55 protein-coding genes and 1 other RNA gene (2 of these 56 cut by a window edge) are annotated in these 56,904 nt (G+C 60.3%); 17 read left to right on the top strand and 39 right to left on the bottom strand.

Annotation, left to right across the window (positions count from 1 at the left end; genetic code table 11):
• The 3 genes from AAIH70_RS10590 to AAIH70_RS10580 form a co-directional block, all read right to left on the bottom strand.
• On the bottom strand, window positions 1-5 hold the beginning of the coding sequence (locus tag AAIH70_RS10590; protein ID WP_132272197.1) for a 50S ribosomal protein L11 methyltransferase. It extends 877 nt beyond the left edge of the window; 5 of the gene's 882 nt are visible here — the first part of the coding sequence; its start codon is at window positions 3-5; its stop codon lies off the left edge, out of view.
• A 78-nt stretch (window positions 6-83) separates the two neighbouring features.
• Window positions 84-683 (bottom strand): SCO family protein, encoded by a 600-nt coding sequence (locus tag AAIH70_RS10585; RefSeq protein ID WP_132272196.1) that lies wholly within the window; start codon window positions 681-683, stop codon window positions 84-86.
• 129 nt (window positions 684-812) lie between these two features.
• Window positions 813-947 carry a hypothetical protein gene (locus AAIH70_RS10580; RefSeq protein ID WP_281033529.1) on the bottom strand — a complete coding sequence of 45 codons (135 nt, stop codon included), beginning with the start codon at window positions 945-947 and terminating at the stop codon, window positions 813-815.
• Window positions 948-1,091: 144 nt separating this feature from the next.
• Between AAIH70_RS10580 and AAIH70_RS10575 the strand changes: the two genes are divergently transcribed.
• A complete protein-coding gene (locus AAIH70_RS10575; RefSeq protein ID WP_132272195.1) occupies window positions 1,092-1,559 on the top strand; it encodes a chemotaxis protein CheW in 468 nt (155 codons plus the stop codon).
• Window positions 1,560-1,637: 78 nt separating this feature from the next.
• Here AAIH70_RS10575 and AAIH70_RS10570 read toward each other — a convergent pair whose 3' ends face one another.
• The 4 genes from AAIH70_RS10570 to AAIH70_RS10555 all read right to left on the bottom strand — a co-directional run bounded on the left by AAIH70_RS10570 (window position 1,638) and on the right by AAIH70_RS10555 (window position 3,553).
• Complete coding sequence (locus AAIH70_RS10570; protein WP_132272194.1) at window positions 1,638-2,138, bottom strand: CreA family protein; 501 nt, start codon at window positions 2,136-2,138, stop codon at window positions 1,638-1,640.
• 76 nt (window positions 2,139-2,214) lie between these two features.
• Entirely contained in the window at window positions 2,215-2,805 is a 591-nt protein-coding gene (locus AAIH70_RS10565; RefSeq protein WP_132272193.1) for a 3'-5' exonuclease, read from the bottom strand.
• A gap of 71 nt (window positions 2,806-2,876) precedes the next feature.
• Window positions 2,877-3,257, bottom strand: coding sequence for a helix-turn-helix domain-containing protein (locus AAIH70_RS10560; protein ID WP_132272192.1), 381 nt, complete (start codon window positions 3,255-3,257; stop codon window positions 2,877-2,879).
• Window positions 3,257-3,553 (bottom strand): type II toxin-antitoxin system HigB family toxin, encoded by a 297-nt coding sequence (locus AAIH70_RS10555; RefSeq protein ID WP_132272191.1) that lies wholly within the window; start codon window positions 3,551-3,553, stop codon window positions 3,257-3,259. Before AAIH70_RS10555 ends, AAIH70_RS10560 begins: the two co-directional genes overlap by 1 nt.
• On the opposite strand from AAIH70_RS10555, the gene AAIH70_RS10550 reads away from it, so the two are divergent.
• Both AAIH70_RS10550 and AAIH70_RS10545 read left to right on the top strand, forming a co-directional pair.
• Window positions 3,552-3,719 (top strand): hypothetical protein, encoded by a 168-nt coding sequence (locus tag AAIH70_RS10550; RefSeq protein WP_207908218.1) that lies wholly within the window; start codon window positions 3,552-3,554, stop codon window positions 3,717-3,719. The genes AAIH70_RS10555 and AAIH70_RS10550 overlap by 2 nt on opposite strands.
• An 85-nt stretch (window positions 3,720-3,804) precedes the next feature.
• Window positions 3,805-4,347, top strand: coding sequence for a GNAT family N-acetyltransferase (locus tag AAIH70_RS10545; protein ID WP_132272190.1), 543 nt, complete (start codon window positions 3,805-3,807; stop codon window positions 4,345-4,347).
• Window positions 4,348-4,350: 3 nt separating this feature from the next.
• Here the strand turns inward: AAIH70_RS10545 and ligA are convergent, their stop codons facing one another.
• The gene (gene ligA, locus AAIH70_RS10540) at window positions 4,351-6,516 is read right to left on the bottom strand and encodes an NAD-dependent DNA ligase LigA (RefSeq protein ID WP_132272189.1); all 2,166 of its coding nucleotides are present in this window, start codon (window positions 6,514-6,516) and stop codon (window positions 4,351-4,353) included.
• 205 nt (window positions 6,517-6,721) lie between these two features.
• Between ligA and AAIH70_RS10535 the strand changes: the two genes are divergently transcribed.
• Window positions 6,722-7,303: a cytochrome b gene (locus AAIH70_RS10535; RefSeq protein WP_132272188.1), complete on the top strand. Its 582-nt coding sequence runs from the start codon at window positions 6,722-6,724 to the stop codon at window positions 7,301-7,303.
• Between the two features lie 10 nt (window positions 7,304-7,313).
• Here AAIH70_RS10535 and recN read toward each other — a convergent pair whose 3' ends face one another.
• The 7 genes from recN to AAIH70_RS10500 form a co-directional block, all read right to left on the bottom strand.
• Window positions 7,314-8,987 (bottom strand): DNA repair protein RecN, encoded by a 1,674-nt coding sequence (gene recN, locus AAIH70_RS10530; protein ID WP_132272187.1) that lies wholly within the window; start codon window positions 8,985-8,987, stop codon window positions 7,314-7,316.
• 48 nt (window positions 8,988-9,035) lie between these two features.
• On the bottom strand, window positions 9,036-9,911 hold the full coding sequence (locus tag AAIH70_RS10525; RefSeq protein WP_132272186.1) for an outer membrane protein assembly factor BamD: 876 nt from the start codon (window positions 9,909-9,911) through the stop codon (window positions 9,036-9,038).
• Window positions 9,912-10,121: 210 nt separating this feature from the next.
• Entirely contained in the window at window positions 10,122-11,078 is a 957-nt protein-coding gene (gene lpxC, locus AAIH70_RS10520) for a UDP-3-O-acyl-N-acetylglucosamine deacetylase (RefSeq protein WP_132272185.1), read from the bottom strand.
• A 271-nt stretch (window positions 11,079-11,349) separates the two neighbouring features.
• The gene (gene ftsZ, locus AAIH70_RS10515; RefSeq protein ID WP_132272184.1) at window positions 11,350-13,131 is read right to left on the bottom strand and encodes a cell division protein FtsZ; all 1,782 of its coding nucleotides are present in this window, start codon (window positions 13,129-13,131) and stop codon (window positions 11,350-11,352) included.
• Between the two features lie 88 nt (window positions 13,132-13,219).
• Window positions 13,220-14,551: a cell division protein FtsA gene (gene ftsA, locus AAIH70_RS10510; protein ID WP_132272183.1), complete on the bottom strand. Its 1,332-nt coding sequence runs from the start codon at window positions 14,549-14,551 to the stop codon at window positions 13,220-13,222.
• Window positions 14,548-15,465, bottom strand: a complete 918-nt coding sequence (locus AAIH70_RS10505; RefSeq protein ID WP_132272573.1) for a cell division protein FtsQ/DivIB — start codon at window positions 15,463-15,465, stop codon at window positions 14,548-14,550. Before AAIH70_RS10505 ends, ftsA begins: the two co-directional genes overlap by 4 nt.
• Complete coding sequence (locus tag AAIH70_RS10500) at window positions 15,462-16,388, bottom strand: D-alanine--D-alanine ligase (RefSeq protein WP_132272182.1); 927 nt, start codon at window positions 16,386-16,388, stop codon at window positions 15,462-15,464. The genes AAIH70_RS10505 and AAIH70_RS10500 overlap by 4 nt, the downstream gene beginning before the upstream one ends.
• A 331-nt stretch (window positions 16,389-16,719) precedes the next feature.
• On the opposite strand from AAIH70_RS10500, the gene AAIH70_RS10495 reads away from it, so the two are divergent.
• The gene (locus AAIH70_RS10495; RefSeq protein ID WP_132272181.1) at window positions 16,720-18,024 is read left to right on the top strand and encodes an MFS transporter; all 1,305 of its coding nucleotides are present in this window, start codon (window positions 16,720-16,722) and stop codon (window positions 18,022-18,024) included.
• Between the two features lie 78 nt (window positions 18,025-18,102).
• Here the strand turns inward: AAIH70_RS10495 and AAIH70_RS10490 are convergent, their stop codons facing one another.
• The 15 genes from AAIH70_RS10490 to mraZ form a co-directional block, all read right to left on the bottom strand.
• Window positions 18,103-18,228 carry a hypothetical protein gene (locus tag AAIH70_RS10490; protein ID WP_281033528.1) on the bottom strand — a complete coding sequence of 42 codons (126 nt, stop codon included), beginning with the start codon at window positions 18,226-18,228 and terminating at the stop codon, window positions 18,103-18,105.
• Complete coding sequence (locus tag AAIH70_RS10485) at window positions 18,225-18,491, bottom strand: hypothetical protein (protein ID WP_132272180.1); 267 nt, start codon at window positions 18,489-18,491, stop codon at window positions 18,225-18,227. The genes AAIH70_RS10490 and AAIH70_RS10485 overlap by 4 nt, the downstream gene beginning before the upstream one ends.
• 25 nt (window positions 18,492-18,516) lie before the next feature.
• The gene (locus AAIH70_RS10480) at window positions 18,517-18,642 is read right to left on the bottom strand and encodes a hypothetical protein (protein ID WP_281033527.1); all 126 of its coding nucleotides are present in this window, start codon (window positions 18,640-18,642) and stop codon (window positions 18,517-18,519) included.
• A gap of 255 nt (window positions 18,643-18,897) precedes the next feature.
• Window positions 18,898-19,872 carry a UDP-N-acetylmuramate dehydrogenase gene (murB, locus tag AAIH70_RS10475; protein ID WP_132272179.1) on the bottom strand — a complete coding sequence of 325 codons (975 nt, stop codon included), beginning with the start codon at window positions 19,870-19,872 and terminating at the stop codon, window positions 18,898-18,900.
• Window positions 19,869-21,284, bottom strand: a complete 1,416-nt coding sequence (gene murC, locus AAIH70_RS10470; RefSeq protein ID WP_132272178.1) for a UDP-N-acetylmuramate--L-alanine ligase — start codon at window positions 21,282-21,284, stop codon at window positions 19,869-19,871. Before murC ends, murB begins: the two co-directional genes overlap by 4 nt.
• On the bottom strand, window positions 21,281-22,405 hold the full coding sequence (gene murG, locus AAIH70_RS10465; RefSeq protein ID WP_132272177.1) for an undecaprenyldiphospho-muramoylpentapeptide beta-N-acetylglucosaminyltransferase: 1,125 nt from the start codon (window positions 22,403-22,405) through the stop codon (window positions 21,281-21,283). The genes murC and murG overlap by 4 nt, the downstream gene beginning before the upstream one ends.
• Window positions 22,406-22,415: 10 nt before the next feature.
• Complete coding sequence (gene ftsW / locus AAIH70_RS10460) at window positions 22,416-23,570, bottom strand: putative lipid II flippase FtsW (RefSeq protein ID WP_132272176.1); 1,155 nt, start codon at window positions 23,568-23,570, stop codon at window positions 22,416-22,418.
• Window positions 23,570-24,979 carry a UDP-N-acetylmuramoyl-L-alanine--D-glutamate ligase gene (murD, locus tag AAIH70_RS10455; RefSeq protein ID WP_132272175.1) on the bottom strand — a complete coding sequence of 470 codons (1,410 nt, stop codon included), beginning with the start codon at window positions 24,977-24,979 and terminating at the stop codon, window positions 23,570-23,572. Before murD ends, ftsW begins: the two co-directional genes overlap by 1 nt.
• A gap of 7 nt (window positions 24,980-24,986) precedes the next feature.
• Window positions 24,987-26,087 (bottom strand): phospho-N-acetylmuramoyl-pentapeptide-transferase, encoded by a 1,101-nt coding sequence (mraY, locus tag AAIH70_RS10450; RefSeq protein WP_132272174.1) that lies wholly within the window; start codon window positions 26,085-26,087, stop codon window positions 24,987-24,989.
• Window positions 26,088-26,112: 25 nt separating this feature from the next.
• Window positions 26,113-27,546, bottom strand: coding sequence for a UDP-N-acetylmuramoylalanyl-D-glutamyl-2,6-diaminopimelate--D-alanyl-D-alanine ligase (locus AAIH70_RS10445; protein WP_132272173.1), 1,434 nt, complete (start codon window positions 27,544-27,546; stop codon window positions 26,113-26,115).
• Window positions 27,543-29,003, bottom strand: coding sequence for a UDP-N-acetylmuramoyl-L-alanyl-D-glutamate--2,6-diaminopimelate ligase (locus tag AAIH70_RS10440; RefSeq protein ID WP_132272172.1), 1,461 nt, complete (start codon window positions 29,001-29,003; stop codon window positions 27,543-27,545). The genes AAIH70_RS10445 and AAIH70_RS10440 overlap by 4 nt, the downstream gene beginning before the upstream one ends.
• A 67-nt stretch (window positions 29,004-29,070) precedes the next feature.
• Entirely contained in the window at window positions 29,071-30,819 is a 1,749-nt protein-coding gene (locus AAIH70_RS10435; protein WP_132272171.1) for a peptidoglycan D,D-transpeptidase FtsI family protein, read from the bottom strand.
• The gene (gene ftsL / locus AAIH70_RS10430) at window positions 30,819-31,289 is read right to left on the bottom strand and encodes a cell division protein FtsL (protein ID WP_132272170.1); all 471 of its coding nucleotides are present in this window, start codon (window positions 31,287-31,289) and stop codon (window positions 30,819-30,821) included. Before ftsL ends, AAIH70_RS10435 begins: the two co-directional genes overlap by 1 nt.
• Before the next feature lie 2 nt (window positions 31,290-31,291).
• Complete coding sequence (rsmH, locus tag AAIH70_RS10425; protein WP_132272169.1) at window positions 31,292-32,317, bottom strand: 16S rRNA (cytosine(1402)-N(4))-methyltransferase RsmH; 1,026 nt, start codon at window positions 32,315-32,317, stop codon at window positions 31,292-31,294.
• Window positions 32,318-32,331: 14 nt separating this feature from the next.
• Window positions 32,332-32,769 carry a division/cell wall cluster transcriptional repressor MraZ gene (gene mraZ / locus AAIH70_RS10420; protein WP_245519040.1) on the bottom strand — a complete coding sequence of 146 codons (438 nt, stop codon included), beginning with the start codon at window positions 32,767-32,769 and terminating at the stop codon, window positions 32,332-32,334.
• Between mraZ and AAIH70_RS10415 the strand changes: the two genes are divergently transcribed.
• Window positions 32,768-32,908 carry a hypothetical protein gene (locus tag AAIH70_RS10415; protein WP_165931903.1) on the top strand — a complete coding sequence of 47 codons (141 nt, stop codon included), beginning with the start codon at window positions 32,768-32,770 and terminating at the stop codon, window positions 32,906-32,908. The genes mraZ and AAIH70_RS10415 overlap by 2 nt on opposite strands.
• Before the next feature lie 373 nt (window positions 32,909-33,281).
• Here AAIH70_RS10415 and rnpB read toward each other — a convergent pair.
• The 4 genes from rnpB to AAIH70_RS10395 all read right to left on the bottom strand — a co-directional run bounded on the left by rnpB (window position 33,282) and on the right by AAIH70_RS10395 (window position 36,533).
• Window positions 33,282-33,688: RNase P RNA component class A (gene rnpB / locus AAIH70_RS10410), an RNA gene on the bottom strand.
• A gap of 61 nt (window positions 33,689-33,749) precedes the next feature.
• Entirely contained in the window at window positions 33,750-34,943 is a 1,194-nt protein-coding gene (locus AAIH70_RS10405; RefSeq protein WP_132272167.1) for an FAD-dependent oxidoreductase, read from the bottom strand.
• A gap of 91 nt (window positions 34,944-35,034) precedes the next feature.
• A complete protein-coding gene (locus tag AAIH70_RS10400) occupies window positions 35,035-35,796 on the bottom strand; it encodes an N-acetylmuramoyl-L-alanine amidase (RefSeq protein WP_132272166.1) in 762 nt (253 codons plus the stop codon).
• Window positions 35,793-36,533 (bottom strand): J domain-containing protein, encoded by a 741-nt coding sequence (locus tag AAIH70_RS10395; RefSeq protein WP_153354659.1) that lies wholly within the window; start codon window positions 36,531-36,533, stop codon window positions 35,793-35,795. Before AAIH70_RS10395 ends, AAIH70_RS10400 begins: the two co-directional genes overlap by 4 nt.
• A gap of 326 nt (window positions 36,534-36,859) precedes the next feature.
• On the opposite strand from AAIH70_RS10395, the gene AAIH70_RS10390 reads away from it, so the two are divergent.
• From AAIH70_RS10390 to AAIH70_RS10380, 3 genes are all read left to right on the top strand, one after another.
• Window positions 36,860-38,071, top strand: coding sequence for a pyrophosphate--fructose-6-phosphate 1-phosphotransferase (locus AAIH70_RS10390; RefSeq protein WP_132272165.1), 1,212 nt, complete (start codon window positions 36,860-36,862; stop codon window positions 38,069-38,071).
• Window positions 38,072-38,119: 48 nt separating this feature from the next.
• Entirely contained in the window at window positions 38,120-38,752 is a 633-nt protein-coding gene (locus AAIH70_RS10385) for a LysE family translocator (RefSeq protein ID WP_132272164.1), read from the top strand.
• A gap of 266 nt (window positions 38,753-39,018) precedes the next feature.
• Entirely contained in the window at window positions 39,019-39,984 is a 966-nt protein-coding gene (locus tag AAIH70_RS10380; protein WP_207908217.1) for a lytic transglycosylase domain-containing protein, read from the top strand.
• Window positions 39,985-40,036: 52 nt separating this feature from the next.
• Here AAIH70_RS10380 and AAIH70_RS10375 read toward each other — a convergent pair whose 3' ends face one another.
• Window positions 40,037-41,383: a serine hydrolase domain-containing protein gene (locus tag AAIH70_RS10375; RefSeq protein ID WP_132272162.1), complete on the bottom strand. Its 1,347-nt coding sequence runs from the start codon at window positions 41,381-41,383 to the stop codon at window positions 40,037-40,039.
• 146 nt (window positions 41,384-41,529) lie between these two features.
• Between AAIH70_RS10375 and AAIH70_RS10370 the strand changes: the two genes are divergently transcribed.
• The 5 genes from AAIH70_RS10370 to AAIH70_RS10350 all read left to right on the top strand — a co-directional run bounded on the left by AAIH70_RS10370 (window position 41,530) and on the right by AAIH70_RS10350 (window position 46,859).
• Window positions 41,530-42,777: a DUF3419 family protein gene (locus AAIH70_RS10370; protein WP_132272161.1), complete on the top strand. Its 1,248-nt coding sequence runs from the start codon at window positions 41,530-41,532 to the stop codon at window positions 42,775-42,777.
• Window positions 42,778-42,791: 14 nt separating this feature from the next.
• A complete protein-coding gene (locus AAIH70_RS10365) occupies window positions 42,792-43,469 on the top strand; it encodes a class I SAM-dependent methyltransferase (protein ID WP_132272571.1) in 678 nt (225 codons plus the stop codon).
• A 136-nt stretch (window positions 43,470-43,605) separates the two neighbouring features.
• Complete coding sequence (locus AAIH70_RS10360; RefSeq protein WP_132272160.1) at window positions 43,606-44,388, top strand: glycoside hydrolase family 25 protein; 783 nt, start codon at window positions 43,606-43,608, stop codon at window positions 44,386-44,388.
• Window positions 44,389-44,610: 222 nt separating this feature from the next.
• Complete coding sequence (locus tag AAIH70_RS10355; protein ID WP_132272159.1) at window positions 44,611-45,840, top strand: lytic murein transglycosylase; 1,230 nt, start codon at window positions 44,611-44,613, stop codon at window positions 45,838-45,840.
• A 113-nt stretch (window positions 45,841-45,953) separates the two neighbouring features.
• Complete coding sequence (locus tag AAIH70_RS10350; protein ID WP_132272158.1) at window positions 45,954-46,859, top strand: DMT family transporter; 906 nt, start codon at window positions 45,954-45,956, stop codon at window positions 46,857-46,859.
• Window positions 46,860-47,323: 464 nt separating this feature from the next.
• On the opposite strand, the gene metF is transcribed toward AAIH70_RS10350, so the two are convergent.
• From metF to AAIH70_RS10330, 4 genes are all read right to left on the bottom strand, one after another.
• Window positions 47,324-48,229, bottom strand: coding sequence for a methylenetetrahydrofolate reductase [NAD(P)H] (metF, locus tag AAIH70_RS10345; protein WP_132272157.1), 906 nt, complete (start codon window positions 48,227-48,229; stop codon window positions 47,324-47,326).
• Between the two features lie 19 nt (window positions 48,230-48,248).
• Window positions 48,249-49,259 carry an ArsR/SmtB family transcription factor gene (locus AAIH70_RS10340; protein ID WP_132272156.1) on the bottom strand — a complete coding sequence of 337 codons (1,011 nt, stop codon included), beginning with the start codon at window positions 49,257-49,259 and terminating at the stop codon, window positions 48,249-48,251.
• 145 nt (window positions 49,260-49,404) lie between these two features.
• The gene (gene ettA, locus AAIH70_RS10335) at window positions 49,405-51,054 is read right to left on the bottom strand and encodes an energy-dependent translational throttle protein EttA (RefSeq protein ID WP_132272155.1); all 1,650 of its coding nucleotides are present in this window, start codon (window positions 51,052-51,054) and stop codon (window positions 49,405-49,407) included.
• 107 nt (window positions 51,055-51,161) lie between these two features.
• Complete coding sequence (locus tag AAIH70_RS10330) at window positions 51,162-52,958, bottom strand: hypothetical protein (RefSeq protein WP_132272154.1); 1,797 nt, start codon at window positions 52,956-52,958, stop codon at window positions 51,162-51,164.
• 134 nt (window positions 52,959-53,092) lie between these two features.
• On the opposite strand from AAIH70_RS10330, the gene AAIH70_RS10325 reads away from it, so the two are divergent.
• The 3 genes from AAIH70_RS10325 to AAIH70_RS10315 all read left to right on the top strand — a co-directional run.
• Window positions 53,093-54,046, top strand: coding sequence for an alpha/beta fold hydrolase (locus tag AAIH70_RS10325; protein WP_132272153.1), 954 nt, complete (start codon window positions 53,093-53,095; stop codon window positions 54,044-54,046).
• Between the two features lie 120 nt (window positions 54,047-54,166).
• Entirely contained in the window at window positions 54,167-55,378 is a 1,212-nt protein-coding gene (locus tag AAIH70_RS10320) for a CaiB/BaiF CoA transferase family protein (RefSeq protein ID WP_132272152.1), read from the top strand.
• Window positions 55,378-56,904, top strand: partial view of a thiamine pyrophosphate-binding protein gene (locus AAIH70_RS10315; protein WP_165931936.1) — the 5' portion only. Its footprint extends 123 nt past the window's final position; the window shows 1,527 of its 1,650 coding nt (coding positions 1-1,527); the start codon lies at window positions 55,378-55,380; its stop codon lies beyond the right edge, outside the window. The genes AAIH70_RS10320 and AAIH70_RS10315 overlap by 1 nt, the downstream gene beginning before the upstream one ends.

Raw genomic sequence — 56,904 nt, 5'->3', positions numbered from 1 at the left:
CTCACGGCCTGGTCCTTAGATTTCAATGTGCGGCCAGCCATGCCACACAAGACCGCTCCGCTTCAAGCCCGCGCGGGAAAAGCTCAGCCGCCAATCAGGCTCTGAAGCTTTTTAACCGCGCTGTCGGGGTTCTCGCCATAGGCGATTGTTTTGGAAAAACGGCCGCCCTTGTCGAGCAGGAAAACAGAGGCCGTGTGGTCCATCGTGTATTCGCCGTTCGGCTGTTTTTCATCCACCGGCACTTTTCGCGCATAGACCTTGTAGCCCTTGACCATGTCGGCGACCTTTTGCGGATCGCCGGAAATGCCGGTGATGCGCTTGCTGACATTGGAAATGTATTGGCCAAGCAGTTCCGGCGGATCACGTTCGGGATCGACGGAAACGAAATAGGCATTGATGCGGGAACCGTCCGGATCGACCTTTTCCAGCCAGCCGTTCAGCTCATAAAGCGTCGTGGGGCAGACTTCCGGGCAATGGGTAAAGCCGAAGAACAGAGCCGTCGGTTTGTCCTGAAACGCCTTTTCGGTAATCGGCTTGCCATCCTGCGCCACCAGTTCGAACGGCACGCCGAACGGAGCATCGGCGACCTGCTGCGTTTTGCCGGTGACCTCGAAGGTCAGCCAGCCGAGCACGCCGGCCAGCATCACGACGGCGATCCAAAGAACGATCCGAAAAGTCTTCATGAGAAGGTGGCCCGCATGCCTGTGCAAAGAATGATATGTTGCAGATAGCCTCAGTGATGCAAAGGCGCAAATCAACTGGCTGTTTTTATGAGAAGGTGGGCTTTTCGCCGCAGGCAGGCAAGCAAAGCTTCACAGGCACCAGGCCATGCCGGTTTCAGCCATGGCGATAAAAATCTCCGGCCCGTATTGCAGCCAGCCGGCGATACACAGAATCAGCAGCCCACCCGCCAGCAAAAGACCGGCGAGAAGAATGGGAAGGCGCAATGATGGTGCGTTGTCATGCATGCAATCAGTATAACAGGCTTTTTAGTCTGCCAGACAGCAGAAAAAGGCGGGTTCGCCACAAAGATTAGGGGAAGTTTAACCCGCGTCTGAGAGCGTGTGCCCAACGAAATCAGGATGATCGCCATGAGCAATGCCATCAAGCAGTCGGGAGCTTATCTCGAAATCGTCTCCTTCCATCTGGGCGACCAGGAATTCTGTATCGACATCATGGCGATCCGCGAAATCCGCGGCTGGGCGCCGGTGACACCGATGCCGCATACCCCGCCTTACGTTCTGGGCCTGATCAACCTGCGCGGCGCGGTTATCCCGGTCATCGACATGGCCTGCCGCCTCGGCATGAAGATGACGGAGCCTTCCGAGCGCGCCGCCATCATCGTCACCGACATCGCCGGCAAGCTGGTCGGCCTGTTGGTCGAACAGGTTTCCGACATGATGACCATCAAGAGCGAAGACCTGCAGCCGGCGCCGGAAATCATCCCGGAAGGCCAGCGCGCATTCTGCCGCGGCATCGTCGCGCTGGAAAAGACCATGGTCTGCTTCCTCAACCTCGACACCGTGATTGCCGACGAACTGACGCGCGAAGCCGCCTGATCGATCGCCATATCCCATCGAAAAAACACCCGCCGTGGCGACACGGCGGGTGTTTTTGTTTTCGTCATAGGTAAACGCTCAAGGCGCGGGCTTGCCCTTGGTCCATGTGACCTGCTGACCGTAAAGCGGCACGGTGGAAATCGCCATCTTGGCAGAGCCTTCGACCACCCGGCGCGAATGTGCCAGATAGATCAGCGTGTCATTGGTCTTGTCGTAGATGCGCTTGACCAGCAGATCCTTCCAGATCAGCGAACGTCCCTGCCTGAAAACTTCCTCACCGCCCTTGTCGAGTTCGATGTCACCGATCTCGATCGGGCCGGTCTGGCGGCAGGCGATGGAACTGTTGGACGGGTCCTCGAACCAGTTGCCGTTCTTCAGGCGGTCGATCATGCTGCGGTCGAAATAGGTAACGTGGCAGGTGACGCCCTTGACGGCCGGATCCGGCACGGCCTCGACGATGATGTCATTGCCGATCCAGTCCACACCGACCTCGCCAACCACTTCGGCCAAAGCGGGGGCGGCAAATATGCCGACGAAAACAGCAGCGGCTGAGGCGAGTGAAACAAGATGGCGGCCCATATTTGAAAAATCTCCGATCAACGATCCGTGAGGAGAGATAAGGTTTGCCGGGCCGCTTGCAAGTGAGCGCGGGCGTTTACTGCTTGCGCAGCGTGCAGGCGTCGTAACCGCCGGCAAACAGGCGGCCGGTGCGCATGCCGATCGCCGGCGCGATATCGCGGATCTCAGCCACGTTCAGCGACCGCGCAATGGCAATCGACGCCTGCGCGCAGATGGCGGCATCTTCGGCCGCATTGTGGTGCAGGAAATTCAGGCCCAGATGCTGCGCCAGAATGTTCAGCTTGTGCGAACCGAGATGCGGCCACACCTTCTGCGCCATCTTCACGCTGCACAGATAGGAGAGCTGCGGATAAGCCTGCCGGTATTGATCGAGGCAGGCCCGCCAGACGGAAAAGTCGAAGGAGGCGTTGTGGGCAATCATGGTGGCGCCGGCAAAATCATCGGCGAATTCGTCCATCACCTCGGGAAACTCGCCCGCGTCCTCGACCTGCTCCGGCCGGATGCCATGGATGGCGATATTGAAAGAGGAAAACCGCATGTCCTTCGGCCGGATCAGCCGCTCCTCCACCCGCACCACCTTGCCGTTCTCGATCCACGCCAGACCGACCGAACAGGCGCTGCCACGCTGCTCGTTGGCGGTTTCGAAATCGATGGCGATGGTTTTCAAATGCGCGGTTCCGGGTGGCGATGTTGGGGCGTTTTAGGATGGATGGGGTGATTCGGGGAAGCGTTTTGCCGTCAGGCCGCAGCCAGCGAATAGGGCTTGGCGAGACAATCAGCAGGCAATCCCCACTCCGTCGAGAGCTTATGGATCATCTCGACAGTCAGTGCGCGTTTTCGGTTGAGGATTTCGGAAGCACGCGAACGAGAACCGAGAAGTTCGGCAAGGTCTTTCTGGCTACGGCCGGTCAACGCCATGAAGCCGAGCAGAAATTCGACAGGCTCGCGATTATCGGCCGGAAAACTGCGGTTCTCATAGGCTTCGATGAGATCGGACAGGACGTCGAAACGATCCGCGTCCGCACTTCCCTTCGGCGGCGGGTCTTCGAAATAGGCGGCGACCTCGGCCACCGCCCATTCGAGATCGTCATCGTTTCTGATCGGCCTGATATTGTCCATCAAATCGTCTCCGGATCGATCCTGTCATAGTCGGCATGCGTTCCCACAAACTTGATCAGTACGCGCCCATACGGATAGGCAACGTGCACGATCAGCCGATATTTGTTGCCGGCGATATCGAAAATCAGTCGGTTGTCGGCAATAAAATCCACGCGATTGCCGAACATGCGCTTCACATCGGCAGGTCCATGCCATTCGGCTTTGCTGACTGCCTTGTGCCACAGCGACAATGGCTCGTGCGCCTGCGGATGGCGCTCCCAAAACGTCCTTAGGCTCGATTTCGCAATCACCTGCATGGCTGAACATATTCCCATTTCGGGAACATTTCAAGTCGACCACATTTCGCGACTTGACCGTATCGCAGTTTTGCGGCCTGATATCGCCATGACCAACCGCGCCATCCTCACCCACCTTACCGTGACCATTCGCCCTGCAGGGCGCGTGGCGGGTTTGGCGCGTTAGCCGGTCATCCGTCACCACCCTGCCGCATGATGGCAGGGTTCGGTTGCGTCCGCTCTGCCTTCGGCAAAAGCCAAGGAGAGCAGAGATGAACAGTCAGCAGGACATTGATGAAAAACCGCCCCGAGCCGGACGGCTCGAGGACGTGGAAATCCGCGCGGCCAGTCCGAACGACGCGGAAGCAATTGCCGCGCTGCATAATCTGCCGGGCTATCGCTACGGAACCCTGCGCACGCCCTTTCATACTGTGGCGGAAATCCGGCGTTATCTGGAAAGCCCGAGCGCCGGCGCCTATCGTCTGATGGCCGAGCATGACGGCCGCACGATCGGCGACATCGGCCTCAGTCCCGCCGGCAACCCGCGCCGCCGTCATGCCGCGACGATCGGCATGGGCGTGCATGACGAATTTGCCGGACGTGGCGTCGGATCGGCTTTGATGAAGGCGGTGCTCGATATTGCCGATAACTGGCTGGATCTTCACCGCGTCGAACTGACGGTCTTCACCGATAACGAAGCCGCAATCCGGCTTTACGAAAGGCACGGTTTTGTCACCGAGGGCTGCCTCAAACAGTTTGCCTTCCGCGATGGCCGTTATGTCGATGCCTTAACGATGGCACGGCTGAAAAGCTGATCCTCAGCCGCCGATGAAGATCAGCCATTCGTCTTCCGTCATCACCTCGACGCCGAGTTCCCTTGCCTTGTCGAGCTTGGAACCGGCGCCGGGGCCAGCAACGACATAATCCGTCTTCTTGGAAACCGAGCCGGCCACCTTGGCGCCCAGACCTTCGGCACGCGCCTTCGCCTCATCACGGGTAAAACGCTCCAGTGAACCGGTGAACACCACCGTCTTGCCGGCGACCGGGCTGTCGGAGGCCGCCACCTGTTCGGCCGCCTGCGGTGTCACCTCCTTGAGAAGCCGGTCGACGACATCGAGATTGCGCGGCTCCTTGAAGAACTCGACGATGGCGCGGGCGACGATTTCGCCAATGCCCTCGATATTGTTGAGATCGTTCCAGGCGTCGCCGGAAAGGTCTGCCGCCTCCTTCATCGCCTGCTCCAAGGCCTCATAGGTGCCGTAGTGGCGGGCAAGCAGCTTTGCCGTGGTCTCGCCGACATGGCGGATGCCGAGCGCATAGATGAAGCGGTGGAGCGCGATGGAGCGGCGCTCATCGATGGCATCGAACAATTTTTTGACGCTGACCTTGCCGAAACCGTCGATGTTTTCCAGCTTCATCAACGGCGAGGCTTCCTGCCGCTTCCTCAGCGTAAAGATGTCCGGCGCGGTGCGGATCTGCAAAGACGGATCTTCGGCCTCGAAGAAGAAATCGACCTGCTTGGTGCCAAAACCTTCTATGTCATAGGCATTGCGCGAGACAAAATGTTTCAGGTGCTCGGTCGCCTGCGCGCGGCAGACGAAACCGCCGGTGCAGCGGGTAACCGAATCGAGTTTGCCGGTCTTTTCGTTCTTCTCCCGCACTGCATGGCTTTTGCAGATCGGGCACTCGGTCGGAAACGGATATTTCTTCGCGTCTGCCGCACGCTTCTCCAGCACCACGTCCAGCACCTGCGGGATGACATCCCCTGCCCGCTGCACGATGACGGTATCGCCGATGCGGATATCGTGGCCTTCCTCACGAATGCGCTCGCCGGAATTGCCGATGCCTTCGATGTAATCGGCATTGTGCAGCGTCGCATTGGTGACAACGACGCCGCCGACGGTAATTGGCGTGAGGCGGGCAACCGGGGTCAATGCACCCGTGCGACCAACCTGGATGTCGATGTTTTCGACAGTCGTGAACGCCTGCTCGGCCGGGAATTTATGGGCCGTCGCCCAGCGCGGCGAGCGTGAGCGGAAACCGAGGCGGGCCTGCAGGTCGAGCCGGTCGACCTTGTAGACGACGCCGTCGATATCGTAATCGAGGTCCGGACGGGCAAGGCCGATCTCGTTGTAATGCGCCAGGATGTCGTCCAGCGAGGTCAGGCGTTTCATCAGATCATTGACCGGAAAACCCCAGTGCCGAAAAGTCTGCACCATCTCGAACTGCGTCCTCGGCAGATCGTTGGGTTCGGACATCTCGCCCCAGGCATAGGCAAAAAACTTCAGTTTTCTGCTTTCCGTCACCTTGGCGTCGAGCTGGCGCAGCGAGCCGGCCGCCGTGTTGCGCGGGTTGACGTAAAGCTGCTTGCCTTGCGCTTCCATCTCGGCGTTGAGCGCCATAAAATCGGTCTTGGCCATATAGACCTCGCCGCGCACCTCCACGACTGACGGCACGCCCTTGGGCAGACGTTGCGGAATTTCCTTGATGGTCTTGATATTGGCCGTGACGTTTTCGCCGGTCGTGCCGTCGCCGCGCGTTGCCGCGTTGACGAGAATGCCGTCCTCGTAACGGATCGACATCGATAGCCCGTCGATTTTCGGCTCGGCCGTGAAGGCAATCGAGTTGTCCGGCAGCTGGCCGAGGAAACGATAGACGGAATTGACGAAATCGCGCACGTCGTCGTCGGCAAAGGCGTTGTCGAGCGACAGCATCGGCCGCGAATGGGTGATCTGTGCGAAGGTCGGCAGCGGTGCGGCACCAACCTTGATCGACGGACTATCGGCGCGGATCAGCTGCGGAAACTTTTCCTCGATCGCCTGGTTGCGGCGCTTCAGCGCGTCATAGTCGGCATCGGAAATTTCCGGGGCATCATTACCGTGATAGAGCGCGTCGTGATGGGCGAGTTCCTTCGCCAGACGCTCCAGTTCGGCTGCCGCCGTCTGTTCTGTCAGGGTGTCGATTGCTGTCTGATCGGCGGCCATGCGGGAATCTCCATCTTCACCGCTTTTCTAGTGCAATCGCCGCAGATTGGAAGCAGCCGAGGCTTGAGGCTCGCCCAAAACTCACGAAGAAGTTTGGGAAACCCGGCTGCATGTGTCCGCGTCCGTCTGGACGCGTTGCGGCGCAGCATCGTAATACCCAACTCAAACAATCAGGTTCACAAGCAGCAATTTTCGGGGAATGGCCATGGCGCATCGCTGGCGGGATACGGGATTACGCTACGGTCTGGTGACCCGGCTGTTTCACTGGTCAATGGCGTTTCTTCTCTGTTGGCAGTTTTCCGGCCTGGTGCTTGGCCGGCTGTTTGGACGCTCATGGCTGACGGACGCCCTGAACGGCACGCACGGCTCGCTCGGTGTCACCATTCTCATCATGGCGGCAGTTCGGGCGTTGTGGGGCTTTTACAACCTGAAGGACCGCCCGGCGCATGAACATGGGCTTCTGGGCCTTGCCGCCCGCGCCGGCCATATCCTGCTCTATCTGCTGATGCTGGCCGTGCCCGGCATGGCACTGCTGCGTGCCTTCGGTTCGGAATGGGGCCTCACACTCTACGGGCTGGAAATCATGGCGAAAGGCGGCGAGCGGGTGGACTGGATGGTGGCACCTGCACGGCTGCTGCACGGCACGCTCGCCTGGACGCTGCTGACCATGATCGGCGGCCATATCGCCATGGTGATCATTCACCGTTTCGTCTGGAAGGACGAGGTGTTGTCGCGCATGGCGGGACCATCGCGGAACACCGGCGGCGTGGCCGCACCGGCGGAATAAACGGAAAAAATCAGCCTTCGGCGGCCAGCAGCGCCGCCGCAGCCGCCCTCGCCTCGGCGGTGACGGACGCGCCCGACAGCATGCGGGCGATCTCTTCGGCGCGGTGTTCCGGCGTCATGGTGGCGACGCGCGTGGCGATCTTGTCCGATCCGTCGCCGGCCGGTCCCTTTGAGATCAGCATATGGGTGGCGGCGCGGGCGGCGACCTGCGGTGCGTGGGTCACAGAGAGGACCTGAACCGTGCTGGATAGCCGCTTCAGCCGCTGACCGATCGCATCCGCGACCGCACCGCCGACACCACTGTCGATTTCATCGAAGACCAGCGTTGGCGCAGAACCGCGATCGGCAAGTGCAACTTTCAAGGCGAGCAGGAAGCGTGAAAGCTCGCCGCCCGAGGCAACCTTCATGATCGGGCCGGGACGCGTGCCGGGATTGGTCTGGACGTGGAATTCGACCGTATCGATGCCGTCGGCAGTCGCTGATTCGGCATCGGTCGTCACCTCGACCATGAAACGCGCGCGTTCCAGCTTGAGGGCCGGAAGTTCGGCCATGACGGCATCGGACAGCGCCGAAGCGCCCTTCTGGCGTTTTTTGGAGAGCGCAACGGCCGCCTGATCGAAGGTTACCCTAGCGGCTTCCGAAATCTTCTCCAGCTTGCCGAGCTTTTCCTCGCCGGCATCGAGATCGGCGAGATCAGCGATCATTTTTTCGGCAAGCGCCGGCAGTTCGGTTACGGGAACCGAATATTTGCGGGCGGCGGCGCGAAGCGCAAACAGCCGCTCCTCGACACGCTCCAGTTCGCGCGGATCGAATTCGGTGCGGCGCAAAGCCGCCTCCACTTCCATCTGGGCGTTGGAGAGATGGTTGAGCGCTTGGTCGAGCAGTTCGACGGTTTCTTCCAGCAGACCCGGCGCTTCGTGGCTCTTGCGCTCCAGACGTCGCACCATCGAGGCGATCAACGGTACCGGCGATCCGTGTCCGTTCAGGAATTCGGAGGCTTCGGAAATGTCGCCGGCAATGCGTTCGGATTTCTGCATGCGGGCGCGGTTGTCAGCAAGCTCGTCTTCCTCGCCGTCTCGCGGCGACAGGATTTGTAGCTCTTCGACCGAGGAGCGCAGGTAATCGGCTTCGCGGGCTGCGGCCTCCACGCGGGCTCTGTGGCTTTTCAGGGTGCGCTCGGCATCCTTCCATGTGCGGTAGAGAACGGACACCTGCAAAGCCTCGTCGCTAAGGCCTGCAAAGGCGTCGAGCAGGGTGCGATGGGCATTGGTATCGACAAGCGCGCGATCGTCGTGCTGGCCATGGATCTCGACCAGCAACTGACCGAGCTGGCGCATCATCTGCACGCTGACCGGCTGGTCGTTGACGGAAGCCTTGGTGCGGCCATCGGCCGATTGCACGCGCCGAAAAATCAGGTCGCCATCGTCATCGAGGCCGTTTTCGCGCAGCAGCAGACGGGCGGGGTGATCCATGCCGATATCGAAAACGGCGGTCACCTGCCCCTTGTCGCTGCCATGGCGCACAAGCCCGCCATCGCCGCGCCCACCGAGCGCCAGCGACAGACTGTCGAGAAGAATGGATTTGCCGGCACCGGTCTCACCGGTGAGCACCGAAAGGCCGGCCTCGAAATCGAGATCCAGCCGCTCGATCAAGACGATATCGCGGATCGACAACTGGATCAGCATGTTACCTCGATCCGGCCTTACCTGCCCTAAAACCGCCTGCCGTCAAAATCAGGAATCGCTGCCGGCGACCAGCCTGACAGCTGCGCGCGAAATCCACGAGCCACGGTTCTCACGCGGCTCAAGTCCGCCACCCTTCAGCAGCTTGTAGCTATCGGCATACCACTGGCTGTCCGGATAGTTGCGGCCGAGAACGGCAGCAGCGGTCTGTGCTTCCTCGGCGATACCCATGGCGTAGTAGGATTCGACCAGACGTGCCAGCGCTTCCTCGACCTGATTGGTGTTGCCGTACTGTTCGACGACGAGCCGGAAGCGCTGAATGCCAGCAAGGTATTCCTTGCGCTCGAGGTAATAACGGCCGATCTGCATTTCCTTGCCGGCGAGCTGGTCGCGGGCGAAACGGATCTTTGCCTGTGCGTCGTCGACATATTCGGAATCGGGGTATTCCTTGACCACCTTGGTCATGGCCTCGATCGTGCGCGATGCGGCGCGCTGGTCCTGCGTCACGTCGCTGATCTGCTTGGAATAGGACAGGCCAACGAGATACTGCACATAAGCGGTGTCGGCCGAACGTGGATACTGCTTCAGGTAACGGTTACCCGATGCGATCGCTTCGTCGTTGCGGTTCTGGCGTGTGTTGACGAAGGTCACCATCACCAGCGCCTTGCGGCCCCATTCGGTAAACGGGTTCTGCTTGTCGATGGCGTCGAACTTGCGTGCCGCCTCGCCCATATTACCGGCCTTCATATTGGCCAGACCTTGATTGTAAAGCTGCTCCGGCGGATCGGTGGCAAGGCCGAGTTTCGTGATGTCGATATCCGGGTCCGTGCCGCAGGCCGTCACGGTCATGCCGGCACCTGCCAGCACGAGGGAGATGGCCGCGATGCGGGCCGATTTCCCGATTACAGAAGACCTGACATTTGCCATGCAATAGTTCCCGATTGCCACGCGATAAAAAGAGCCACCGCCCTGACAGGCGTTCTAGCCATAAAAGCAGCATGAGGGCAACGCAATGATGGCCCATTCGCGCAATTTTGTGGCAGTGGCGTTACTTAAATTACCGTAAAAACAACAAAAAAGAAAAAGGCCGTCCACAGGGACGGCCAATTGGACTGGAGTTTGGAGTCGATCCCGAGGTCAGCCAACCCAGGGAGCGAATTCCGGAACGTTGACCGGAACGAACGCGCTGGCGCGAACACGCTGGCTGCGCGCAGGTGCCTCGACGATCTCGTAAGCCGTCGGATCGCTGAGCAGTGCCTTGAGCGCATTGGCGTTCATCTTGTGACCGCCGCGATAGGAACGGTAGCAGCCGATGAACTGCGCGCCGGCAAGCGCCAGATCGCCGACAGCATCGAGCGTCTTGTGACGAACGAATTCGTCCTTGGCGTAACGCAGACCCTCGACGTTGACGACGGTGTCATCGTCACCGATGACGACCGAATTTTCGAGCGACGAGCCGAGTGCGTAACCGGCGGCCCAGAGGCGCTCGACATCACGCATGAAACCGAAAGTACGGGCGCGAGACAACTCATCACGGAACACGGACGCGGTCAGGTCACCCTTCCATGACTGGCGACCGATCAGCGGCGAATCGAAATCGATTTCGACTTCGAAACGCGTGCCGTCATAAGGGCGGAATTCCGACCACGAAGCGCCGGCATCGATGCGAACCGGCTTGATGACGCGGATATAACGACGCTTCACACCGAGATTGACGATGCCGACCTGTTCGATCGCTTCGATGAAAGGAAAAGAGCTGCCGTCCATGATCGGCATTTCGGCGCCTTCGACTTCAACGATCAGGTTGTCGAGGCCAAGTGCATAGATTGCTGCCATGACGTGTTCGATGGTTGCAACGGAACGCGCCATATTGGTGCCGAGGACCGTGCAGAGATCGGTATTGCCGACCTGCGAGGACACGGCGCGGTATTCGGCGGCGGTGCCGTCGGAAAGCGTACGCGAGAAAATGATGCCGGTGCCGGCGTCAGCCGGCTGGAAGGTGATCGATACCTGGCTTCCCGAATGCACGCCGATACCCGAAAGGGTGACGGGCGAAGCGATAGTGGTCTGGAAACCGAGAAGTTCGATGCTCATTTCATATGCCTTTATTGAACCGGCCCTGCCAATCCGTGGCGGTCCGGGATCCTTGCCCATAAATCCGTTTGAATTAACAAACCGCGATTCATGGTCTCTTGATCATCTAGATACGTGTCCGCGCGGTACATCTCAAATCACTGTTCGTTTCGGATTGTTACGAAGCCAAGTACAGGGAGATGCTCAACAATTTTCCGCTTTTGCAACGAAATGTGAAAAGGCCCGGATCGCAGGATCCGGGCCTTTTCAACAGCATTTATTTAAAGGTCGATCAGGTGGACTGGCGGCGCAGGAAGGCCGGGATTTCCAGCTGATCGTCTTCGTGATGAGCACCTGCACGCGGAGTGTTGCGGCCGTGATCATCGAGGTTGCCACGACGCGGTGCGTAGAGGCTTGCTTCCGGCGACAGCGCGCGACGCTGCTGCGAGGAGGCGGCCGGAGCCTGCATCATTTCGCCCGAACCCTGCTCTTCTTCGTCACGACGACCGAGCGAGTTGGTGATGCGCTTCAGGAGACCCATCGGACCACGTTCTTCATGTGCCGGCTGCGACTGCTGGGCGCGATGATCCATCTCGGCCTTCACGACCGGCGGAAAGTCTTCGACGCGCGGCATGCGAACCTGCTCGACCGTGTCGCGAACCATCGGCTGGCTCATGACCGGCGCTTCCGGCTGCATCATGCGCGGTGCAGGTGCCGGCTGCGGAGCGACAGGAGCCTGCTGCTGCGGGGCGGCATAGGAAGGCTGCTGCGGAGCGGCGTAAGACTGCTGAACCGGCGTGGCACGCGGAGCTTCGACCGGAGCAGCACCGAAAATGCGGCTCTGCGGACGGAACTCTTCGGCCTGGGCAACCGGTGCCGGCGCAACAGGAGCGGGAGCGGCCGGGATGGCCAGTTCGCGTTCCATTTCGGATTCGGCGTGACGGATGGTCTCGGCAATCGGGTCAACCGGAGCCGGGGCAATCGCGCGGGGTGCCTGATACTGGGCAGGCTGCACTGCGGCCGGAGCCGGAGCAACGGCCGCGGAAGGACGGATAATCGGCTTCTGGGCTGCCTGCATTGCAGCGGCACGCAGATCGACCTGACCCATGCTGCGGTCGATGCCGGTGGCAACGACAGAAACGCGGATGATGCCTTCGAGCGCTTCGTCGAACGTGGCACCGAGGATGATGTTGGCGTCCGGATCGACTTCTTCGCGGATACGGGTTGCGGCTTCGTCGACTTCGAACAGGGTAAGGTCGCGACCACCGGTAATGGAGATCAGCAGGCCCTGTGCGCCCTTCATCGAGGTTTCGTCGAGCAGCGGGTTGGCGATCGCGGCTTCGGCGGCCTGCATGGCGCGGCCCGAACCGGAAGCTTCACCCGTACCCATCATGGCGCGGCCCATCTCGCGCATTACCGAGCGAACGTCGGCGAAGTCGAGGTTGATGAGGCCTTCCTTGACCATCAGGTCGGTAATGCAGGCAACGCCGGAATAGAGAACCTGGTCGGCCATCGCAAATGCGTCGGCAAAGGTCGTCTTGTCGTTGGCGATGCGGAACAGGTTCTGGTTAGGAATGACGATCAGCGTGTCGACCGACTTCTGCAGTTCCTCGATGCCCTGCTCGGCCAGACGCATGCGACGCGCGCCTTCGAAGTGGAACGGCTTGGTGACGACGCCGACGGTCAGGATGCCCTTGTTGCGGGCGGCCTGAGCCACGACCGGAGCAGCACCGGTGCCGGTGCCGCCGCCCATGCCGGCAGTGACGAAGCACATATGGGTGTTCTGGAGATGATCCAGGATTTCATCGAGGCACTCTTCCGCAGCAGCGCGGCCGACTTCCGGCTGCGAACCCGCGCCGAGACCTTCGGTGACCTGCACACCCATCTGGATGATGCGATCGGCCTTGGTCATGGTCAGGGCCTGGGCATCAGTGTTGGCAACAACGAAGTCAACACCTTCGAGGCCAGCGGTGATCATGTTGTTGACGGCATTGCCGCCGCCGCCGCCGACGCCGAACACGGTGATCCGAGGCTTCAGCTCGGTGATGTCCGGCTTGTTCAGATTGATGGTCATGTAACCGTTCCTTCTTAATCCTTGGGCAGCGTCGCCACGCCGCCGTTGATTCCTGCTTACCTCGACACGCTGGTGCGAAACCGGTGTGTCAGAAACTTTCCTTCAGCCACTGCCCCATTCGCGCCAGCCGGCCGTTGCCGCTGACCAGGCCCGACGCGAAACCGCCGTTTGCCGCATGCGTCTCCAGACCGGCGACCTGCGGGTAGATCATCAGCCCGGCCGCTGTCGAGAAGGCCGGTCCCTTTGCTGCGGTCGGAAGACCCGACAGGCCCATAGGACGCCCGATTCGGACGTTTCGGGCAAGGATTCGGCGCGCTGTTTCCGACAAACCGGTCAATTGGCTGGCGCCACCGGTCAGAACGACTCGCTTGCCGACGATCGGGCTGAAACCCGACTTCTGTATGCGGTCACGGATCAGTTCGAGCGTCTCTTCGAGGCGCGCGCGAACGATACGGGTGACCAGAGCCTTGGGGATCTGGGTAGGCTGATCACGGTCGTCCTCGCCGATCGGCGCAACCGAAATCAGGTCACGGTCGTCGGCACCAGTGGAGATGGCGGAGCCGTGAACGACCTTCATGCGCTCGGCGTCTTCGATTCGGGTCGAAAGACCGCGCGCAAGGTCGGTCGTGATGTGGTGGCCGCCCAGACCGATGGCATCGGTGTGAACCAGCTTGCCTTCGCAAAAGACGGAAATTGTGGTGGTGCCGCCGCCCATGTCGATGGCAGCGCAGCCGAGTTCGACCTCGTCATCGACCAGAGCCGCCAGACCGCTGGCATAAGGCGTCGAAACGAGACCTTCGACCGACAGATGCGCGCGGTTGACGCAGAGTTCGAGATTGCGGATCGCAGCGCGTTCGGCAGTGACGACATGCATGTCGACACCGAGTGTGTCGCCATACATCGACAGCGGATCGCGGATGCCGCGCTCGCCGTCGAGCGAATAACCGGTCGGCAGCGAATGCAGGATGACGCGATCCTGACGCTGCGACAGCTGGCTTGCATTGATCATCACCTTGCGCAGGTCGCCGGAGGCCACTTCCTGACCACCGAGATCGATGGTGGCGGTGTAGACATCGCTGGCCAGACGACCGGCCGAAACATTGACGATCAGGCTGTCGATGGTGAGACCGGCCATGCGCTCGGCGGCGTCGACGGCGAGGCGCACGACGCTTTCCGCCGCATCCAGATCAGCGATAACGCCCGACTTGACGCCACGCGAACGCTGGTGGCCGATGCCGATGATTTCGACATGATGAGTCCGGCCCGGCAGGACTTCGCTTTCCTGACGCGGCGTAAGCCGGCCGATCATGCACACGACCTTGCTCGATCCGATATCGAGAACCGAAACGACGTGACTGCGCTTGGAAGACAAAGGCTTCAGGCGCGGCAGACCGAGATTGGATGATCCGAACAGGCTCACGTTTCCCCTGCTTTCTTCAACGCTTTGGCGCGCGCCGCAACCGCCTGCTGGCGGCGTTCTGCGGCATCGGCCGTCAACTGTACTGTGGTGCGATCCTGAAGGCGGAGATCGACGGCTGCGACATCACGCTCCAGCATCTGCTGATTGGCTTCGAACTTGGCGAGACGCTTCAGCGCGCCGCCGACATTTTCTTCGGGCAGCTTGACGACGACGCCGTTGTCGAGATGCAGGTCCCAGCGGCGGCCGGCAACACGAACGAAAGCGCGAACACGCAGCTTCAGCTCCGGCCATTCCGCCATCTCATCTTCAAAACCCGACGCGGCCTTTTCCGCATCACGACCAACGAAGAGAGGCAGCGAAGCGAACTTGTTGTCGCGCAGAGGCGCGATGATGGCGCCGCTCTTTTCGATCAGCGAGAGTTCGCTGCCATGCTGCCAGATACCGAATGCCTCGCGCTCCTTGAGCATGACCTCGATCGTGCGCGGATAAACCTTGCGCACTTCCGCGTAGGCCACCCAGGGAAGCTCGGACAGCTGGCGGCGTGCCAGTTCGATATCGAGCGCGACCAGCGAGGTCGTGCCGTCGAGACCGAGCAGCTGAAGAATATCGATTTCCGATGTCTGGCTGTTGCCGGAGACACGCACGTCCTCGATGGCAAAACCGGCAGCGGCCGTTGTCGCCTGCGCCACCGTCTGCGTATGACCGCCGACCGACATGCCGTAGAGGCCGACAACTGCGAAGAAACCGAATGTGGCAACCGTCCCGGCATGGCGCGGAATATCGATGCGGCCAGTCGCAAGACTGACGCAAAAGCGCACGACACGACGCAGAGGGCGCGGCAGCACCATCCGATCGTCCGCAACAGGGCCATCCTCGTAAGGATTACGCGCCCCATCTGCCCTTTTGCCGTTCATCGCGAACAAGAAGCGTCCTCCACCATCCAACGGACGAGATCACCAAAGGAATGACCGGCATGAGCGGCCATTTCGGGCACCAGTGAGGTTGGGGTCATGCCCGGCTGCGTATTGACTTCCAGCCAGATGACCTCACCGTTTTCGGAGAAACGATCGTCGTAACGAAAGTCCGACCGACTCACGCCACGGCAACCCATCGCCAGGTGCGCCTTGAGTGCCAATGATTGAATCTTTTGGTAAATATTCGGTGAAATTCGTGCCGGAATGACATGGGTAGAGCCGCCCGCGGCGTACTTTGCGTCATAGTCGTAGAAGGTGTCGCCATTAGGCACCACTTCGGTGACGCCGAGCGCCACATTGCCCATCACACCACAGGTCAATTCGCGACCATAGACGTAACGCTCGACCATGACCTCCTCACCGTAACGCCATTCGGACGAGCCGATGATCTGCGGCGGATGCGCCTGATTTTCCTTCACGATAACGACGCCGAAGGACGACCCCTCGCGTACCGGCTTGACGACATAAGGGGGCTTGATCGGATGCGCACTGCCGAAGTCGAAACGGTTCAACACCTTGGCTTCAGCAACGGGAACACCGGCGGCCTTGGCGACATGCTTGGCCTGCTGCTTGTCCATCGACAGCGCCGACGCCAATACGCCGGAATGGGTATAGGGAATTTCGAGATATTCGAGGATGCCCTGAATGGTACCATCTTCACCAAACGGACCATGAAGCGCATTGAAGCAGACATCGGGACGCAATTCCGCCAGGACGGCGGCAATATTGCGATCGACATCGACGCGTGTGACTTTGTAGCCCTCACCTTCGAGAGCATCGGCACAGGCATTGCCGGAAGACAGACTGACGGGCCGCTCGGAGGAGAAACCTCCCATCAAAACAGCCACATGCTTGCCACTCATAAACCACTCCCAAGGAAATCACTCAAGGTTGAAGATCAACGCTTGTGCGAAACTTTCGCGGCATGATTCCAACCGTTTCCGATAGGCGCCCATTTAAGCGCCATTAAGGTTAATAAATCGTTTACTTTCGTTAACCAGAGCCTCCGGGAGGCGTTAACAAACCCGCACGGCGCAACCCCGCGCATGGCAGAAAAGCATCATAGCTTTCGCCCGAGGCTTGATTTTTTGCGCTTTATTGCGGAACGGCCATTTTATTCGATTTAAAATTACGCTATGGCCGCACCAACCCTCCTTAACAAAGGGAGGCGATACACCACTCACGGATATTAAGATGACACAGATGGATACCCCCGTGTCGTCGGCCGCTGAGCCGCTGGAACCTGTTGCAAAGAACTCTCCTGCACAAGTCCTGACGGCCAGCGTGGTCGGCACGACGATCGAATTTTTCGATTTCTACGTTTATGCGACGGCCGCAGTTCTGGTCTTCCCGACGCTGTTTTTCCCAGGCTCCGACCCGACTACGGCCCTTCTCGCATCCTTCGCGACCTTCTCGATCGCCTTTTTTGCGCGGCCACTTGGTGCCGTAGTGTTCGGTCATTACGGCGACCGCATCGGCCGCAAGACCACACTGGTCGCAGCGCTGCTGACCATGGGCGTTTCCACCGTCGTGATCGGCCTTCTGCCGACTTACGAGCAGATCGGCGTTTTCGCGCCGCTGCTTCTGGCGCTATGCCGTTTCGGCCAGGGTTTTGGTCTTGGCGGTGAATGGGGCGGCGCAGTGCTGCTTGCGACAGAAAATGCACCTCCGGGCAAAAAGAGCTGGTACGGCATGTTCCCTCAGCTCGGCGCACCGCTTGGCCTGTTCCTGTCTTCCGGCGTCTTCTGGGTCCTGCTGCACTTCATGTCACAGGATGCACTCCTGAGCTGGGGCTGGCGCGTACCGTTCATCGCCTCGGTCCTGCTCGTCGTCGTCGGCCTCTGGGTGCGTCTGTCCATCACCGAAACGCCGGCCTTCAAGGAGGCCATCGAAAAGCACGAGCGCGTTGACGTTCCCGTTGCGGAATTGTTCCGCAAGCACAAGCGCAGCCTCGTGCTCGGCACGTTCGTGGCGCTGGCAACGTTCGTTCTGTTCTACATCGGCACGGCCTATCTTCTGTCCTACAACGTCAAGGTCCTGAAGATGTCGTTCCTGGATGCGCTGGAAGTGCAGCTTCTCGGCTCGATCGTGTTCGGCATTTTCATCGTCGTCATCGGCAAGCTTGCCGAGCGTTACGGCCGTCGCGAAATGCTGATTGTCACGACTGTGCTGATCGCCGCATTCTCGTTCTTCCTGCCAGCCCTGATGACCAATGGTGAAGGCATGATCTTCCTGTTCGTCATTCTTGCCATGGTACCGATGGGCATGACCTACGGCCTGATCGGCACGGCACTCGCGGCCCCCTTCCCGGCCGCGGTTCGCTATACCGGCTCCTCGATCACCTTCAACATGGCCGGTATTTTCGGCGCCTCGCTTGCGCCCTATATCGCTACCTATCTGCAGGCAAACTACGGCATGGCCTATGTCGGCTACTATCTGCTGGTGGCTGCACTGATCACGCTGGCCTGCATCTTCCTGTCGGGTAAAGACAAAGTCTGATCCTGAGCGGAACGAACTGACGAAAAAGCCCGCGACGCCAATTGGTGTCGCGGGCTTTTCTTTGTTCGACGAAAAGGCTTATTCGCCGGGATGCAGCCGGTTTTTCCGGCGCTCCTGTCGCTTGTCAAAAACAATCCACGCCAAACCGATCACAGCAGTCGCAGCGGGCAGGATGTATAGATAGAAAGCCATCGTGACGGTCATATTCCCAGCTTTCCTAAAAGTTGTCTCGCTATCCAATGTAATATCAATGCAGCCAAAAGCCAAACCGCCGTTGATACGCCGATTTTCAGCGTGAGACTTTCCAAAGAGCTGCTCGATGAGAGAGATGTTATCGGAGCGATGAAACCCGCAACAGCGTAAGCGGTCGATAAGCGATCGAGATTGGCGGCCGCCAGCTTCAGCCGTTCGTTCTGGACAAGAACGCGTCGCCGCTCTTCATTCCTGTCATAACCGGCATCGGACATTGAGCACCCCGCCGATACGATAGCGTTAATCGCCCGAGCGAACTCGCACCTTGCGGCGAGCGCTGCGCTCGTTCAGGAGAACGGCAATCCATCCCGCGCCCGCGATCACGAACGGCAGTATATACAGGAAGAAAAACGTCGGGGCATTCATGATATCAGCCCTCCGAGAGCGCGCCTTGCACTCAAATGTAGTATCAAAGCACCCAAAAGCCAAGCGACAGTGGAAACGGCCGTCGATAGCGAGATGCTGAAAGACATGGCGCCACTCGAAAGTGACACCGCCGGCGCGATGAAACCGGCGGCCACGCAGGCCGTGGACAGCCTGTCCAGTGAATTGGCAAGCAGCTTGGTCCGTTCATTATGCACCAGCGTCATCAACGCCTCCCGAACGGACCAACCGAAGAGATCACTCCGTCGTCACGCCCTGGAAGGCGCGGACTTCGCGGCCGGGCATGAACATGCCGAGGCGCTTGATTTCCCATTCCAGCTTGATGCCGTGTTCTTCGAACACGCGCTGGCGCACCGTTTCGCCGAGATATTCGAGATCGTAACCGGAGGCGTGGCCTATATTGATCATGAAATTGCAATGCAGCGCCGACATCTGCGCGCCGCCATTCATCAGGCCGCGGCAACCGGCTTCATCGATCACCTTCCAGGCAGAATGGCCTTCAGGGTTCTTGAAGGTCGAGCCACCGGTCTTCTCCTTGACCGGCTGCACGGTTTCGCGGTGCAGGCGTACGGCATCCATTTCCGCGCGAATCTTGGCACGGTCGTCGGCGTAACCTTCGAAAATGGCGTGGGTGCAAATCAGGTCGGCAGCCGCCGAGGAATGGCGGTAGCTGTAGCCCATGTCGGCATTGGTCAACACATGCTTGTTGCCCTGACGATCGACTGCATGCACTTCGACAACGCGGTCCTTGGTCTCGGTGCCGTTGGCACCGGCATTCATGCGCAGAGCACCGCCGATCGAACCGGGAATACCGTAATAGAAGGCAAAGCCACCGATACCATTGTCCATGGCCATGGCGGCAACATGCTTGTCCGGGCAAATGGCGCCGGCCTTGATGCGGTTTTCGCCGACCAGTTCGACCTGACCAAACCCCTTGGCGGAGAGACGCAGCACGACGCCGTGAATACCGCCGTCGCGGACCAGCAGGTTGGAGCCGACACCGACGACCGTCAGCGGCACATCCGCCGGCAAAATCTTGAGGAAGGTGGCGAGGTCATCCACGTCATGCGGCTGGAACATCAATTCGGCCAGGCCGCCGGCCTGGAACCAGGTGACCCTGTCCATCGGCGCATCGGGCGTCAGCCGTCCGCGGATTTCCTTGACGCCCTCACCCAGAGACGCCAGCAACTGTTCCCCATTTACCTGCTTCATTGCGAATGCCCCGAAATGCCCTGCAATTCCTTGGGCAGCGATGCCGCCCAGTGAGTGATGTTACCAGCCCCCAAAAGAACCACGAAATCGCCAGGTTTGGCAATGGTGGCGATGATACCGGCCAATGCTTCCGGCGAGGCCATGAAACGGGCATCGCGGTGGCCGCCGGCGCGGATGCGCGATGCCAGCGTTTCGGAATCGGCGCCCTCGATCGGGTCCTCACCAGCTGCATAGACCGGCGCGAGAATAATGCTGTCGGCATCATTAAAGCAGGTGACAAAGTCCTCGAACAGGCTGTTCAGGCGCGAATAACGGTGCGGCTGGTGGACGGCGATGACGCGGCCCGAGCAGCTTTCGCGCGCAGCCTTCAGCACCGCCTTGATCTCGACCGGATGGTGGCCGTAATCGTCGAAGATCGACACGTCGTTCCAGGTGCCGGTCAGCGTGAAGCGGCGCTTTACGCCACCGAAAGCGGCCAACCCCTTGCGGATGTCCTCTTCCGAAATGCCGAGACGATTGGCGACGGCGATCGCGGCCGTGGCGTTGGAAATGTTGTGGCGGCCCGGCATGGGCAGCGTCAGGTCCTTGAACGAGAACACGCGGCCGGTACGGCGACGACGGATTTCCACGTCAAAAATCGCCTTGGTACCTTCCATGCGGACATTCGAGAACCGGGCATCGGCCTGCGGGTTTTCACCATAGGTGACGACCTTGCGGTCTTCGATCTTGCCGACCAAAGCCTGCACTTCCGGATGATCGATGCACATCACGCCAAAACCGTAGAACGGCACGTTTTCCACGAACTGGCGGAAGGCGGCGCGCACGGCGTCGAAATTGCCGTAATGGTCGAGATGTTCCGGATCGATATTGGTGACGACCGCAACGTCTGCCGGCAGTTTCAGGAAGGTGCCGTCCGATTCGTCGGCCTCCACCACCATCCACTCGCCCTCGCCCATGCGGGCATTGGTGCCGTAAGCATTGATGATGCCGCCGTTGATGACGGTAGGATCGAGATTGCCGGCTTCGAGCAGCGTTGCGACCATCGACGTGGTCGTGGTCTTGCCATGCGTGCCGCCGATGGCGATGGCATTGCGAAAACGCATCAGTTCGGCCAGCATCTCGGCACGGCGCACGATCGGCAGCGATTTTTCACGCGCGGCGATCAGCTCCGGATTGGTCTTCTTGATGGCGGTAGACACCACCACGACTTCGGAATCACCGATGTTTTCCGCCTGGTGGCCGACAAAAACCGGGATGCCCTTGTCACGCAGACGCTGCACATTGGCGCTGTCGGACTGGTCGGAGCCCTGCACCTTGTGGCCAAGGTTATGCAGCACTTCGGCAATGCCGCTCATGCCGATGCCGCCGATACCGATGAAATGGACGAGGCCGATGGCCTGCGGCATCTTCATGCCCGAACTCCTTTGAACTGCGCAATCCCTTGAGCCCCGGCAATAGCGATTACCATGTCGGCAAGCAAGGTCGCCGCATGTGGACGGCCGGCCTGCTTGGCTGCTTCAGCCATAGTGGCCAGACGCTCGGGTTCCTTCAACGCTGCCGACAGCTTTTGCGCCAGACGCTCCGGCGAAAGTTCTGCCTGCGGCACCACTTCGGCACCACCGGTCGCAACGAGTGCTGCGGCATTGGCGGCCTGATCGTGATCGAGCGCGTAAGGGTAAGGGACGAGGATTGATGGGCGGCCGATCACCGACACTTCCGAAACCGTGGACGCGCCGGAGCGGCAGACGACAAGATGGGCGGATGCGAGACGTTCGGCCATATCCGGGAAGAAGGCCGAAACATCCGGCGTCATCTTCAGCTTGGCAAAACACGATCCGACCTGACCCTGATCTTCGGGACGCGCCTGCTGGGTCAGCACGATGCGGCTACGCTCGCTTTCCTCCAGAAGGCTCAATGCTGTCGGAACGGCGCGTGAAAAGAACTGCGCGCCCTGGCTGCCGCCGAACACGACGAGGTTGAACGGCTGGCCTTCGAGGCTCGGCTGGTAAGGCGTGTTGGCGGCGGCCAGAACGGCTGGACGCACCGGATTTCCGGTCGTTATCGTCTTGTCGGCATACGCGCCCACACCTTCAGGCAGAAAACCGCCGGCAATCGCCTTGACGCGATTGGCGAGCGCCTTGTTGGCGCGGCCCATCACGGCGTTCTGCTCATGGATCATCGACGGCACGCCGAGGCCTGTGGAGGCCAGAAGCGGCGGAACCGTGGGGTAACCGCCGAAACCGACAACGGCCAGCGGCTTGATGCGCGAGATCAGTTTGCGGGCGGCGCGCAGGCCTGTCCACAGCTTGAACAGCGACTTCGCCACGGAAATCGGGTTCTTCGACCCGATCGTAGCGGACGGTACGACATGGATTTCGTCGGCCGGGAATTTGCCGGCGAAACGTTCAGCGCGGCTGTCGGTCACCAGATGCACGGAATAACCGCGCGCCTTCAACTCGTGCGCCAGTGCTTCGGCCGGAAACAGATGGCCGCCGGTTCCCCCGGCGGCAAGCAGGATAATGCCTTTGGTCATGAAAACCCTTTTACTCTGCCGGCACCGCGGATGTCACGCGGAACAGGCTGCGTTCCTGTGCACGCTTTTCCGGACGGTGGCGGGTGAGCGCCAGAATAAAGCCGGCAGTGACGGCAACCGCGATCATTGACGAACCACCATAGGAGATCAGCGGCAGGGTCATGCCCTTGGCCGGGATGAGTTCCAGATTAACGCTGATATTGATCATCGACTGCACGCCGAGCTGCAGCACGAGGCCTGCAACGGCAAAGCGGTTGAAATCGTTGCGCTCGCGGAAGGCGTGGCCAAGGCCTCTCAGCACGATGAAGGCAAAGATCGACACCAGAACGATGCAGAACAGGATGCCGAACTCTTCGGCCGCAACGGAAAAGATGAAGTCGGTATGGCTGTCGGGGATGATGCGCTTGTAGATGCCTTCACCCGGTCCGAGACCGAACCAGTTGCCGTTGATGATGGCGTCACGGGCGGTATCCACCTGAAACGTGTCGCCCTCGCCCGTCCAGAAACGGTCGATACGACCGGCCACATGCGGCAGCATATAATAGGCGGTCATGACGCCGCCGACACCCAAGCCACCGAGAAGCACAATCCACAGCCACGGCATGCCGGCCATGAAGAACATGCCGCCCCAGACGGCACTGGTGAGAATGGTCTGGCCGATATCCGGCTGGGCAACCAGCAGCGCACCGACGATGCCGAACAGGATGATGGCAAACAGGTTACCGGGGATTTCCGGCTGGCGAGCGTGCTCGGCAAACAGCCAGGCGCAGACGACCACGAAGGCCGGTTTCATGAACTCCGACGGCTGGATCGACAGGCTACCGAAATTGACCCAACGGCGCGCGCCCTTGACCTCGATACCGAAGAACAACGCCAGCACCATCATGGCCAGCGCCACGACCAGCAGGATGATGGCGGTGCGGCGGATCTGCCGCGGGCTGAACAGCGAAAGGCCCACCATCACGATGATCGAGGGCACGAGGAACATCGCGTGACGCTCGACGAAGTGAAAGCTGTTGAGGCCGAGGCGTTCGGCCACCGCCGGCGATGCCGCAAAAGACAGCATGAAGCCGATGCCCATCAACAGGATGAAGGCCGCCAGAAAGAAGCGGTCGATCGTCCAGAACCAGTCCGCAAGCGGACCGCGGTCTACGCGACTTACCATTATGCGTTCTCCTTCTTGACCTCGACCAGCATCGTCACGCCGTCAAGGCTAGCGACCTCGGCAACAAACACGTCACCGCGGACCTCGAAATTCTTGAACTGATCGAAGCTGGCGCAAGCGGGCGACAACATCACGGCGGATGCCACGCTGTCTTCGGCCGCATCGGCTGCCGCATGCGCGACGGCCTGGGCAAGCGTGCCGGAAATCTCGAATTTCACGGCATCACCCAGCGTCGCGGCAAATTGTGGTGCCGCCTCTCCGATCAGATAGGCTTTGACGATACGCGGAAAAAGTGGTGCGAGGCTTGTGATACCACCTTCCTTGGGCAAACCGCCCGCAACCCAGTAGATGCGCTCGTAGCTCGACAGCGCGGGGGCTGCGGCCTCGGCATTGGTCGCCTTCGAGTCGTTGACGAACACGACGTGGTCGCGACGACCAACCGGTTGCATGCGGTGTTTCAGGCCGGGGAAACTTTTCAAACCCGCACGGATGTCTTCGATGGAGACGCCGACCGCGAGGCAGGCGGCAATCGCTGCCGCTGCGTTCTGGGCGTTATGCGCGCCCTTCAGTGTGTCGATGCCTGCCAGATCAGCCACATCGGAAATCTTACCGCGCTCTGCGCCAAGGATACGGCTACCTTCGGCATAAAGCCCTTCGGCGACCGGATTGCGCTTGGAGATACGCTCAACCTTGACGCCGGCACGTTCGACACGATCAGCGATCAGCGCACAAAAACTGTCATCGACACCAATGACGGCGGTTTTGGAACCGGCGACCAGACGCTCCTTGATGTCGGCGTAATGCTGCATCGTGCCGTGACGGTCGAGGTGGTCGGGTGTCAGGTTGAGAAGAATGCCGGCAGATGGGTTTAGCGTCGGCGCCAGATCGATCTGGTAGGACGAGCATTCCACCACGTAATAACGTTCGGCCTTCGGCGGATCGAGCGTCAGGATGGCGGTGCCGATATTGCCGCCGAGCTGGGTATCGCGACCGCTGGATTGCAGGATATGGGCGATCAGCGCCGTCGTGGTCGACTTGCCGTTGGTGCCGGTAATGGCGATCAGCGGGCAATCCGGCGCATGGGCACGGCGTTCGCGGATGAAAAGCTCCACATCGCCGATGACCTCGACACCGGCTGCGCGGGCGAGATCGACCGTCCAGTGCGGTTTCGGATGGGTGAGCGGCACGCCGGGCGACAGCACGAACGCGGAAAGCGAGGGCCAGTCCAGCCCCCGCAGATCCGCCGTCTTGATACCCTCGGCATTCGCCTTGGCAACGCTGTCGGGATTGTCGTCCCATGCGGTGATATCAGCACCACCGGCCACCAGAGCCTTTGCCGTCGCCAATCCCGAGCCACCGAGGCCGAAGAGAGCGACTTTTTTGCCAGAAAACGTGGTGACCGGGATCATGATACAATCAGCGTAGCTTGAGTGTGGAAAGGCCGAGAAGGGCAAGACCGACGGCAATGATCCAGAAGCGGATCACCACCTGGCTTTCGGTCCAGCCGAGCTTTTCGAAATGGTGGTGGATCGGCGCCATCAGGAACACACGTCGGCCGGTGAGCTTGAAGAAACCGACCTGGATGATCACCGACAGCGTTTCCATAACAAACAGGCCGCCGATGATCGCCATGACGATCTCGTGCTTGGTGGCGACGGCAACCGAACCGATCAGGCCGCCAAGCGCCAGCGAACCGGTATCGCCCATGAAGATGGCGGCGGGCGGCGCGTTGAACCACAGGAAGCCGAGGCCGGCGCCGATAACCGCGCCGAGAATGACGGCGAGTTCACCTGTGCCCGGCACAAAATTGATCTGCAGATAGTTGGCGAAAACGGCGTTACCGGCAACGTAGGAGATGATGCCGAACGAGGCGGCCGCGATCATCACCGGCACGATGGCAAGACCATCGAGACCGTCCGTCAGGTTGACGGAATTGCCGGCCGCGACGATGACAAAACCGCCGAACAGCACGAAGAACATGCCGAGATTGACGACAAAATCCTTGAAGAACGGAAAGGCGATCGAAGAACCGAGCGTCGAGCCGCTCTGCCCGGTGGCGAGCGCCATGCGCATCATGAAGAACGTCGCGACACCGGCGATCAGGAACTCGATGCCGAGGCGCGCCTTGCCGGAAAAGCCCTTGTCCGACTGTTTCGTCACCTTGAGGTAATCGTCGTAAAAACCGATGGCACCGAAACCGAGCGTCACCAGCAGCGTCGAAACGACGTAGATGTTGGAGAGGTCGGCCCAGAGCAGCGATCCGCCGAGAATACCGGCAAGTATCATCAGGCCGCCCATGGTCGGCGTGCCGGCTTTCTTGAAATGGGTCTGTGGACCATCGGCGCGGATCGGCTGGCCCCTGCCCTGACGGACACGCAGGGAAGCGATGATGCTCGGCCCGAACATGAAAACGATGAAGGCGGAGGTGAACGCAGCAGCACCCGTCCGGAACGTGATGTACCGGAACAGGTTGAAAAATTGCACGTGGTTCGCCAGTTCGACAAGCCAGATCAGCATGAAGGCCCTTTCTCGGAAGCCGGTATCAGGAATGCGGCTCCGTGTCTGCGAAGGCCGGATAGTTGTCAATAAGAGCGTCGATGATCCTGCGGAAACCAAGGCCCAGCGAGGATTTGACCATCAGCACGTCACCCGGAACGACCGAGCGCACGCTGAAATCCGCGAGTTCCTGAGTCGTCTCGAAATAGGCGACATCAACGCTGTCGGGCAAAGAGTCGCGCAATGCGGCCATTTCGGGGCCGGCGAGCCAGACATGTTCGATACCCGCAGCCAAAAGCGCGCCGGTCAGGTTCTGATGAACTTTCGCGGAATGTTCGCCCATTTCCAGCATGTCGCCAAGCACGGCGATACGCCGGCCGGACAGTTCCGGCTGGTGGGTTGCAAGAAGCGCAATCGCCGCCCGCATCGAGGCCGGGTTGGCGTTGTAGCTTTCGTCGATCAGGGTCAGGTGCCCCTCGCCGATACCGAGCGTGTGGCGTTCGCCGCGACCCTTGACCGGCTTGAGTTCGGCCAGCGCCTGTTTTGCCGCATCCATGTCGGCACCAAACAGCGAAACGACGGCAAGCGCCGCCATCGCATTTTCGGCAATGTGGCGGCCGGGGGCGCCGATGCGCACTTCCGTCGTATCGCCCTGCAGTGTTGCCCAGATCACCGAGCCATCGGCATTGCCCTCGAAATCGGCAAGGCGAAAATCGGCCTTGGCATGCTGGCCAAAGGTCAGCACGTTTTCGACGCCGGCCGCCTGTGCCGCCTGATCGAGCAAACCGTATTGCGGAATATCGCGATTGATCAGCGCCGAACCGCCCGGCAACACGCCTTCGAAAATCTCCGCCTTGGCTTCAGCAATCTCGTCGAGATCGCGGAAATGGCCAAGATGGGCGGCGGCAATGGTGGTGACCACCGCCACATGCGGGCGCACCATGGCGGTGAGCGGACGGATTTCGCCGGGATGGTTCATGCCGATTTCGAAGACGCCAAAATAGGTGTCGATCGGCATGCGGGCGAGCGTCAGAGGTACGCCCCAGTGATTGTTGAACGAGGCGACGGCGGCATGCACCTTGCCGGAAGGGGCAAGCGCGTGGCGCAACATTTCCTTGGTGGTCGTCTTGCCGACCGAACCGGTGACGGCGACGATCTGCGCACGGCTGCGCTTGCGGGCGGCGACGGCGAGCTTGCCGAGCGCTTCCAGCACATCCTCGACGACGATCATCGGCACCGTCAGGCGTCCCATGGCCGGAAGCTTGCCTTCGGCAACGACAATCAGCGCCGCACCATTGGCAACGGCGACGCCTGCGTAATCGTGACCGTCAACGCGGTCACCCTTGATGGCGAAAAAGGCTTCACCTTCGCCAATCGAGCGGCTGTCGATGGAAATGCCGGTAATACCGGCCGGCAGTGCCCCGACCGGGCGGCCATCCATAACGGCCGTCATTTCCTGTGAGGTCCAGAGCAGCGTCACTGTTTCAGTCCCTCCAGCGCCTTGCGCACTTCTGCGTGGTCGGAAAACGGCAGCGTCGTCGAACCGACGGTCTGCCCCTCTTCATGGCCCTTGCCGGCCACGATCAACGTGTCGCCCGCATGCAGCCCGTTCACCGCATGGCGGATGGCTTGCGCACGGTCGGCGATTTCAGTGGCACCGGGAGCAGCCGCCATGATTTCCGAGCGGATCACCTCCGGCTGTTCCGAGCGTGGATTGTCGTCGGTGACGATCACTACATCGGCAAGCCGTGTGGCGATCTCACCCATGATCGGGCGTTTGCCCTTGTCGCGGTCACCGCCGCAGCCGAACACCACGACGACACGGCCGGTGGTGAAGGGACGCACGGAGGACAGCACGTTCTGCAGCGCATCCGGCTTGTGGGCATAATCGACATAGGCCGGCGCGCCATCCGGCGTCTGGCCAACCAATTCCAGGCGACCCGAGGCACCAACCAGCTTTTCGAGTGCCGCCATCGCCTTGTCAGCCGGAACACCGGTGGACATGGCAAGACCGGCAGCGACCAGCGCATTGGAGATCTGGAAATCACCGGCCAGCGGGATGTCGACTTCGAAGATGCGGCCTTCGGCGGTGATTTCGGCTGTCTGCTTGTGACGGAAATGTTCGACGCGCTTCAGCGTCAGGTAATTTCCCTTGCGGCCGACGGTGCGCACATCGAGGCCGGACGCCTTAGCGACCCGGATCGCTTCTTCCGACCACGGATCGTCGGAGAAAATCACGGCCGGTGCGCCTTTTTCCATCAGCGTATCGAACAGGCGCATCTTTGCCGCCATGTAGGATTCGACGGTCGGATGGTAATCCATGTGGTCGCGACCGAGATTGGTGAAACCGGCAGCGGCCAGTTTCACGCCATCGAGACGGCTCTGGTCGAGGCCATGGCTGGACGCCTCCATGGCGGCATGGGTGACGCCCTCGCCAGCAAGTTCCGCCAGCAGCGCATGCAGCGCAATCGGATCGGGCGTGGTCAGCGAACCGTAATCGTTGCGGGTCGGCGAAACGACACCGGTCGTGCCGATCATCGCAGCCGGATGCCCGGCATATGCCCAGATCTGGCGGGTGAAGGAAGCGACGGATGTCTTGCCGGCCGTGCCGGTCACGGCGACCATGGTTTTTGGCTGCGCGCCATAAAACCGGGCGGCGGCAATCGCCAGAAGCCGGCGCGGATTGTCCATCGTCAGGACCGGAATGCCGACATCGGCGGTATGCGCGGCGATCGCAACAACGGCACCGCGCGCGGCTGCATCACCGATAAAGCCCGCGCCATCGGCCTTGGTGCCGGCCATGGCAACGAACAAGGCGCCGGGCACAGCCTTGCGGCTGTCCGACGCGATCGCGGTAACGTCTATATCCCCTGCGGGACCTTTCACAGCTTCGGCAAGCTCGGGAAAATCAGCGCCGATCAGCTCTCTCAGTATCATCTCTGCCCTCTCCTTCCGGGGGCCGGATCAAACCGGCCCGCGAATCGTCGTGCTCATTCATTATGGCCTAATAGGACACGAGCAAGGCGGAGCCATTTTCACCAAACGAAGGTTGTACACCGAGAATAGGTGCAGACCGCGCGATGATCTCCTTGACCATAGGTGCAGCGGAGGTCGCAGCCAGCGCCGCGCCATTGCCCTTCTCTGTTTTCGGCTCGTCGGAGAAGCTCAACACGACGTAACGCGGATTGCTCATCGGGAAGGCCGCAAGGAAGGCGTTAAAATTCTTGTCGTGGGCGTAACGGCCGTTGACGACCTTGTCGGCCGTGCCGGTCTTGCCGCCAACGTCAAAACCTTCGACGCGCGCATTACGGCCGGAGCCCTTCGAACCGTTCCATTCGAACAGATAACGCATGTCCTTGCTGCTCGAAGGGTTCATCACCTGCGTTGCGAATTCGGTTGCCTGCTCTTCGGTGCGCGGCAGGAATGTCGGCGGATGCAGAACACCGCCGTTCACCAATGCCGCACCGGCCACCGCCGTCTGCAAAGGTGTGGTCGAAACGCCGTGGCCGAAGGAGATGGTGACCTGGTTGATCTTCTTCCATTCACGCGGCGCGCTCGGCGTGGCGATTTCCGGCAGTTCCGTCTTCATGCGGGTAAGAAGCCCGAGCTTGGTCAGGAATGCCTTGTGATCCGGAATGCCGACGGCATCTGCGATCTTGGCGGTGCCGATGTTCGACGAATACTGAAAGACTTCCGGCACGCTGAGGAAACGGCCCTTGCCGTGGAAATCCTTGACCGTGTAGCCACCCATGCGGATCGGGAAACGCGCATCGATGCTGTCGTTCAACGTGATCTTTTTTTCGTCAAGGCCCATGGCGATGGTGAAGGACTTGAAGGTGGAGCCCATTTCGAACGTGCTGTTCGTCATGCGGTTCATCCAGCCTTCCGGGCCATTGGCATTCGGATCGTTCGGATCGAAATCCGGTGCCGACGCCATGCCGAGGATTTCGCCGGTATGAACGTCGAGAACCACGGCGCCACCGCCGATCGACTTGTATTTGTCGATGGAACTGGCAACCACATCGCGAACGATCGCCTGAACGCGAACGTCGATCGACAGCTTGACCGGCTCCAGCGGCTGGTTCGAGGTCATACCGACGGCAGCAAGATCGGCGAGACCCTGGCTGTCGATATAACGTTCCATGCCGGAAACGCCGCGGTTGTCGATATTGACGTAACCGACGATATGGGCGGCGGTCGCACCGCCGGGATAGAAGCGACGTTTTTCCGGGCGAAAGCCGATACCGGGAATGCCGAGTGCCAGGATCTGGCTCTGCTGCTTTGGCGTCAGCTGCCGCTTCAGCCACTGAAAACGGCTCTTGGACGATAGCTTTGCGTAAGTACCCTTGATGTCGAGATCATGCAGCACCGTCGACAGCTTTTCGATGACCTCGTCGGCATCGACGATCTTGTGCGGCTCGGCAAACAGCGAAACGGTGCGGATGTCGGTGGCCAGAAGCGCACCGTTGCGATCGACGATATCCGGACGCGAAGCCATCAGCCGGTCGGCCGGCGGAATGCTCGATGTCGTCTGCGGCTCGCTCATCGCATAATAGACCATGCGGCCGCCGATCACGCAGTAAAGCGCGGTGAAACCGAAAATCACCAGACCGACGCGGTTACGGGCCTGCTGCGCCTTACGCTTGCGCGTTCCCTCGATATTGGCACCGGACTTGCGCGGAGAAGCTCCACGCGCCCCGGTGGAGAAATGCCCCCTGCTCTTCAGCACCATGATCCGGGATAGAAAAGACATCAGCGATTTACCGATCCGGTTGAAATTGAGTCCACGCGTACAGACCCACGTGCTACCGGAACGGGGATGCGCGAAGCTGGAGCCGACGCTTTGGCCGCGGCAACGCCGCGGATCGCCTTGGAGACTTCGTCATCTGCACCGGCGATCAGCTGCTCGATCGAGGTTTCGGGCTGCGGCAGCTGCGACTTCAGCATCGGCAGCTCGTTGGGCTGGGCGAGCTGGGTCGGATCGGTGGCCGCAAGCTGCAGTTCCTGATGATAGGCGCCGATCAGGTGCTGCAGGCGGTTGGGCTGGGTCTGCAAGGCCCAGTCGGCTTTCAGAAGATCGATCGTGTCGCGCTCGAGACGGATTTCCGTCTGCAGCCGGTGAACCTCTTCCAGCTTCAGCTCGGCACGATGCTTGATCGTGTAGGTGACGACGGCGGTTGCCGTCATGACGCCGATGAGAACGAGATCAAAACTTCTGAGCATGGTTACGCTCCCAACGTTGAAAGGCTGGCGAGATCAGGCAGATCGAAGATCGACATGTTGAAAGAGCCGTGCGCAGCCGCGGTACGCAAGCCCGCACGCAATTTTGCCGAACGAGCGCGCGGATTGATCTCGGCTTCCTCTTCGGTGGCGCCGATCATCGACTTGCCGATGGTTTCGAAAACGACCGGACGCTCCTCGACCAGCGGCATGTGGCGCGAACCTGTCGCCTTGCCCGAACGATCGGCGAAGAACTTCTTGACGATGCGGTCTTCGAGCGAATGGAAGCTGACGATGACCAGACGACCACCGGGCTTCAGAGCGCGCTCGGCGGCAAACAGCGCCTGCGCCAGTTCGCCGAGCTCATCGTTGACGAAGATGCGCAGCGCCTGAAAGACGCGGGTGGCCGGATGGATCTTGTCCTTGGCGCGGCGCGGATTGACCGTTTCGATCAGATTGGCGAGATCGCGCGTGGTGGTGAACAATTCCTGCGCCCGGCGCTTTTCAATGGCGCGGGCGATGCGGCCGGCATGGTTTTCCTCGCCGAGGAAACCAAAAATGCGGGTAAGATCGCCGACCTTGGCGCGATTGACGACATCGGCGGCGGAAACACCGCTGGCCGACATGCGCATGTCGAGCGGGCCATTGCGCTGGAAAGAGAAGCCGCGCTCGGCCTCATCGATCTGCATGGACGACACGCCGATATCGAGCACGACGCCATCGAGACCGCCGTCCGGCGTATAGGCATCGAGACCAGAAAATTGCGAATGAAAAAGTGACAACCGTCCGCCGCTTGCCTCGACCAGCGACTGACCTGCGGCAATCGCCGTCGGGTCGCGATCGAGCGCGATGACGTTGGCGCCGGCATCGAGAATGGCCGAGGTATAACCGCCTGCGCCAAACGTGCCATCGAGAATGACGTCGCCGGCCTTCGGCTGCAGCGAGGTCAGAACCTCGCGGAGAAGAACCGGGATGTGGCGAACCGATCCGCCATCGGCTTCAGGTGTCCCGTCGCCAAGATTCGCCGCCATCCCGTTTCCTCGTCCTATTGAGGGCGCGACATACTCAAGCGCCCTTCCCTTGCTGCCGCCTGCGCCTCGTGAAACGCCTGCGGCTGCCAAAGCTGAAAGTGATCCGAGCGCCCGACAAACGTCACGTCCGTACCGATGCCCGTAAAGTCCCGGATGAAATCCGTGACCATCAGCCGGCCTTCCGCGTCGAGCCTCATGAAAACGCCGCCACCGTGAACCAGCAGCGACATCCTGTTCGCTTCCGGCGAGAACGGATCGGCTGTCGCGATCTGCCGCTCGTAACGTTCGAGCAGATCCGGACCGCCGACGCTGATCGCCGGAAAGACGAGGTCCTGGAGACAATAAAGCTCCTGAACACCCCTCTGCGCCAACACGGCACGGAACAGCGCAGGGACGGAAACACGCCCCTTCGCATCGATCCGATTCGTCGCATTGGACAGGAAGCGGTTCATGACACCAAACATCCACTTCCGAAACCCGCCGGACCAAAAACATACCGGCAAACATGCCGCGCAAGGACACGAAGCGGACAACCGGGCGGACGACATGCCACCCAGCCTTCCGTTTCCGGAAAGAGCCGAAACTGTCTGATTGAGAGGCCTTTAGCAGCCCTTGCGCAGTGCAGTTTTGGGATAACATGGGACCATATGGGCGTCAATGGGAAGCATCCGCCAATCCGGAATGCCACATCGTTTATTCATAACCCGTTAAGTTTAACAAAGAGTTAGCGAACCATGCCCGCAGATTGCATGCGCAGACAGCCCGAAGTCAGCCAAGCGCAGGGGCTAAGCTGTTGGGCGATCGAAAAGATTAGAAAATGGGCGGATAAAAAAGCGCCACACAGGCACAATCTGGACGCGCAAATCCATGCGAGCAACTCTACGCCAGGACGTGAATCAGCCACACAGACCAAAGCCGCCCATGGCAGGACAAGGGCGTCGCATGGATCGCCAATGAGGGGAAAAATACCAGTTGGCCTGTAAGCCGGGTTCTGTATGGCCCCGGTGCAAGCACCGGAACGTGGCAGCCATTCATCTGGGACGCCGTTTGCACGTCGCCTCTCGCAACCCACCCGGATGACTGGCCCGAAAACCGGCTGTAGCCCCGCCTTGCGACAGGACCCGCGTCATCCCTATTCGGTTTTGCTCCCGGTGGGGTTTACCATGCCGCCGCTGTTACCAGAAGCGCGGTGGGCTCTTACCCCACCCTTTCACCCTTACCCGGTCGGAACCGGGCGGTATCCTCTCTGTGGCACTTTCCCTGGGGTCGCCCCCGCCGGACGTTATCCGGCACCGTGTTTCCGTGGAGCCCGGACTTTCCTCACCTTACCGTCTTTCGACATTGGTAAAGCGCGGCTGCCCGGCCAACTGGTCCGCGCTCCTTAGACGAGACCAAACACAATTGCCACAGCGAAAACGCCGAACGCAGCCTATCAGACGAAATGCGCGGGAAAACCGCCGGCCGCTGCGTAAGCCTCATCCTCGATGCGGCCACGCAAAAGCAGTTCCGCCCCCAGCCTGCCGATCTCGTCCGAACTTTTGGCCGCAGCACCACAGCCGCCGGTCAGCACGCCAATGCGCGCCGAGGTCATGGCGATGGCTGGATAGTCCGTGGGCGTGAACGAGGTGACGCAGGCGGCCATGGAATTGCGCGACAGATCGACATCCGGTACCAGCTTTCCGACCACCGCACTCAGGTGCTGGTTGGTGCTTTCGCGCCCACCGGAGCGGAACCATGCGCGGATCTCCGGCTCGGTCTTCAGTTCCACATCGTCGGGATCGCCGCCGATCTTGAGGTAGAGCTTGCCATCGGGATAACGCACAGGCGGCAGCATGTAGATGCCGTCGTCTTCCTCGGTCCACTTCCAGATCAGCGACGGCATCTTGCCGAACACTTCCATCTGCTTCTCATCGATCTCGAAGAAGGAGACGGTGCGGGCATAAACCTTCAGATCGAGCCGGGCACCGAGCAGCTTTTCGGCGATGGAAAAGCCGCCGGCCGCGACAAGCAATTTTTCCGCCGAATAGGTCCGTCCCTCAGCGGTGGCGACGGTCACAAGACCGCCCTCCTCCCGCGTCGAAACCACGGTCTCGCGGATCACCGTTGCCCCCTGCCGCTCGGCCAGAACCGTCTGCGCCTTCACCAGCCGGCGCGGATTGATATGGCCGGCATTTTTCTCTTCAAAAACGCCGTCGCTATCCTGCGGGAACGAGAAATATGGAAAGTATTCACCGAGACGGCTATCGCCCATGTTTTCCGTGGCGACGCCAAGCTGCGCCGCAGCCTTCTCGACGCGCCCGACATAGGTGGCATCGCCATTGCGCTGGGGGCCGACCACGAGGCACCCGACTTCGGAGTAAAAGTCCACGCCGCTTTTCCTGGCGATCTCGCCGTAGCGGGCGATGGAGCGATTGGCCAGACGCGCCCAGACGGCATTCTGATCGATGGTGCGGGTGATGCGGGCATCGTCGTAATGGCTGGCGAACACGCCCTCATGGCTGGCAGTATTTGCCGGCTCCGCAGGGCCGATGACGGCGACGCCATCCGTCCATTTCGAAAGATGCCGCGCGGCGGCGGCGCCCATCATGCCGCAACCGATGATGATATATTTGAAATGCCCGTCCATGAGATGCCTGCGTTCCCGTGATTATCGATCATGCGCAGACAGTTGTAGCCGTTTGCGGAATCAATTCCAGAGCAAGAAATGGCAGTTTTGGTCAGGCGTAATGCGGCAGCGAGGTCAAAAGCCGGTGCAGCGTATCGATGGTCGACATGTCGGCAATGCCATCCACGCGCTCGGTGCGGAAATGCCGCTGGAATGCCTCGACCACACCCTGTGTGTGCTCACAGAACTCGCCGGTGATTTCGATGCCGTAACCATAAAGCGCCAGCATGGACTGCAGCGCCTCGACCGGCTGGCCGCTATCTCCGCGCTGAAAAAATCGCCCACCGGAAATCGGCGTCGGTTCGACCCAATGGCCGATACCCGCCTGATGCAGCCTGCCCCACGGAAAATTCTCGCCCGGATCGACCTTGCGGATCGGCGCCACATCGGAATGGCCGAGAATACGCTGCGGCGCAATCGACCAACGTTTGGCGATATCGCGACAGAGCCCGATCACCGATTCGATCTGCGCGCCGGGAAACGGCGGCAGGCCACCGGGATGGCCGACATTGGCGATCTCGATGCCAATCGAACGGGAATTGGTATCGGCCTCGCCTTCCCACACACTCTTGCCCGCATGCCAGGCACGCTGGCCTTCCGGCACGAGCTGGAAGACCGTGCCGTTTTCGCGGACAAAGTAATGGCTGGAAACCTGGCTTTCCGGATTGCACAGCCAGGACAGAGCCTGATCCTCGCCGCCCATGCCGGTGTAATGCAGGAGAATCATATCCGGCTGGCGACCATCGGCACGCTCGCCATGGTTCGGCGACGGCATCAGCGATGCGCCGAGATATTCGGACTTGATCGCGCTCATGCTGCGCGGCGTTCCTTCTCGATTTCCGAATAGGCGGCGTTGAGGGCTGCCATACGCTCGGTCGCGGCCGCATGCAGTGCTGCCGGCACGCCGCGGGCATGCAGCTTGTCCGGGTGATGCTCGATCACCAGACTGCGGTAACGCTTGCGGATGGTGGCAAAATCGTCTTCCGGCGAAACGCCGAGAACCAGATAGGGATCACGGCCTTCCAGCTCGACATGACGCGCCATGATTCGGCGAAAGTGGTTTTCGTCGATTCGAAAAATTTCGGCGATGCGTGCGAGGAAGGACAGTTCCTTCTCATGCAGCAACCCGTCTGCCTTTGCGATATGGAAAAGGCCATCAACGACGTTTTCCAGCATCGGGCAATTGTGCGCACCGGTGCCGCAGAGATTGGCGAGCTTCGAGGCATAGGCCTCGTAACCGGCCACATCCTGACGCGCGAGATTATAAAGCCGCGCGACGTTCTGGGCTTCTTCCGGCGGGAAATCAAAAATCTGGCGGAAGGCGGTGACTTCCTTTTCGTTCACATTGCCATCGGCCTTGGCCATCTTGGCCGACAGCGCGATAATGGCAACCGAGAACGACACCTGACGCCGGGTTTCCGGATCGCCTTCGAACACGGTGCGAATAGCCTCGACCACGCGCCCGAGCGCGCTTCCTGCTGCGTCGCCAATGGCGCCGAGCAATTTTTCCCAGAGCGAGGAAATGTGGAGGCAGGCAAAATCCGTGATCATCGCGCTACATGACCAGTTTTTGCCGATTTTTGCAAGATGACCTGCAGGGCGGCAAAACGGCCCCGGCAATCACTTTAATGAGATGACCATCGCCTCCGGCAGATATAACTCCGCAGCAAACGGCACCTTTGACGACTTCGGCCTATGTCGCGGGTAACGTTACGGAAAGCCGCGCCGCATTTGAACCGATTGAATATTGGAAACGCCGTTATCGCACTGCGAAATAAAGGATTTCCTTGAGAAACCGGCTTTACAGCACCGTCGCCGTGTCGCATCCATCGACTATATTCCGGCGAGAGGAGCGCTTGAAGCGCGGAGGAGATTTTATGGCCAGACAAAAAGTAGCGATGCTGACAGCGGGTGGCCTTGCGCCCTGCCTTTCCTCGGCAGTCGGCGGATTGATCGAGCGTTACAGCGATGTCGCGCCGGAACTCGAGCTTATCGCCTACAGGTCGGGCTATCAGGGCGTGCTGCTGGGCGATTCGATCGAAATCACACCTCAGATGCGCGAAAAGGCGCCTCTTCTGCATCGTTATGGCGGCTCGCCGATCGGCAACAGCCGCGTCAAGCTGACCAATGCGGCCGACTGCGTGAAGCGCGGCCTCGTCAAGGAAGGCGAAAATCCGCTGAAAGTGGCGGCCGAACGGCTGGCATCCGATGGCGTGACCATCCTGCACACGATCGGCGGCGACGACACCAATACGACGGCGGCCGATCTCGCCGCCTATCTCGGCCAGAACGGTTATGACCTCACCGTCGTCGGTCTGCCAAAAACCGTCGACAACGATGTCGTTCCGATCCGCCAGTCGCTTGGCGCCTGGACGGCCGCCGAAGTCGGCGCGCAGTTTTTCGACAATGTCTCCAACGAACAGAGCGCCGCGCCGCGCACGCTGATCATCCATGAGGTAATGGGCCGGCATTGTGGCTGGCTGACCGCCGCCACCGCCCGCGCCTATATGCAGAAATCCAAAGCCAACGAATATGTCGAAGGCTTCATGATGGACGAGCAGCTGAAGAAGATCGACGGCATCTATCTGCCGGAAATGCGTTTTGACCGCGATGCCGAGGCGACCCGCCTGAAAGACGTGATGGACCGCTACGGTTACGTCACCCTGTTCATCTCCGAGGGCGCCTGCATGGATGTCATCGTCAAGGAATTCGAAGCCTCGGGCGAGAACATCAAGCGTGACGCCTTTGGCCATGTAAAACTCGACACCATCAATGTCGGCGGCTGGTTCCAGAAACAGTTCGCGTCACTGCTTGGCGCGGAACGCTCGCTGGTGCAGAAATCCGGCTACTTCGCCCGCTCGGCTCCCGCCAATGGCGATGACCTGCGTCTGATCCAGGGCATGGTCGATCTGGCTGTGGAAAGTGCGCTGAATGGCACCTCCGGCGTCACCGGACACGACGAAGATCAGAATGGGAAATTGCGCACGATCGAATTCCCGCGTATCAAGGGAGGCAAGCATTTCGATCTGTCGACCCCGTGGTTCGGCGATGTCATGACGGCGGTCGGCCAGAGTTTTGAAAAGGCCTGATTTTTAGCGGCAGCGGCCCGAAAGAGGAAGGGCCGGAGGAGAATTGGAATGTCCACCGATACAATGATAGTCTTCGCGGCGGCGTCGTTGTTTCTCGTCATTCTGCCCGGCCCGCTTGCTGACCTGACGGCTCGTTACACTTTATCACGCGGGAGGCTTACTGGCCTCCTGACCGTGCCGGCCATTGCGCTCGGCCTCGTTGCCGCCATGACGGTGGCGAGCATGCCGGTTGTCGCGATCGCCCGTTATCTTCCGCATCTGTTCGAACTCGTATCATGGATCGGCCTCACCTATCTGATGCTGCATGTCCTGTGGACGGTGCAGCATCCGGCCCGCGGTTATCTTGCCCACAATGACAACCTGCCCGAACGCCAGCCGGTGCGCATCTTTCTGCACATATTTCGCCTTGCAGCGCTGAAACCACGCTCCATTCTCGCCTTTATCGCGCTTTTGCCGCAGGCCTTTGATCCGCATGGCTCTCTGTCGTTGCAACTGGTTGAAATGGATGGCGTTTTCATCGGCGCAGCGCTGGCCGGCGGGGTCTTGAATGTGGCCTTGGCGGGCCGTCGCCTGAAGCGTCTGGAAAAACTGCGCTCCAAAAATCCAGCCTCGCGCAAGCATCGTACGCGATTCATATCCCGTCGTGCGGTCACGGCCGGTTACCGGCGGATCGCCGCCTGAGCAAGCAGATATGTTCGCAAACCGATAGTAGAACCCGTAAAATGCCCAGGCGTTTTGCTTGATAAACAGATACTTACGGAGCAACGGCGCAGTCCACTTGCCCGAATGCTACTGATCGGTTAATGGACGTAATGATCCGTTAGGATTCTTGAGCGGGCTGGGACAACCGATTTCATGAGAGCGACCCGATGGCTATAATCCGATTTGGCGGCTGCAAGACGGCCCTGGCTTTTGCTGTATCGTCCGCTCTTGCAGGTTGTTCGAGCATGGATCAGGCATCCGGGCCGAACCTCAAGACCAGCCAGACGGCAGCCCTGACGCCGACAGCCACGGATCCCAACGCACCGCAGACGGCAGACATGGCGGATGCCAGCGCCCCGGTTCTCGAAAAGACCGGCCGCATCCACATCGCTTCCCTGCCGACCAGCATCAGTGCTACTGAAATTCAGACCGCGGCACTTGCTTCGCCGGAACCGGCACCGCAGCCCGTGCCGCTTGCCATCGCGCCAGTTGCAGACGCCACCAATGCCGCGCAGGCCATCGCCAGTGCCGCCCCGGTTGCGGGCTCCGCACCCGTTGCCACGACCAGCACCGCTCTGGTCTCCGCGACACCCGCAGCCCATACGCTATCGACAAAATCCGGCCGCATCGTGCAGCCACAGATGACCGGCGGCCCGGTCGCCAACGAAACCGTGGCAACGGCAGAACTGCCAATCACCGCCGAAATGGTTGCCGTGCAATCGGTCGTGCCGACGCCAAAACCCAATTCGCCGAACATGATGCTGGCCTATGCCGGTCCATCCAACGCCGTGTCCGGCATGATGAATGCGGGCTTCTTCCCGCCGGCGCCGGGCGCGCCGATTCCGGAAACCGCCGATGCCAGCAATCCGCAGCTCAACAAGCTGATCACCCGCTATGCCGGCCTCTACGGCGTGCCGGAATCGCTGGTGCACCGCGTCGTGCATCGCGAAAGCCGCTACGACCCGAAAGCCTATCACAAGAACGGCTATTGGGGTCTGATGCAGATCACATATCCGACCGCCAAGTCGATGGGTTATGACGGCCCGGCCAAGGGCCTGCTCGATGCAGAGACCAACCTGAAATACGCGATCAAATACCTGCGCGGCGCCTGGCTGGTGGCCGGCAACAAGAGCGACGACGCCATCAAGCTTTATGCCCGCGGTTATTATTACGACGCCAAGCGCAAGGACATGCTGCACGTCCTCAAGTGAGGATGGGCCGGCGTGACGATGGAATTTTGATGACCCGCGCTTGCGGGTCTTTCTATTTTACCGCCTTAGCCGCTGCCGCAATCAGTTCCAGCACGTTGTAACCGCCGCCCAATGGCGTCAGCCCCATGCGCAGCACCACCAATCCCAGCGACGGCACCACCGCCACAGTCTGCCCGTCATGGCCGCTCAGCATGAACATGTCACCCGGCAGGCCTTCGGCATCGCGGCCGTAGAGTTTCAGCCAGGTCTGCATCTGCGAATAGCGGCCGCCCGATTGCGCCGAGGCCTTGCCCATCATCGCCACCGTGCCTTCCGGCAGAAGGCGCTCGCCTTTCCACATGCCGTCGGCCGCCAGAAACATGCCGAACCGGGTCCAGTCGCGCGCCGTGGCGTAGATGTAGGAACTGCCGGCATAGGTGCCGTTCGCATCCGTCTCGAACACCGCGCTTTGCATGCCAAGCGGCGCGAACAAAGATTGGCGCGGATAGACTAGCGCTCGGTCTTGATCGCCGATCCGCTCCATCCAGATTTTCGACAGCAGAACCGAGGTCCCTGACGAATAGGAAAATTTTGTACCCGGCGCGGCTTCCAGCGGCGTATCGATGGCGAATTCCGCCATGTCCTGTTCGAGGAACAGCATGCGCGTGACATCCGCCACCGTGCCGTAATTCTCGTTGAAACCAAGGCCGCTCTCCATCGCAAGCAGTTGCGCCAGCGTGATCTCGCCGCGCTCGTCACTCGCCCATTGCGCAAACAGATTGCGGTCGGTGTAGGCAAGTTTGCCCTCGCCCACCAGTCTGGCGATCAGCGCGGCGTTGATGGTTTTTGCCATCGACCAGCCGATCAGCGGCGTCTTTTCCGAAAATCCTTCGGCGTAACGCTCACCAAGGATGCGACCGTTCTGCGCCACGATAACGGCACGCATGCCGGGGCCGGTCAGCGCAGCGTTTTCCAGAAGCGGCGTGATCCGCTGATCCGACTCGATCTTGGTTCCGTCCGGAAACAGAACGTCGGCCGCACCTGATTCGGGGCCGACGATCGGCGGGCTCTGGTTCCGCTGGCCCTTGGCGGAAAGATCCTGCGTCACCGCGCATCCAAGATCATCGCGATAGATGGCGACGGACGGCGCGATGAAACCAAAAATCGCGGCACTCACCTTTGCCGACTGTTCATCGACACTCACCTGCATCAGCCGCAGCAGCGGATGCCCCGGCGCCTGCACATCGACGGCCAGCACCTCCTGCGCATCGCGATTTGCCAGAAAAACGTTGGAACACACGATCTTGGCGGCATAACCGCTGCCCACCCGCAACAGTTCGGGCGGCATGGTGACGAGCCAGATGAGGCAGGCCGCCAGCAGCGCGAGAATGGTGACGGCGACGATTTTGACGATGCGCATGGCAGGCTCCGGTTGCGGCCGCATGCAATCAGGAAAGTCTCGCCATGGAAAGAGCGGAGGCCGTCACGTTCGTCACAATGCACGTCATCAAACTGTAGCAGCGAGGGACTAGAGCCGTTTGAACTCATGAAGAGCAGGACCCGACCATGACTGATTTTGCCTCAGAAGCCGGTTATCTCAAGAATGAAAAACTCAAGAGCGCGCTCCTCCAGCACAATGCGTTCTCGGCAAAGGGTTTTTCAGAGCGCATGTTCGGCCTGCTATTTTCCGGTCTCGTCTACCCGCAGATATGGGAGGACCCGGATGTCGACATGGCGGCGATGGAGCTTTCCGAAGGTCACCGCGTCGTCACCATCGCATCCGGCGGCTGCAACATGCTCGCCTATCTCAGCCGCAGCCCGGAAAAGATCGACGTGGTCGATCTCAACCCGCATCACGTGGCGCTGAACCGTCTGAAACTGTCTGCCTTCCGTCATCTGCCCGGCCACGGTGACGTCGTGCGCCTGCTCGGCCAGCACGATATCGCCTCCAACATCTCCGCCTTCGACAATTTCATCGCACCGCATCTCGACGACACCACCCGCGCCTACTGGCAAAAACGCAGCTTGGGCGGCAAACGCCGCATCGACGTCTTCAAGCGCAACATCTATCGCACCGGTCTGCTCGGCCGCTTCATTGGCGTCGGCCACCTGCTGGCGCGCCTGCACGGTATCGACCTGACCAAGATGGCGGAAGCCAAGTCGCTGCGAGAGCAGCGCCAGTTCTTTGACAGCAGCATCGCGCCGCTGTTCGACAAGCCGTTCATCAAATTCCTCACCAGCCGCAAAAGCTCGCTGTTCGGCCTCGGCATTCCGCCGCAGCAATATGACGAGCTGGCAAGCCTTGCCGATGACGGCTCGATCGCTCCGGTCCTGCGCCAGCGCCTCGAAAAGCTCGCCTGCCATTTTCCGCTGCGCGACAACTATTTTGCCTGGCAGGCCTTTGCCCGCCGTTATCCGCAGCCGCATGAGGGCTCGCTGCCGACCTATTTGCGTGAAGAACATTATCCAGCCATCCGCGACAATGCCGATCGCGTCAACGTCCATCACGCCAGCTTCACCGAGCTTCTGAACCAGAAATCGGCCGCCTCCGTCGATCGTTACATCCTGCTCGATGCGCAGGACTGGATGAACGACGAGCAGCTGAACGACCTCTGGACCGAGATCAGCCGCACCGCCGCCCCCGGCGCCCGCGTCATCTTCCGCACCGCCGCCGAAAAGAGCGTCATTGATGGCCGCCTGTCGCCCGCGATTGCCGATCAGTGGACCTATCAGCAGGCCCGTTCCGAAGAGTTGAACCTGCAGGACCGCTCGGCAATCTATGGCGGCTTCCATATCTACACGAAGAACGCATGAGCGAGGCCGGGCAGATGGCATCGGCACATGAACACAATGGTCTCGAAAACGGTGACCACCAGCATGCGGCCCGCATGGACGGCATGTATCGTTACCAGCGGCACATCTACGATCTCACCCGCAAATATTACCTGTTCGGCCGCGACAAGGCGATCGTCAGCCTCGGCATGGAGCCGGAGCAGACGCTGCTGGAAGTCGGCTGCGGCACCGGCCGCAACCTGCTGCTCGCCCACAAGCATCACAAGGGTGCAAAGCTTTACGGACTTGATATTTCCGCCGAAATGCTGGAAAGCGCCCGCCGCAATTTTCGCGGCAAGGCCGAACAGCCGGTGCTCAAGGTGGCCGACGCCACCACGTTCAGGACATCGGATTTCGCGATCGGCGGCTTCGACCGCATCCTGATCTCCTATGCCCTGTCGATGATCCCCGACTGGGAAGGCGCAATCGATGCGGCGCTTGCAGCCGTGAAACCGGGCGGTTCGCTGCATATCGTCGATTTCGGCCAGCAGGAGCGTCTGCCCGCCTGGTTCCGCGCAGCACTGCAAGCCTGGCTTATCCGCTTCCATGTCACGCCACGCGCCAATCTGCATGAAGCGCTGGAGAAGCGGCTGGCAGACGCCAATGCCGACATGATGTTCGAGGAAATCGGTGGCGGTTACGCCTGGCATGCGATCATCCGCAAGCGGACCTGATCTGCTCCCTGACATGATTGTCATCACCGGCCGGCCTCGCCCGGCTCCAATTTTCCGGTCTTTGTGCTAAACCCGATTCGGCCACACCAGCGAGCATGTGCGGTCGAAGCAGCGCAGCCCCAAGACCGGACCTTTCATGCACCGAGCCCTTCTCGCCCTTGCCGTGACCGCAATGCTGGCCACAGGCTGCACCTCGACCGCTGACCTGCTCGACGCACCGTCGATCAAGGGCACGCGTTTCAAGGACAGCGACCCGCAGGACTTTGGCCGCAACCACCCCGGCCGCCATGAAGTGCACGGCATCGACCTGTCGAAATGGAATGGCACGGATATCGACTGGCAGACGGTGAAAAATTCCGGCGTCGCCTTCGTGTTCATCAAGGGCACCGAAGGCAAGGATCGCATCGATTCCGCCTTCACGACGCATTGGCGGGGTGCCGCCGCTGCCGGCATTCCCCACGCCGCCTATCATTTCTATTATTTCTGCTCGACGCCGGAAGATCAGGCCGACTGGTTCATCCAGAACGTGCCGAAGGAAGCCAACATGCTGCCGCCGGTGCTCGACATGGAATGGAACCATGCCTCGCCCACCTGCAAGCTGAAGCCGGACACGGAAACCGTACGCGATGTGATGCAGCGCTTCATGGACCGGATCGAGGCCCATTACGGCGTGCGGCCGATCATCTACACATCGGTCGATTTCCACCGCGACAGGCTGGTCGGCGCCTTCAGCAACCATCATTTCTGGGTCCGTTCGGTGGCTGCCCATCCGAGCCAGATTTACGCCAACCGCAAATGGACTTTCTGGCAATATACCGCCACCGGCATCATTCCCGGCATCAAGGGCCCGACCGATATCAACGTATTCTCCGGTTCGGAAAAGAGCTGGCGCCAGTGGGTTGCTTCCGCCAACAGGTAGAAGTGCTGTGGCATCTGAAGCAGAAGCGGCCTGCACTTGCAGAAATGACAAGGAACTGATGTAAGACGGCCCTTACTGCGGCCGTTTCCTTGTTTAGGTCACATTGTTTGCGTCACAACAGCCGACGAACCCGTATTCAAGCAATTCCAGCAAAAGTGGGAACCGTTTTTGCGTCCGGAATTGTGATAAACCAATGCCTAGCCACAACAGGAAACATTTTCCATGTCCGTTGCCCGCCGCCTTGCGCTCGCCCTCACCCTTCCCGCCCTTCTGGCCACCACCACGCTGACACAGGCCGCATCGCTGGAGCTTTCCGCCGGCAATGATACCAAGCCGGTTGCCTGCGGCGGCGAACTGCCGGCCTTCCTTGCCGGTATCAAGCAGGAAGCCGTTGCCAAGGGCATTCCGGCCAGCGCCGTCGATACCGCGCTTGCAGGCGCGCAGATCGACCAGAAAGTGCTGTCACGCGACCGCGCGCAAGGCGTCTTCCGCCAGACTTTTCTTGAATTCTCGCAGCGTACCGTCAGCCAGGCCCGCCTCGATATCGGCCGCCAGAAGATGAGCCAGATGAAGGACATCTTTGGCCGCGCCGAAAGCGAATATGGCGTGCCAGCCGGCGTCATCACCGCCTTCTGGGCTATGGAAACCGATTTCGGCGCCGTGCAGGGCGATTTCAACACCCGCAACGCCCTCGTCACGCTGGCGCATGACTGCCGCCGCCCGCAGCTTTTCCGTCCGCAGCTGATCGCCCTCATCGAGATGGTCCAGCACGGCGACCTCGATCCTGCCACCAACACCGGCGCATGGGCCGGCGAAGTCGGCCAGGTGCAGATGCTGCCGAAGGACATCATCGCCCACGGCGTCGATGGCGACAATTCAGGCCATATCGACGTGAAGAAGTCGTCGGCCGATGCGGTTCTCACGGCCGCCGCCTTCATCAAGTCGCTCGGTTATCGCAAGGGCGAGCCCTGGATCCAGGAAGTGCAGGTTCCGGAAAACCTGCCCTGGGAAAAGACCGGCCTCGGCAACGAGATGCCCGCTTCGGAATGGTTTAAGCTCGGCGTCACCCCGCGTGACGGCGACACCAAGTTCGGAAACCTGCCGGCAGCGCTGATCATGCCGCAGGGCCGCAAGGGACCGGTCTTCCTGACCTACCCGAACTTCAACATCTATCTGGAATGGAACCAGTCGTTCATCTACACGACCTCGGCTGCGTATTTCGCCACCCGCCTGTCCGGCGCCCCGACCTATACCAAGGGCAATCCTGACCCGGCTCTCGATGACGCCGCCATGAAGGACCTGCAGACCAAGCTGCAGGCGCATGGCCACGATGTCGGCAAGATCGACGGCATTCTGGGCTCCGGCACGCGCACGGCCATCCAGAAGGAACAGCAGCGTCTCGGTCTGCCGGCAGACGGCTGGCCAACCCAGCAGCTGGTTCAGGGCCTCTGAGCCAGAACTTACGAACCGAATATCTGCACACGCGCCGCCATCCGTCAAAAATCGGGTGGCGGCGTTTTCATTGCGGGTCTATCCCTGATCATCACAGGAGATTCTGAGCCGCCATGAACGCCTCGACCATGCCAAAACCGGGCGCCAGCGCCTGGGCACTTCTTTTCGTCCTCGGCCTGCTCTGGGGCGGCTCGTTCTTTTTCGCGCGTATCGCGGTCGCCGAAGTCCCACCCTTCACATTGGTCTTCTTCCGGCTGTTCCTCGCGGCTCTTGCGCTGCACATCTTTCTGCGCGGTCGTTTTGGCACATATTCGCTGCTGAGAGAGCATTGGCGCTCCTTTGCCGTGCTCGGCCTCATCAACAACGCCATCCCGCACACGCTGATCTTTTTTGGCCAGACAGAGATTGGCGCCGGGCTTGCCGCCATCCTCAATGCCACCACGCCGATATTCACCGTGCTGATCACCAACCGGTTCACCGAGGATGAAAAGCTCTCGACGGCCAAGATCGTCGGCTGCCTGCTCGGCCTTGCCGGCACCATCGTGCTGATCGGCCCCGGCGTCTTTACCTCCACCGCAGCGCCGCTCTGGGCGCTGATCCTGCCCATTCTGGCCGCGCTCTCCTACGGCTTTGCCGGCACCTATGGAAAACGCTTTCGCGGCCTGCCGGCACCGGTCACCGCCGCCGGCCAGATGACGGCATCGTCGCTGATGATGCTTCCCGTCATGCTGATCGCAGACCAGCCATGGACGCTCGCCTTCCCGTCGATGACGGTCGTCGCCGCCATTCTGGCGCTGGCGCTGCTGTCCACCGCGCTCGGCTATCTCATCTATTTCCGCATCCTGGCGCTGGCCGGCGCCACCTATACGTCGCTGGTGACGCTGCTGGTACCGCCAAGCGCCATTCTTTTAGGCGCCATATTCCTGCATGAACGGCTGGATATCGCCGAAGTGGCCGGCATGGCGCTGATCGGTCTGGGACTTCTGGTGCTCAACGGCATGCTCAAGATCCGTCGCTGATGCGGATCTCGATTCGGATATCCACAGGCCAATTGTGGCAAAGCATCACGGAACGTAACGCTTGTTAACAGCGCGAGCATTTAATTTAAGGGGTGGTTAAGCCTGTTCGTTAATTCGATTTATCCATTTAAATCAGCTAATTAACATGGAGAAAAAGGAGCTTTAGCGTAGGTAACGCCGCATTGCAGCGTAAATTACTGTTTGCAATTGCGGCCAAACCCGCCACAATTAATCTGTCAACGCAAGGAGGCAGATATGGGACGCACTCATTCTCTCAATGTTCTGGTGGTTGGTGCAGCGTTCGTTTTCGTAGCCTCGATGCTTTTCATCTGAGGCCAGCCGCGCCCTTCAACCGGTCATTATCGCATCCATTGACCGTTTGATCTTCAATGCACTTCAAATTGAAAAGGCCCATGATCCGAAAGGAACATGGGCCTCTTTTTTGTGGTTATGGCTGTGCCTTCTCAGGCAGCCGCACCGGCCTTCACCGGCACGCGCTGGCGTCCGAGACGCTCGAGCACGGCATTGGTCAGCGCCGAACGGTTCATCGTGTAGATGTGGAACTCGCCAAGCCCGCGACGGATCAGATCCTCGATCTGCTCGGCGGCAACATCGGCCGCCACTTCGGCACGCGCCACGGCATCGTCCTCGGTGCCGGCAAAACGCTGATCGAGAAATTCCGGCACGGTCGAGCCGCAACGACCGGCAAAACGCTTCAGCATGGTCAGGTTCTGGATCGGCATGATGCCCGGTACGACCGGCAGCGTGATGCCCGCCGCCCTCACCTTGTCCATGTAGCGTTCAAAAACGTCGTTATCGAAGAAGAACTGGGTCAGCGCGCGGTCGGCACCGTTATCGGCCTTGCGTTTCAGCATCTCGATATCGGCATTGGTGTCGAGGCTCTCCGGGTGCTTTTCCGGATAGGCAGAGACGGAAATCTCGAAACCGCCAACGTCCTTCAGCGCCGCCACCAGTTCGGCGGCATTCGCGTAACCATCGGGATGCGGCTGATAGGCAGTGCCGATACCGGCCGACGGGTCGCCGCGCAGCGCCACGATATGGCGCACACCGGCGGCACGCAGTTCCTCGATGACGCCCAAAGTTTCCTCGCGCGCGGCATCCACGCAGGTCAGGTGCGATGCGGCAGCCAGTGGCGTTTCTGCCAAGAGGCGCTGGATCGCAGTCATGGTCGGCGCCTTGGTGGAACCACCGGCGCCGTAGGTCACCGACACGAATTCCGGATTCCAGTCCGTCAGATCGGCCACGGATTCCCACAACTGGGTTTCCATATCGGCCGATTTCGGCGGAAAGAATTCGAAAGAGAGCCGGAAGTTTTTTCCACTCTTCTGTTCGGGGGCTTTCGTCTGCATGGGCGTGAAGTCTCCGATATCAAATAGTGTGTTCCGCAACCTTGCGGTCCGGGGCCTGTGTGTCGGCAAGCAGCAGGCGGCGGTCGCGCGCCAGCCATACGGTCGCCGTCAGCGCGGCCTCGCTTTTGTTGTCGGCATCGAGATCGATCATCTGTTCGACATCGAGACCGGCCTTGTTCATCCATTCGGCCACCAACTGGTGCGAAAAGCCGAGACGGACATGCGCATGTTCATCGCGCAGATATTCGAGGTTATGTGGCGCCAGATCGACGATCAGCAGGCGACCGCCGGGACGCAGCACGCGCGCCGCCTCGCCGATCGCCAGTTCAGGCTGATCGAGGAAATGCAGGACCTGATGGATGGTGACGAGGTCGAAATCCTGTCCTTCCAGCGGCAGATTCAGAATATCGCCGTGCCGCACGGAGGCTTTTACGATGCCGGCCCTGTCGAGATTGGCACGGGCGACCGACAGCATATCACGGCTGGCGTCGATACCAACTGCATGGCGATATACGTTGTGCAGCACCTGCAGAATCAGACCGGTACCGGTGCCGAGATCGAGAAGTGCATCGACCGGATTGGAGCCGACCAGCCGCAGCACGGCATGCTCGACGGCGGCATCGCTCACCAGCAGGCGGCGAAGCTCGTCCCATTCGGAAGCGTTGCGGCTGAAATAGGCTTGAGCACGATCGGAGCGGGCGCGCTTGACAGACGCCAGACGTTCGCCATCGCGCAAGAGAACCGGATCATTGCGATCGGTGCCCGCCAAAAGCGTGCGCACCAGCGTCGCGCCGTCACCCTCGTGGCGCAGGCGAAAATAGGCCCAGGCGCCTTCCTGATACCGTTCAATCAGGTCTTCTTCGGCCAAAAGCTTCAGGTGGCGTGAAATGCGCGGCTGTGACTGTCCGAGAATTTCGGTCATGTCGCTGACCGTCAGGTCTCCGGAGGCCAGAAGCGCCAGCAGGCGGAAACGGGTCTGCTCGCCCGCCGCCTTCAGAACGTCCACCAATGCATCCAGCCCAAGGGCCATGTTTTTCACCAACTCTCAATCAAGATATAAAGATATCTTTATGTGAAGAGTCGTGTCGTTGCAAGTGGAAAGCTATGGGTAGCGCAGATGATTGGCAAAAATGGGAAGGGGCCGTCACCGGCCCCTTCCCTGCAATTTTCACCGATCAGCGCGTCAGGCGCTTGTAGGCCTGGCTACCGGCATTGAGCGCATCCGGGCCGAGGCGGCGGATCTTGTCCTGCTCGTAGTCTTCAAAGTTGCCTTCGAACCATTCGACATGGCCATCGCCTTCGAAGGCGAGGATATGCGTCGCCAGACGGTCAAGAAACATGCGATCGTGGCTGATGATGATGGCGCAACCAGCGAAGTTTTCGAGCGCCGTTTCCAGCGCGCCGAGCGTTTCGGTATCGAGGTCGTTGGTCGGTTCGTCGAGGAGGAGAACGTTGCCGCCAGCTTTCAGCATCTTGGCAAGGTGAACGCGGTTACGCTGACCACCCGAAAGATTGCCGACCTTCTGCTGCTGATCGCCGCCCTTGAAGTTGAAGGCGCCGCAATAGGCACGGGAGTTCATGTCGAACTTGCCGAGCTTGATGATTTCGGCGCCACCGGAGATTTCTTCCCAGACGGTCTTGTCGGCACCCAGCGCATCGCGGCTCTGGTCGACATAACCGAGATGTACGGTATCGCCGACGCGGATCGAACCGGCATCCGGCTTTTCCTGGCCGGTGATCATCTTGAACAACGTGGTTTTACCAGCACCGTTCGGGCCGATGATGCCGACGATACCGCCCGGCGGCAGCTTGATCGACAGGTCGTTGATCAGCGTGCGGCCTTCAAAGCCCTTGGTGATGCCTTCCATTTCGATGACGACATTGCCGAGACGTTCCGACACCGGAATGATGATCTGCGCGTCGCCGGGACGGATGCCGTCGGCGGCGTCCACCAGCTGTTCGTAAGCCTTGATACGGGCCTTGGACTTGGCCTGGCGCGCCTTCGGGCTGGATGCAATCCATTCCTGTTCGCGCGACAGCGCCTTCTGGCGACCGGCTTCCTCGCGATTTTCCTGAAGCATGCGCTTGGCCTTGGCCTGCAGGTAAGCGGAGTAATTGCCTTCGTACGGAATGCCACGGCCGCGGTCGAGTTCGAGAATCCAGCCGGTCACGTTGTCGAGGAAGTAGCGATCGTGGGTAATCATCATCACGGCGCCCGGATAATCGCGCAGGTGCTTTTCCAGCCAGGCGATGGTTTCGGCGTCAAGATGGTTGGTCGGTTCGTCGAGCAGCAGCAGGTCCGGCTGCGACAAAAGCAGGCGGCAAAGCGCGATACGGCGACGTTCACCACCAGAGAGAAGCGTAACGTCGGAATCCTTCGGCGGGCAGCGCAGGGCTTCCATCGCCATTTCGACCTGCTGTTCGAGGTCCCACAGGTTCTGGCTGTCGATGATGTCCTGGAGCTTTGCGCCTTCATCGGCGGTCTCGTCGGAATAGTTCATCATCAGTTCGTTGTAGCGCTCGAGCACGGCGGTCTTGTCGGCAACGCCGACCATGACGTTCTCGAAGGCGGTCTTGGCCGGGTCGAGATGCGGTTCCTGCTCGAGGTAACCGACGGTCGCGCCTTCGGCGAGCCAGGCTTCACCGGTATATTCCTTGTCCTGACCGGCAATGATGCGCAGAACGGTGGACTTACCGGCGCCGTTCGGGCCGAGAATACCGATCTTGGCATCCGGGTAGAAGGACAGGTTGACGTTTTCGAGGATCTTCTTGGCGCCGTAGGACTTGTTCAGTCCCGACATGTGGTAGATGAACTGACGTGCCATCGGTAAAACTGCTCCGGGGAAATTGGTTTGCCGCTATGTAGGCGAAGATCAGGCCCGGGGCAACGCGTGGCGCACCGAAAGCCGCAGCTTTCGATGTCTTAATTGCGTTATTGCAAGGTCGCGTGGTCGATCCGGAACAACTGGAACGGGTTGTCGGCGCCCGTCGGCAGACGGATCAGGCCGGGCCAATCCTGGCCTGCGGACAGAGCATCGTAAAGCGGCGCAGTGCCGATATCGGGTTTGATCGGGAAACGGCAGGCTGCGACATAGTCGAACGGCGCCAATGCGGCGAGACGAATGGCCGGATCGGAGGACAGGAACGCCTCGAACACGCGTTTCATGCCGGGCGATGCGCGATGGAATGGTACCGCAGCAACGGAAAAGCCGGAGGGAAGCGATGGCAAAAGCGTCATTGCCAGTCCTTCGGGCGCAACGATCTTACCTGCCGGCACCGTAGAAAGCGCACCGAAGCTCGCCCGCTTGCACGCATCAAACGACATGAAAGTAGCAGCGTCGAGAATTACCTCGCGGCGCGGCGCCACCGCAACAGCCAAGACTATGACTGCAAGCACAAAGCCGGTTGAGATCATTACGCCGAGATTGGCAAATCTGGAGTACTGAAAACAGGCATTTCTACTGTAGGACATTGCCACGGGAAGAAGGAGGGGAATGAAGGCGAATGCGAAACGCAGATAGCGCCCCATAAAAACGGTGAGCAGAAGGCTGAGCGCGGCAAAGCCCCACATCGCCAGCAACGCATTCCGCCCGGCCTTGAATTCTCTGAAAACGGGAGGCGCACTGAGGATCAAAACCGCCGCCATCAGCGCCTCGAAGGCGATGTTGTTAAATTGACTTTCCTGAATGAAATAGAGAGAACTCGCTTCCTGTGGAATACGATCGAACCAATAGTTTTTTGAGACAGGATCGATCATCCAATAGGGGCCGGAAAGGCAATCTGGAAAGAGACAGATAAACAGCATTATAAAGGCAGCACCCGATAGCAACATCGGAACCAGCCAACCCTTGTGCCTGGCGACCAGCGGCGACAACCCGCCCAGAATTGTTGCGCAGCCGACGAGAAGAAGGATGTATGGCGCAGAAAAGGCGTCGCATTGGGTTGATTTGATGCCGGCAGGCCCAATCAGCACGAATGCTAAGGGAAGCGTCAGCACCAGCATGGATAGGCTCGCGGCATGCAGCACCAAGAGCGCCAGCCTGTCCCTTGCCAGCACGCAGATAAAAAGGCTGGCGAAAGCCATCGCAACGAACGGTATTCCCTCCAGCGCAACGGCAACAGAGACGACACTACCGGTCCCGATCAACACACCGCCACATCGGTCCCAACGGCTTAGGCCGGCAAAAACCGCAGACAAGGCAACGAGTTGAACATTGTGATGGTCTATCCGACCCGGCGCAAACTCCCAGATTGAAAGCACCATCAAAATCGACGTCGCGACCAGAAGCAAGATGCCGATGAGAGAGGATGGTGGGGCAAATCGGCGACAGACGGACGCGGCAAAAAAACAGTAGACGGCAAGCAAGACCGGAGGCCAGATGTTAAAAGCCAGCGAGAACGCAATCTCCTGCCCAATCAGCGGCTTCAGCGCGGAGGCAAGCAGGATGTAAGGGAGATCAACGAGCCGGGACCACGGCGACACATAAGGTTGCGGCAGGTTTATGGACGGCAACGTAAGATCCCACCACCGACCGCCAGGGAGCATGAAAGCGCGAATCTGCGATGCCCGCATGCTATCGTCGATGTCACCGAGATAAAGCAGCCCGTCAACCAGATCCAGCATACAGAGCACGAAAGCGGTAGAGTATAGGATCAGAAAGATCTTCGACAACGAAAGTCGGGAAACGTCGGTTTTATCCACACCAACCAGCGGCTCAAAGGTCGTCACAGTTTTTCCCATCCCCACGCGGAAGATTTGTTCATAACCGTGAAGCGATTAAAATTGCACTACAGCCGCGGCTTCGCGAGACATGATATAACTAACGCGTAACGAGGTCTCGACCGAAAGCAAAAGAAAATCTTATGTTCGAAACAACCTCAAAAATACCAAGCCCGAGCGGCGCCACACTCGCCTATCACCACCAGCCGGCCACGGCATCCGCCATCGGCATCCTCATCATCTGCCACGGGCTGGCCGAACATTCCAAACGCTACCGCGCCTTTGCAGAGGCGATGGCCGCAGCTGGTTTCCATGTCTACGCCCACGACCACCGCGGCCATGGCGAGACGACGGCGGAAGGCGCACCGATCGGCCGGTTTGCCTGGCGTGACGGCATCACTGCCACCATTCGCGACGTCAAGGCGATGCGGGACTTTGCGGCGACGGCACATCCCGGCCTGCCGGTCGTCCTGTTCGGCCATTCGATGGGCGGGTTGATTGCGCTTAATGCCGTACAGGATTTTCCGGCAAGCTTCGATGCTCTGGCGATCTGGAATTCCAATTTCAATCCGGGCCTTGCCGGCCGCGCCGCGCAGATCGTGCTGAAGACCGAGCGGGCACTGAAGGGCTCGGATGTACCAAGCACACTATTGCCAAAACTCACTTTTGGCGCCTGGAACAAATCGATCGGCGAAGGCCGTACCGATTTCGACTGGCTGAGCCGCGACCACGCCGCCGTCGATGCCTATATCGCCGATCCGCTTTGCGGTTTTAATGCCAGCGTTTCCCTGTGGCTGGATATTTTCGATCTGACATTTCGCGGCACCGAAACCGATCGTCTGGAAACGCTGCCCAAGACGCTGCCCATCCATCTCGTCGGCGGCGGGCGCGATCCGGCAACCGGTAACGGTCAGGCCATCAAGTGGCTCAGTCGCCGCCTGCAGACACTCAGCATGACCAATGTCACCTGCAATATCGACCGCGACATGCGCCACGAAACACTGAACGAGATCGGCGCAGAGGCAGCGATCACCGAATTTGCAGCATGGGCCACGCGCGTTTTGCCAAAACAATCCGCCACCCTCGTACCCGACTAGGAATGACCTCATGATTTAAAATCACGTGCCGGCCTGAGGACTTGCCGCTATCAAGTTGATCGAGGACATGCCCTGCCGAAAACCGCGGCGGCATGATGACGGCACGGCGGAGGAGAACGCATGACGGACATAGAGACGAAAAAACCGCCACTTTCCGGCATTCGCGTTCTCGAACTCGCCCGCGTTCTCGCCGGACCATGGGCCGGCCAGATGCTGGCCGACATGGGGGCCGATGTCATCAAGGTGGAAAACCCCGATGGTGGCGACGATACCCGCGCCTGGGGGCCGCCCTTCGTCGAAAGTGTTTCCGGCGAAAACCTGTCCGCCGCCTATTATCATTCCACCAATCGCGGCAAACGCTCGATCGCCATCGACCTCAAGACTGAGGAAGGTCAGGCGACCGTCCGCGAATTGGCGGCCCGCGCCGACGTGCTGATCGAAAACTTCAAACGCGGCGGACTGGAAAAATACGGGCTCGATTACGAGAGCCTCAAAAAGACCAATCCCAAGCTGGTCTATTGCTCGATCACCGGTTTTGGTCAGGACGGCCCTTATGCCGATCTCGCCGGTTACGATTACATCGTACAGGGCATGTCCGGTTTCATGTCGGTCACTGGCACGCCAGACGGAGAGCCGATGAAGGCGGGCGTCGCCATTGCCGACATTTTTACCGGCATCTATGCCGTCACCGCCATTCAAGCCGCGCTGATCCATGTGATGAAGACCGGCGAAGGCCAGTTCGTCGACATGGCGCTTCTCGATGTGCAGGCCGGCATCCTTGCCAACCAGAACATGAATTATCTGGTCTCCGGCAATGCCCCGACGCGGCTCGGCAATGCCCACCCCAATATCAGCCCTTACGAAGTGGTGCCGGTGGCCGATGGCCATATCATTCTCGCCATCGGCAATGACGGCCAGTTTCGTCGCCTGACAAAAATTCTCGGCATCGAATCGATGGCCGACGACCCGCTTTTCGCCACCAACAAGGCGCGCGTCGCCAACCGCGCCGGCGTGCGCGGCATGGTCACGACGGAAACAGCCAAATGGCAAAAGGCCGACCTGCTGGAGGCCTGCGGCAAGGCCGCAGTGCCGGCCGGACCGATCAATTCCATCGCCGAAATGTTCGACGACCCGCAGGTGATTGCGCGCCGACTGCGCATCGATCTCGAGGCCGAGGACGGCACCGTCATCCCCGGTGTGCGCAGCCCGATCGTGCTGTCGAAAACGCCGCTCAGCTATCATCGGCCAAGCCCCGCGCTCGGCCAGCACACGGACGAAATTCTGGCGGAGCTGAAAGAGCCCGCAGCAAAACCATCGAAAGGACAGATGTGATGAAGACCGGTGGCCAGCTCATTGTCGAGGCACTGAAGGCGAATGGCGTCAAACGCGTTTCCTGCGTTCCCGGCGAAAGTTATCTCGCCGTGCTCGATGCGCTGCATGACAGTGACATCGACGTCCTTGTCTGCCGTCAGGAAGGCGGCGCGGCGATGATGGCGGATTGCTGGGGGCGCCTCACCGGCGAGCCGGGCATCTGCATGGTCACCCGTGGTCCCGGTGCCACCAATGCCTCTGCCGGCCTGCATGTGGCCAAACAGGACAGCATCCCGATGATCCTGTTCGTCGGCCAGATCGGCCGCGACATGAAGGAGCGCGAGGCCTTTCAGGAGGTCGAATACCGCCGCGCCTTCACCGAATTTGCCAAATGGGTGGGTGAGATCGACGATGCCCGCCGCATCCCGGAATTCGTCACCCGCGCCTTCAGCGTGGCCACCTCGGGCCGTCCCGGCCCGGTCGTGCTGACACTGCCGGAAGACATGCTGGTGGAAGAGGTCGAGGCCGTTGCGGCAAAACCCTATACACCGGTCGAAAGCCATCCCGGCGCCTCGCAGATCGCCACCTTCGCCTCGGTTCTGTCCAAGGCCAAACGGCCGATGTTCATTCTCGGCGGTACCCGCTGGAGCGAACAGGCGGTGGCGGATTTCCAGACATTTGCCGAAAAATTTCAGGTGCCGGTCGGCTGCTCCTTCCGCCGTCAGATGCTATTCGATCACGCCCACCCGAACTATGCCGGCGATGTCGGCATCGGCATCAACCCGGCACTGTCGAAGCAAATCAAGGAATCCGATCTCCTTATCCTGCTCGGCGGACGACTGTCGGAAATGCCGTCCTCGGGCTACACGCTGGTCGATATCCCCTACCCGGCACAGGCGTTTGTCCACGTCTACCCAGACCCGGAGGAACTCGGCCGCGTCTATCGCCCCGATCTCGCCATCTGCGCGGCACCGGCCGAATTCGTGGCGGCGCTGAAAGATCTTCCGGCACCGAAAAAGCCGGTCTGGGCGGAACGGACCGCCGAGATGCACGCGGCCTACGAGACATGGTCGACACCGCCCAAGACCGGCCCCGGCAATGTGCAGATGGGTCCGATCATGGAATGGATCGAAGCCAACACACCGAAGGATGCGATCTTCACCAATGGTGCGGGCAACTACGCCACCTGGCTGCACCGTTTCCACCGTTTCCAGCGGTTCAACACGCAGGCCGCCCCCACATCCGGCTCGATGGGCTACGGCCTTCCCGCAGCCGTTGCCGCCAAGCAGTTGTTTCCGCAGCGTGAGGTCGTGTGTTTTGCCGGAGACGGCTGCTTTCTGATGCACGGGCAGGAATTCATCACCGCCGTGCGTTACGACCTGCCGATCATCACCGTTCTGGTCAATAACGGCATCTTCGGCACGATCCGCATGCATCAGGAACGCGAGTATCCCGGCCGTGTCAGTGGTACCGATCTGGTGAACCCGGATTTCGTGGCCTACGCCCAGGCCTTTGGCGGCCATGGCGAACTGGTGGAGACGACGGAA

The sequence above is a fragment of the Neorhizobium sp. BT27B genome (assembly GCF_050455485.1).
Taxonomy (GTDB): Bacteria; Pseudomonadota; Alphaproteobacteria; order Rhizobiales; family Rhizobiaceae; genus Neorhizobium.
Note: the sequence above shows the minus strand (reverse complement) of the source record. Positions and strands in the feature narration are given on the sequence as shown.

Coding starts and splice junctions, on each gene's coding strand:
- AAIH70_RS10585 (WP_132272196.1), bottom strand. CDS start 683: ATGAAGACTTTTCGGATCGTTCTTTGGATCGCCGTCGTGATGCTGGCC.
- AAIH70_RS10575 (WP_132272195.1), top strand. CDS start 1,092: ATGAGCAATGCCATCAAGCAGTCGGGAGCTTATCTCGAAATCGTCTCC.
- AAIH70_RS10570 (WP_132272194.1), bottom strand. CDS start 2,138: ATGGGCCGCCATCTTGTTTCACTCGCCTCAGCCGCTGCTGTTTTCGTC.
- AAIH70_RS10560 (WP_132272192.1), bottom strand. CDS start 3,257: ATGGACAATATCAGGCCGATCAGAAACGATGACGATCTCGAATGGGCG.
- AAIH70_RS10550 (WP_207908218.1), top strand. CDS start 3,552: ATGGCTGAACATATTCCCATTTCGGGAACATTTCAAGTCGACCACATT.
- AAIH70_RS10555 (WP_132272191.1), bottom strand. CDS start 3,553: ATGCAGGTGATTGCGAAATCGAGCCTAAGGACGTTTTGGGAGCGCCAT.
- AAIH70_RS10545 (WP_132272190.1), top strand. CDS start 3,805: ATGAACAGTCAGCAGGACATTGATGAAAAACCGCCCCGAGCCGGACGG.
- ligA (WP_132272189.1), bottom strand. CDS start 6,516: ATGGCCGCCGATCAGACAGCAATCGACACCCTGACAGAACAGACGGCG.
- AAIH70_RS10535 (WP_132272188.1), top strand. CDS start 6,722: ATGGCGCATCGCTGGCGGGATACGGGATTACGCTACGGTCTGGTGACC.
- recN (WP_132272187.1), bottom strand. CDS start 8,987: ATGCTGATCCAGTTGTCGATCCGCGATATCGTCTTGATCGAGCGGCTG.
- AAIH70_RS10525 (WP_132272186.1), bottom strand. CDS start 9,911: ATGGCAAATGTCAGGTCTTCTGTAATCGGGAAATCGGCCCGCATCGCG.
- lpxC (WP_132272185.1), bottom strand. CDS start 11,078: ATGAGCATCGAACTTCTCGGTTTCCAGACCACTATCGCTTCGCCCGTC.
- ftsZ (WP_132272184.1), bottom strand. CDS start 13,131: ATGACCATCAATCTGAACAAGCCGGACATCACCGAGCTGAAGCCTCGG.
- AAIH70_RS10505 (WP_132272573.1), bottom strand. CDS start 15,465: ATGAACGGCAAAAGGGCAGATGGGGCGCGTAATCCTTACGAGGATGGC.
- AAIH70_RS10500 (WP_132272182.1), bottom strand. CDS start 16,388: ATGAGTGGCAAGCATGTGGCTGTTTTGATGGGAGGTTTCTCCTCCGAG.
- AAIH70_RS10495 (WP_132272181.1), top strand. CDS start 16,720: ATGACACAGATGGATACCCCCGTGTCGTCGGCCGCTGAGCCGCTGGAA.
- AAIH70_RS10490 (WP_281033528.1), bottom strand. CDS start 18,228: ATGACCGTCACGATGGCTTTCTATCTATACATCCTGCCCGCTGCGACT.
- AAIH70_RS10485 (WP_132272180.1), bottom strand. CDS start 18,491: ATGTCCGATGCCGGTTATGACAGGAATGAAGAGCGGCGACGCGTTCTT.
- AAIH70_RS10480 (WP_281033527.1), bottom strand. CDS start 18,642: ATGAATGCCCCGACGTTTTTCTTCCTGTATATACTGCCGTTCGTGATC.
- murB (WP_132272179.1), bottom strand. CDS start 19,872: ATGAAGCAGGTAAATGGGGAACAGTTGCTGGCGTCTCTGGGTGAGGGC.
- murC (WP_132272178.1), bottom strand. CDS start 21,284: ATGAAGATGCCGCAGGCCATCGGCCTCGTCCATTTCATCGGTATCGGC.
- murG (WP_132272177.1), bottom strand. CDS start 22,405: ATGACCAAAGGCATTATCCTGCTTGCCGCCGGGGGAACCGGCGGCCAT.
- ftsW (WP_132272176.1), bottom strand. CDS start 23,570: ATGGTAAGTCGCGTAGACCGCGGTCCGCTTGCGGACTGGTTCTGGACG.
- murD (WP_132272175.1), bottom strand. CDS start 24,979: ATGATCCCGGTCACCACGTTTTCTGGCAAAAAAGTCGCTCTCTTCGGC.
- mraY (WP_132272174.1), bottom strand. CDS start 26,087: ATGCTGATCTGGCTTGTCGAACTGGCGAACCACGTGCAATTTTTCAAC.
- AAIH70_RS10440 (WP_132272172.1), bottom strand. CDS start 29,003: ATGATACTGAGAGAGCTGATCGGCGCTGATTTTCCCGAGCTTGCCGAA.
- AAIH70_RS10435 (WP_132272171.1), bottom strand. CDS start 30,819: ATGTCTTTTCTATCCCGGATCATGGTGCTGAAGAGCAGGGGGCATTTC.
- ftsL (WP_132272170.1), bottom strand. CDS start 31,289: ATGCTCAGAAGTTTTGATCTCGTTCTCATCGGCGTCATGACGGCAACC.
- rsmH (WP_132272169.1), bottom strand. CDS start 32,317: ATGGCGGCGAATCTTGGCGACGGGACACCTGAAGCCGATGGCGGATCG.
- AAIH70_RS10415 (WP_165931903.1), top strand. CDS start 32,768: ATGACACCAAACATCCACTTCCGAAACCCGCCGGACCAAAAACATACC.
- mraZ (WP_245519040.1), bottom strand. CDS start 32,769: ATGAACCGCTTCCTGTCCAATGCGACGAATCGGATCGATGCGAAGGGG.
- AAIH70_RS10405 (WP_132272167.1), bottom strand. CDS start 34,943: ATGGACGGGCATTTCAAATATATCATCATCGGTTGCGGCATGATGGGC.
- AAIH70_RS10400 (WP_132272166.1), bottom strand. CDS start 35,796: ATGAGCGCGATCAAGTCCGAATATCTCGGCGCATCGCTGATGCCGTCG.
- AAIH70_RS10395 (WP_153354659.1), bottom strand. CDS start 36,533: ATGATCACGGATTTTGCCTGCCTCCACATTTCCTCGCTCTGGGAAAAA.
- AAIH70_RS10390 (WP_132272165.1), top strand. CDS start 36,860: ATGGCCAGACAAAAAGTAGCGATGCTGACAGCGGGTGGCCTTGCGCCC.
- AAIH70_RS10385 (WP_132272164.1), top strand. CDS start 38,120: ATGTCCACCGATACAATGATAGTCTTCGCGGCGGCGTCGTTGTTTCTC.
- AAIH70_RS10380 (WP_207908217.1), top strand. CDS start 39,019: ATGGATCAGGCATCCGGGCCGAACCTCAAGACCAGCCAGACGGCAGCC.
- AAIH70_RS10375 (WP_132272162.1), bottom strand. CDS start 41,383: ATGCGCATCGTCAAAATCGTCGCCGTCACCATTCTCGCGCTGCTGGCG.
- AAIH70_RS10370 (WP_132272161.1), top strand. CDS start 41,530: ATGACTGATTTTGCCTCAGAAGCCGGTTATCTCAAGAATGAAAAACTC.
- AAIH70_RS10365 (WP_132272571.1), top strand. CDS start 42,792: ATGGCATCGGCACATGAACACAATGGTCTCGAAAACGGTGACCACCAG.
- AAIH70_RS10360 (WP_132272160.1), top strand. CDS start 43,606: ATGCACCGAGCCCTTCTCGCCCTTGCCGTGACCGCAATGCTGGCCACA.
- AAIH70_RS10355 (WP_132272159.1), top strand. CDS start 44,611: ATGTCCGTTGCCCGCCGCCTTGCGCTCGCCCTCACCCTTCCCGCCCTT.
- AAIH70_RS10350 (WP_132272158.1), top strand. CDS start 45,954: ATGAACGCCTCGACCATGCCAAAACCGGGCGCCAGCGCCTGGGCACTT.
- metF (WP_132272157.1), bottom strand. CDS start 48,229: ATGCAGACGAAAGCCCCCGAACAGAAGAGTGGAAAAAACTTCCGGCTC.
- AAIH70_RS10340 (WP_132272156.1), bottom strand. CDS start 49,259: ATGGCCCTTGGGCTGGATGCATTGGTGGACGTTCTGAAGGCGGCGGGC.
- ettA (WP_132272155.1), bottom strand. CDS start 51,054: ATGGCACGTCAGTTCATCTACCACATGTCGGGACTGAACAAGTCCTAC.
- AAIH70_RS10325 (WP_132272153.1), top strand. CDS start 53,093: ATGTTCGAAACAACCTCAAAAATACCAAGCCCGAGCGGCGCCACACTC.
- AAIH70_RS10320 (WP_132272152.1), top strand. CDS start 54,167: ATGACGGACATAGAGACGAAAAAACCGCCACTTTCCGGCATTCGCGTT.